Annotated in this window: 61 protein-coding genes, 1 pseudogene, 1 riboswitch and 1 other annotated feature (2 of these 64 cut by a window edge); of the genes and pseudogenes, 45 read left to right on the top strand and 17 right to left on the bottom strand. The window is 37.5% G+C overall.

What is annotated here, in order from left to right; genetic code table 11:
- Positions 1-1676, top strand: partial view of a cation-translocating P-type ATPase gene (locus ACIQZG_RS06155; protein WP_402754293.1) — the 3' portion only. The gene continues 964 nt to the left of window position 1, outside the view; the window shows 1676 of its 2640 coding nt (coding positions 965-2640); the start codon falls outside the window, past its left edge; the stop codon is at positions 1674-1676.
- Between the two features lie 94 nt (positions 1677-1770).
- On the opposite strand, the gene ACIQZG_RS06150 is transcribed toward ACIQZG_RS06155, so the two are convergent.
- Positions 1771-8265: an NPCBM/NEW2 domain-containing protein gene (locus tag ACIQZG_RS06150; protein ID WP_402754292.1), complete on the bottom strand. Its 6495-nt coding sequence runs from the start codon at positions 8263-8265 to the stop codon at positions 1771-1773.
- Between the two features lie 142 nt (positions 8266-8407).
- Positions 8408-8491: riboswitch (cyclic di-GMP riboswitch) on the bottom strand.
- A 468-nt stretch (positions 8492-8959) separates the two neighbouring features.
- Between ACIQZG_RS06150 and ACIQZG_RS06145 the strand changes: the two genes are divergently transcribed.
- Positions 8960-9799 carry a metallophosphoesterase gene (locus ACIQZG_RS06145; RefSeq protein WP_402754291.1) on the top strand — a complete coding sequence of 280 codons (840 nt, stop codon included), beginning with the start codon at positions 8960-8962 and terminating at the stop codon, positions 9797-9799.
- 85 nt (positions 9800-9884) lie between these two features.
- Here ACIQZG_RS06145 and ACIQZG_RS06140 read toward each other — a convergent pair whose 3' ends face one another.
- Positions 9885-10514, bottom strand: coding sequence for a nitroreductase family protein (locus ACIQZG_RS06140; RefSeq protein WP_402754290.1), 630 nt, complete (start codon positions 10512-10514; stop codon positions 9885-9887).
- 133 nt (positions 10515-10647) lie between these two features.
- Between ACIQZG_RS06140 and ACIQZG_RS06135 the strand changes: the two genes are divergently transcribed.
- From ACIQZG_RS06135 to ACIQZG_RS06095, 9 genes are all read left to right on the top strand, one after another.
- On the top strand, positions 10648-10986 hold the full coding sequence (locus ACIQZG_RS06135; RefSeq protein ID WP_402754289.1) for a winged helix-turn-helix transcriptional regulator: 339 nt from the start codon (positions 10648-10650) through the stop codon (positions 10984-10986).
- A gap of 123 nt (positions 10987-11109) precedes the next feature.
- The gene (locus ACIQZG_RS06130; protein ID WP_402754288.1) at positions 11110-11715 is read left to right on the top strand and encodes an ABC transporter ATP-binding protein; all 606 of its coding nucleotides are present in this window, start codon (positions 11110-11112) and stop codon (positions 11713-11715) included.
- A gap of 348 nt (positions 11716-12063) precedes the next feature.
- Positions 12064-12222, top strand: coding sequence for a DUF1540 domain-containing protein (locus ACIQZG_RS06125; RefSeq protein ID WP_402754287.1), 159 nt, complete (start codon positions 12064-12066; stop codon positions 12220-12222).
- 267 nt (positions 12223-12489) lie between these two features.
- Positions 12490-13212, top strand: coding sequence for an ATP-binding cassette domain-containing protein (locus ACIQZG_RS06120; protein WP_402754286.1), 723 nt, complete (start codon positions 12490-12492; stop codon positions 13210-13212).
- Positions 13209-13964, top strand: a complete 756-nt coding sequence (locus tag ACIQZG_RS06115) for an ABC transporter permease (RefSeq protein ID WP_402754285.1) — start codon at positions 13209-13211, stop codon at positions 13962-13964. Before ACIQZG_RS06120 ends, ACIQZG_RS06115 begins: the two co-directional genes overlap by 4 nt.
- Before the next feature lie 55 nt (positions 13965-14019).
- Positions 14020-14355, top strand: a complete 336-nt coding sequence (locus ACIQZG_RS06110; protein ID WP_402754284.1) for a group-specific protein — start codon at positions 14020-14022, stop codon at positions 14353-14355.
- A complete protein-coding gene (locus ACIQZG_RS06105; protein ID WP_402754283.1) occupies positions 14333-14872 on the top strand; it encodes an RNA polymerase sigma factor in 540 nt (179 codons plus the stop codon). The genes ACIQZG_RS06110 and ACIQZG_RS06105 overlap by 23 nt, the downstream gene beginning before the upstream one ends.
- Positions 14859-15107, top strand: coding sequence for a hypothetical protein (locus tag ACIQZG_RS06100; protein ID WP_402754282.1), 249 nt, complete (start codon positions 14859-14861; stop codon positions 15105-15107). Before ACIQZG_RS06105 ends, ACIQZG_RS06100 begins: the two co-directional genes overlap by 14 nt.
- 451 nt (positions 15108-15558) lie before the next feature.
- Positions 15559-16356, top strand: coding sequence for a DUF169 domain-containing protein (locus ACIQZG_RS06095; RefSeq protein WP_402754281.1), 798 nt, complete (start codon positions 15559-15561; stop codon positions 16354-16356).
- Positions 16357-16533: 177 nt separating this feature from the next.
- Here the strand turns inward: ACIQZG_RS06095 and ACIQZG_RS06090 are convergent, their stop codons facing one another.
- The 4 genes from ACIQZG_RS06090 to ACIQZG_RS06075 all read right to left on the bottom strand — a co-directional run bounded on the left by ACIQZG_RS06090 (position 16534) and on the right by ACIQZG_RS06075 (position 18682).
- On the bottom strand, positions 16534-17184 hold the full coding sequence (locus tag ACIQZG_RS06090) for an SIMPL domain-containing protein (RefSeq protein WP_402754280.1): 651 nt from the start codon (positions 17182-17184) through the stop codon (positions 16534-16536).
- 93 nt (positions 17185-17277) lie between these two features.
- Positions 17278-17904, bottom strand: coding sequence for a DUF2238 domain-containing protein (locus tag ACIQZG_RS06085; protein ID WP_402754279.1), 627 nt, complete (start codon positions 17902-17904; stop codon positions 17278-17280).
- Between the two features lie 195 nt (positions 17905-18099).
- On the bottom strand, positions 18100-18405 hold the full coding sequence (locus ACIQZG_RS06080; protein WP_402754278.1) for a YunC family protein: 306 nt from the start codon (positions 18403-18405) through the stop codon (positions 18100-18102).
- A 154-nt stretch (positions 18406-18559) separates the two neighbouring features.
- Positions 18560-18682: a hypothetical protein gene (locus ACIQZG_RS06075; protein ID WP_402754277.1), complete on the bottom strand. Its 123-nt coding sequence runs from the start codon at positions 18680-18682 to the stop codon at positions 18560-18562.
- A 387-nt stretch (positions 18683-19069) separates the two neighbouring features.
- Between ACIQZG_RS06075 and ACIQZG_RS06070 the strand changes: the two genes are divergently transcribed.
- The gene (locus tag ACIQZG_RS06070) at positions 19070-19783 is read left to right on the top strand and encodes a polysaccharide deacetylase family protein (RefSeq protein ID WP_402754349.1); all 714 of its coding nucleotides are present in this window, start codon (positions 19070-19072) and stop codon (positions 19781-19783) included.
- 94 nt (positions 19784-19877) lie between these two features.
- Here ACIQZG_RS06070 and ACIQZG_RS06065 read toward each other — a convergent pair whose 3' ends face one another.
- On the bottom strand, positions 19878-20135 hold the full coding sequence (locus ACIQZG_RS06065; protein ID WP_402754276.1) for a hypothetical protein: 258 nt from the start codon (positions 20133-20135) through the stop codon (positions 19878-19880).
- Positions 20136-20253: 118 nt separating this feature from the next.
- Between ACIQZG_RS06065 and ACIQZG_RS06060 the strand changes: the two genes are divergently transcribed.
- The 3 genes from ACIQZG_RS06060 to ACIQZG_RS06050 all read left to right on the top strand — a co-directional run bounded on the left by ACIQZG_RS06060 (position 20254) and on the right by ACIQZG_RS06050 (position 22104).
- Positions 20254-21045: a DUF2268 domain-containing putative Zn-dependent protease gene (locus ACIQZG_RS06060; protein ID WP_402754348.1), complete on the top strand. Its 792-nt coding sequence runs from the start codon at positions 20254-20256 to the stop codon at positions 21043-21045.
- An 18-nt stretch (positions 21046-21063) separates the two neighbouring features.
- Positions 21064-21570: a DNA-deoxyinosine glycosylase gene (locus ACIQZG_RS06055; protein ID WP_402754275.1), complete on the top strand. Its 507-nt coding sequence runs from the start codon at positions 21064-21066 to the stop codon at positions 21568-21570.
- An 87-nt stretch (positions 21571-21657) separates the two neighbouring features.
- Entirely contained in the window at positions 21658-22104 is a 447-nt protein-coding gene (locus tag ACIQZG_RS06050) for a hypothetical protein (protein ID WP_402754274.1), read from the top strand.
- A gap of 220 nt (positions 22105-22324) precedes the next feature.
- Here the strand turns inward: ACIQZG_RS06050 and ACIQZG_RS06045 are convergent, their stop codons facing one another.
- A complete protein-coding gene (locus tag ACIQZG_RS06045) occupies positions 22325-22654 on the bottom strand; it encodes a DHCW motif cupin fold protein (RefSeq protein WP_402754273.1) in 330 nt (109 codons plus the stop codon).
- 391 nt (positions 22655-23045) lie between these two features.
- On the opposite strand from ACIQZG_RS06045, the gene ACIQZG_RS06040 reads away from it, so the two are divergent.
- The 3 genes from ACIQZG_RS06040 to abc-f all read left to right on the top strand — a co-directional run bounded on the left by ACIQZG_RS06040 (position 23046) and on the right by abc-f (position 26389).
- Entirely contained in the window at positions 23046-23405 is a 360-nt protein-coding gene (locus ACIQZG_RS06040; protein ID WP_402754272.1) for an MmcQ/YjbR family DNA-binding protein, read from the top strand.
- Positions 23406-23519: 114 nt separating this feature from the next.
- Positions 23520-24368: an AraC family transcriptional regulator gene (locus ACIQZG_RS06035; RefSeq protein WP_402754271.1), complete on the top strand. Its 849-nt coding sequence runs from the start codon at positions 23520-23522 to the stop codon at positions 24366-24368.
- 392 nt (positions 24369-24760) lie between these two features.
- On the top strand, positions 24761-26389 hold the full coding sequence (gene abc-f / locus ACIQZG_RS06030; RefSeq protein ID WP_402754270.1) for a ribosomal protection-like ABC-F family protein: 1629 nt from the start codon (positions 24761-24763) through the stop codon (positions 26387-26389).
- Positions 26390-26601: 212 nt separating this feature from the next.
- On the opposite strand, the gene ACIQZG_RS06025 is transcribed toward abc-f, so the two are convergent.
- The 3 genes from ACIQZG_RS06025 to pdxR all read right to left on the bottom strand — a co-directional run bounded on the left by ACIQZG_RS06025 (position 26602) and on the right by pdxR (position 29029).
- Positions 26602-27087 carry an SRPBCC family protein gene (locus ACIQZG_RS06025; RefSeq protein WP_402754269.1) on the bottom strand — a complete coding sequence of 162 codons (486 nt, stop codon included), beginning with the start codon at positions 27085-27087 and terminating at the stop codon, positions 26602-26604.
- Positions 27071-27499 carry a nuclear transport factor 2 family protein gene (locus tag ACIQZG_RS06020; RefSeq protein WP_402754268.1) on the bottom strand — a complete coding sequence of 143 codons (429 nt, stop codon included), beginning with the start codon at positions 27497-27499 and terminating at the stop codon, positions 27071-27073. The genes ACIQZG_RS06025 and ACIQZG_RS06020 overlap by 17 nt, the downstream gene beginning before the upstream one ends.
- A gap of 117 nt (positions 27500-27616) precedes the next feature.
- On the bottom strand, positions 27617-29029 hold the full coding sequence (gene pdxR / locus ACIQZG_RS06015; protein ID WP_402754267.1) for a MocR-like pyridoxine biosynthesis transcription factor PdxR: 1413 nt from the start codon (positions 29027-29029) through the stop codon (positions 27617-27619).
- Positions 29030-29147: 118 nt separating this feature from the next.
- Here pdxR and ACIQZG_RS06010 point away from each other — a divergent pair, with 118 nt between their 5' ends.
- From ACIQZG_RS06010 to ACIQZG_RS05990, 5 genes and pseudogenes are all read left to right on the top strand, one after another.
- Positions 29148-30107, top strand: a complete 960-nt coding sequence (locus ACIQZG_RS06010; protein ID WP_402754266.1) for a proline dehydrogenase family protein — start codon at positions 29148-29150, stop codon at positions 30105-30107.
- Positions 30098-31006 (top strand): DMT family transporter, encoded by a 909-nt coding sequence (locus tag ACIQZG_RS06005; RefSeq protein WP_402754265.1) that lies wholly within the window; start codon positions 30098-30100, stop codon positions 31004-31006. The genes ACIQZG_RS06010 and ACIQZG_RS06005 overlap by 10 nt, the downstream gene beginning before the upstream one ends.
- Before the next feature lie 203 nt (positions 31007-31209).
- Positions 31210-31692, top strand: a complete 483-nt coding sequence (locus ACIQZG_RS06000; RefSeq protein ID WP_402754264.1) for a GNAT family N-acetyltransferase — start codon at positions 31210-31212, stop codon at positions 31690-31692.
- A gap of 1 nt (position 31693) precedes the next feature.
- A pseudogene (locus ACIQZG_RS05995) lies at positions 31694-32345 on the top strand (hypothetical protein).
- Between the two features lie 51 nt (positions 32346-32396).
- Positions 32397-32909, top strand: coding sequence for a YfiT family bacillithiol transferase (locus ACIQZG_RS05990; RefSeq protein WP_402754263.1), 513 nt, complete (start codon positions 32397-32399; stop codon positions 32907-32909).
- A 271-nt stretch (positions 32910-33180) separates the two neighbouring features.
- Here the strand turns inward: ACIQZG_RS05990 and ACIQZG_RS05985 are convergent, their stop codons facing one another.
- Together ACIQZG_RS05985 and ACIQZG_RS05980 are read right to left on the bottom strand one after the other, a co-directional pair.
- Positions 33181-33816, bottom strand: a complete 636-nt coding sequence (locus tag ACIQZG_RS05985) for an exosporium glycoprotein BclB-related protein (RefSeq protein WP_402754262.1) — start codon at positions 33814-33816, stop codon at positions 33181-33183.
- Positions 33817-34275: 459 nt separating this feature from the next.
- A complete protein-coding gene (locus tag ACIQZG_RS05980) occupies positions 34276-35220 on the bottom strand; it encodes a hypothetical protein (protein ID WP_402754261.1) in 945 nt (314 codons plus the stop codon).
- 310 nt (positions 35221-35530) lie between these two features.
- Here ACIQZG_RS05980 and ACIQZG_RS05975 point away from each other — a divergent pair, with 310 nt between their 5' ends.
- From ACIQZG_RS05975 to ACIQZG_RS05960, 4 genes are all read left to right on the top strand, one after another.
- The gene (locus ACIQZG_RS05975) at positions 35531-36169 is read left to right on the top strand and encodes a BMQ_0737 family morphogenetic spore coat protein (protein WP_402754260.1); all 639 of its coding nucleotides are present in this window, start codon (positions 35531-35533) and stop codon (positions 36167-36169) included.
- A 129-nt stretch (positions 36170-36298) separates the two neighbouring features.
- Positions 36299-36874, top strand: coding sequence for a hypothetical protein (locus ACIQZG_RS05970; RefSeq protein WP_402754259.1), 576 nt, complete (start codon positions 36299-36301; stop codon positions 36872-36874).
- The gene (locus ACIQZG_RS05965; protein WP_402754258.1) at positions 36867-37151 is read left to right on the top strand and encodes a hypothetical protein; all 285 of its coding nucleotides are present in this window, start codon (positions 36867-36869) and stop codon (positions 37149-37151) included. Before ACIQZG_RS05970 ends, ACIQZG_RS05965 begins: the two co-directional genes overlap by 8 nt.
- A 14-nt stretch (positions 37152-37165) precedes the next feature.
- Positions 37166-38020: a hypothetical protein gene (locus ACIQZG_RS05960; RefSeq protein WP_402754257.1), complete on the top strand. Its 855-nt coding sequence runs from the start codon at positions 37166-37168 to the stop codon at positions 38018-38020.
- Positions 38021-38306: 286 nt separating this feature from the next.
- Here the strand turns inward: ACIQZG_RS05960 and ACIQZG_RS05955 are convergent, their stop codons facing one another.
- Complete coding sequence (locus ACIQZG_RS05955) at positions 38307-38843, bottom strand: isoprenylcysteine carboxyl methyltransferase family protein (RefSeq protein WP_402754256.1); 537 nt, start codon at positions 38841-38843, stop codon at positions 38307-38309.
- Position 38844: 1 nt separating this feature from the next.
- Complete coding sequence (locus ACIQZG_RS05950; RefSeq protein WP_402754255.1) at positions 38845-39927, bottom strand: type III polyketide synthase; 1083 nt, start codon at positions 39925-39927, stop codon at positions 38845-38847.
- A 359-nt stretch (positions 39928-40286) separates the two neighbouring features.
- On the opposite strand from ACIQZG_RS05950, the gene rsgA reads away from it, so the two are divergent.
- The 3 genes from rsgA (at position 40287) to metG (ending at position 43924) form a co-directional block, all read left to right on the top strand.
- Positions 40287-41360: a ribosome small subunit-dependent GTPase A gene (gene rsgA, locus ACIQZG_RS05945; RefSeq protein WP_402754254.1), complete on the top strand. Its 1074-nt coding sequence runs from the start codon at positions 40287-40289 to the stop codon at positions 41358-41360.
- A 61-nt stretch (positions 41361-41421) separates the two neighbouring features.
- Complete coding sequence (locus ACIQZG_RS05940; protein WP_402754253.1) at positions 41422-41760, top strand: hypothetical protein; 339 nt, start codon at positions 41422-41424, stop codon at positions 41758-41760.
- 58 nt (positions 41761-41818) lie between these two features.
- Positions 41819-42075 (top strand) — a binding site (T-box leader).
- A gap of 214 nt (positions 42076-42289) precedes the next feature.
- Complete coding sequence (gene metG, locus ACIQZG_RS05935; RefSeq protein WP_402754252.1) at positions 42290-43924, top strand: methionine--tRNA ligase; 1635 nt, start codon at positions 42290-42292, stop codon at positions 43922-43924.
- A 302-nt stretch (positions 43925-44226) separates the two neighbouring features.
- On the opposite strand, the gene ACIQZG_RS05930 is transcribed toward metG, so the two are convergent.
- Positions 44227-45801, bottom strand: a complete 1575-nt coding sequence (locus tag ACIQZG_RS05930; protein ID WP_402754251.1) for a 2-isopropylmalate synthase — start codon at positions 45799-45801, stop codon at positions 44227-44229.
- 889 nt (positions 45802-46690) lie between these two features.
- Between ACIQZG_RS05930 and ACIQZG_RS05925 the strand changes: the two genes are divergently transcribed.
- The 4 genes from ACIQZG_RS05925 (at position 46691) to ACIQZG_RS05910 (ending at position 49270) form a co-directional block, all read left to right on the top strand.
- Positions 46691-47185, top strand: a complete 495-nt coding sequence (locus tag ACIQZG_RS05925) for a DUF1648 domain-containing protein (RefSeq protein WP_402754250.1) — start codon at positions 46691-46693, stop codon at positions 47183-47185.
- Between the two features lie 213 nt (positions 47186-47398).
- Positions 47399-47833, top strand: coding sequence for a DUF1801 domain-containing protein (locus ACIQZG_RS05920; RefSeq protein ID WP_402754249.1), 435 nt, complete (start codon positions 47399-47401; stop codon positions 47831-47833).
- Complete coding sequence (locus ACIQZG_RS05915) at positions 47830-48213, top strand: VOC family protein (RefSeq protein WP_402754248.1); 384 nt, start codon at positions 47830-47832, stop codon at positions 48211-48213. Before ACIQZG_RS05920 ends, ACIQZG_RS05915 begins: the two co-directional genes overlap by 4 nt.
- Positions 48214-48289: 76 nt before the next feature.
- The gene (locus ACIQZG_RS05910) at positions 48290-49270 is read left to right on the top strand and encodes a GNAT family N-acetyltransferase (protein ID WP_402754247.1); all 981 of its coding nucleotides are present in this window, start codon (positions 48290-48292) and stop codon (positions 49268-49270) included.
- Between the two features lie 217 nt (positions 49271-49487).
- Here ACIQZG_RS05910 and ACIQZG_RS05905 read toward each other — a convergent pair whose 3' ends face one another.
- Complete coding sequence (locus ACIQZG_RS05905) at positions 49488-49925, bottom strand: Rrf2 family transcriptional regulator (protein ID WP_402754246.1); 438 nt, start codon at positions 49923-49925, stop codon at positions 49488-49490.
- A gap of 192 nt (positions 49926-50117) precedes the next feature.
- Between ACIQZG_RS05905 and hmpA the strand changes: the two genes are divergently transcribed.
- From hmpA to ACIQZG_RS05850, 11 genes are all read left to right on the top strand, one after another.
- The gene (hmpA, locus tag ACIQZG_RS05900; RefSeq protein WP_402754245.1) at positions 50118-51284 is read left to right on the top strand and encodes an NO-inducible flavohemoprotein; all 1167 of its coding nucleotides are present in this window, start codon (positions 50118-50120) and stop codon (positions 51282-51284) included.
- Positions 51285-51458: 174 nt separating this feature from the next.
- Positions 51459-51719 carry a metal-sensitive transcriptional regulator gene (locus ACIQZG_RS05895; protein WP_402754244.1) on the top strand — a complete coding sequence of 87 codons (261 nt, stop codon included), beginning with the start codon at positions 51459-51461 and terminating at the stop codon, positions 51717-51719.
- Between the two features lie 42 nt (positions 51720-51761).
- On the top strand, positions 51762-52103 hold the full coding sequence (locus tag ACIQZG_RS05890; protein ID WP_402754243.1) for a rhodanese-like domain-containing protein: 342 nt from the start codon (positions 51762-51764) through the stop codon (positions 52101-52103).
- A gap of 12 nt (positions 52104-52115) precedes the next feature.
- Complete coding sequence (locus ACIQZG_RS05885) at positions 52116-52412, top strand: rhodanese-like domain-containing protein (RefSeq protein WP_402754242.1); 297 nt, start codon at positions 52116-52118, stop codon at positions 52410-52412.
- A gap of 72 nt (positions 52413-52484) precedes the next feature.
- A complete protein-coding gene (locus tag ACIQZG_RS05880; RefSeq protein WP_402754241.1) occupies positions 52485-53039 on the top strand; it encodes a sulfurtransferase TusA family protein in 555 nt (184 codons plus the stop codon).
- 15 nt (positions 53040-53054) lie between these two features.
- The gene (locus tag ACIQZG_RS05875) at positions 53055-53450 is read left to right on the top strand and encodes a DsrE/DsrF/DrsH-like family protein (protein WP_402754240.1); all 396 of its coding nucleotides are present in this window, start codon (positions 53055-53057) and stop codon (positions 53448-53450) included.
- Positions 53451-53534: 84 nt separating this feature from the next.
- A complete protein-coding gene (locus tag ACIQZG_RS05870; RefSeq protein ID WP_402754239.1) occupies positions 53535-54662 on the top strand; it encodes an MBL fold metallo-hydrolase in 1128 nt (375 codons plus the stop codon).
- A gap of 199 nt (positions 54663-54861) precedes the next feature.
- Positions 54862-55089: a sulfurtransferase TusA family protein gene (locus ACIQZG_RS05865; protein ID WP_402754238.1), complete on the top strand. Its 228-nt coding sequence runs from the start codon at positions 54862-54864 to the stop codon at positions 55087-55089.
- Between the two features lie 63 nt (positions 55090-55152).
- On the top strand, positions 55153-55929 hold the full coding sequence (locus tag ACIQZG_RS05860; RefSeq protein ID WP_402754237.1) for a sulfite exporter TauE/SafE family protein: 777 nt from the start codon (positions 55153-55155) through the stop codon (positions 55927-55929).
- A gap of 12 nt (positions 55930-55941) precedes the next feature.
- On the top strand, positions 55942-56646 hold the full coding sequence (locus tag ACIQZG_RS05855; protein WP_402754236.1) for a DsbA family oxidoreductase: 705 nt from the start codon (positions 55942-55944) through the stop codon (positions 56644-56646).
- A gap of 485 nt (positions 56647-57131) precedes the next feature.
- A protein-coding gene (locus ACIQZG_RS05850; protein WP_402754235.1) for a c-type cytochrome crosses the window boundary here: on the top strand, positions 57132-57671 show its 5' portion. The gene runs 405 nt beyond the window's last position; only the first 540 of its 945 coding nucleotides appear in the window; its start codon is at positions 57132-57134; its stop codon lies beyond the right edge, outside the window.

The following is a 57671-nucleotide window of genomic DNA, read 5'->3' as shown; positions in this document are numbered from 1 at the left end:
TCGAAACGTTAGGATCAACAAGTATCATTTGCACCGACAAAACGGGTACACTTACACAAAACAAAATGACTGTTACGGATCATTTTTTACTTTCAGATAAAAATGAGCGATTGCCAGATAGCCCGGAAGAATGGGATGAATCTGAGCGATTGCTGGTTCTTATAGCGGCACTTTGTAATGATTCCTACATCAATATAGAGGGCCAGGAAGTAGGGGATCCGACAGAAGTGGCATTGATTAATTTTGTGAATAAACACGGTCTTGATTATGGGCATCTACGTGCAATGTATGAACGAGTTTCCGAAATACCTTTCGACTCGGATCGTAAGCTCATGTCAACGCTCTATAACATTGAGGGGGACAATATGATACTGACGAAGGGTGGCCCTGATGTCATGTTCAACCGTGTGAGTCAAGTATTAGTCAATGGTAAAGAACAACCGATTAGCGATGATTTATTAGGACGCTTTACGCATGCAAATGAAAGTTTCTCTAATCAGGCATTAAGGGTTTTGGCTTTTGGATATAAGCGTTTGCCAGAGGGGAAAACGCGCATTGTTCATGAGGATGAGTATGATCTTGTATTAGTTGGTTTAACAGCTATGATAGATCCACCTAGAGAAGCGGTATATAGCTCTATAGAGAAAGCGAAACAAGCAGGTATACGTACGATTATGATTACTGGTGACCACAAAACAACAGCGCAAGCTATTGGACGAGATATAGGATTAATGGAGGAAAATGATATTGCGGTTACGGGTCAAGAACTCGATGCGATGTCTGAAGAAGAACTAAATCAGAACTTAGATAAAATCTCAGTTTATGCACGTGTATCACCTGAAAATAAAATTCGTATTGTACGTGCATGGCAGAAAAAAGACGCAGTCACAGCGATGACGGGTGATGGTGTCAATGATGCACCAGCATTGAAACAGGCGGATATTGGGATTGCAATGGGGACAGGTACCGACGTTGCCAAGGATTCTGCTGCTATGATTTTAACAGATGATAACTTCGTATCAATTGTCGATGCCGTTCAAGTCGGAAGAACCGTGTTTGAAAACATTAAAAAAGCAATTGGTTATTTGTTTGCCGGGAACTTAGGAGCTATTATTGCTATCCTGTATGCAGTCACTTTCAGCTTACCCAATCCATTTACTGCATTGCAGCTACTATTTATTAACCTTGTAAATGATTCGTTACCGGCAATTGCCTTAGGGATGGAAAAGCCAGAACCCAATGTCATGAAAAAGAAACCTCGTGCAATGGGTGAGGGGATATTTGCTGGCGGAACGATGAAAGCGGTACTGACACGTGGCTTGTTAATCGGAATTGCCGTGATTATTTCCTTTTATATTGGGCTGTCGCATTCGAATGAAATGGGTGTAGCAATGGCATTTACGACGCTGATTTTATCAAGAACATTACAAACTTTTGTTGCTCGTTCTAATACACAGACATCAATAAGTTTTGGGTTCTTTAGCAATAAATATGTCATTGGAGCGGTCGTATTAGGCTTCGTGCTGTATGGTATTACTGTCTTACCATTCGCTCGTGATGTGTTCAATATCCCTGTAGAATTTGGTATGACTGATTGGCTAATTGCAGCAGGGCTTGCGCTAGCATCCGTCATTCTAATGGAAATCGTTAAAGTAATCCAACATAGAAATGTTTAATAAATGAAGAACACCCTTGAAAATCAATATGTTTTCAAGGGTGTTCGTATTTTTAAAGAGTTTTTTAGCTGAGCGTGAATACTTCTAAAATGAATCAGTTGTTGTTAATCATAGTAATGATTTGAATCGTATTGCCTTCCACTTCATATACCATTACTAATGTGTAAACACCTTTATCTTCATTTGAAAGATCGATTGTAAAATGATTCGCATTTGCTTCTAGTTGATCAACATCTATCGCTATTTCTTTAAACGTCTTATTATGTCTAAGCCCTAGTTGTGTAGGGTTAACATGTTTACCATCTAAGCCTTTCACTAGATTCTCCACATAGAAAGTTGAGTCCTGTCCAATTGGAGAAGGCATTTCAATCAGTTGAGGATCGGCAATTAGATTCTCTAATTTTTTTAATCCTTGTAGTGGAGAGAAATTTGTCACTTCATTGCCCGTGATATCCAATGTCACTAGGTTTTTCGCATATTGTAAACCTTCAAGACTCGTTACTCGCTCTGTTCGAGAAGTAATAGCAGTTAAGCTTGTCAGTTTATGCATATCAGCTAGTGTGATGTCACCTGTAATACCTAATGTTTGTTTAATAGATGTGTTTAAAAGTGCATCAGGTACTGTGACGATTAGACTCATATCGATAGCTACTAATGCTTCTTTTGCTTGTTTTAGCAACTCTAGAGCTTGATCAATGTCTGTTTGAGTAGCTTGTTTATTTGCTAGAATTGCTTCTGCTTGTGCAATGCTTGTTTGTAAGACAGCCATACTCTCAGATGTATAGTCTTCTGCATTGATTGCTTTCGCTTCTTCAATAATGGCTTCTAACTCTTGTGTAAATACACTATCTGGGTTAGCAAAATGTAATTTAGCAACTCCCCATGTTGCGTGGTCAGAGCCATTTCCATTACCACCGTCAGTAACGACTAATTTTAATTCTTTAGCGCCACTAATATTCACGTCGATGAACTTTTGAGGTTCTCTAGAAGTCATTAAGCCGCTGTCGAATTGCTTTTCTCCATCAACAAACACTTGGAATATAACCGAGCCAACACTACCATACATTTGGCGGTCTACACCAACGAATGAAGTAAAGTAATCGGCATCTTTATCCGTTAAATCATAGACAATTGTTGAATTAGAATGTGCGCCAATACCTTTTTCGTAAGCTATTTCGCTTCCATCCTCTTTAGTTAATCGTAGAGCTTTATCACTTATAGATGTATCTTTCTTAGGAGCGGTATAGCTGTTTTGAGTAGATTTCCAGTCAAAATCAGATAGATAGTTGTAATCATCCATATTTACTACAGAAATCGTTCTTTTCTTAGTGACCTCATTGCCGTCACTATCAGCGACAGTATAAGTAAGCTCATACTTGCCAGCTCGATCAAAGTTTACTTGATTTGCTCCTGTTACTTGTACAGCAGCTGTTAAATCGCCATCTTCTGCATCAATCGCAGTATATTGCTCATTGATGTCAATAGGAGTCCCTACTTTAGTTGCAGTTGATTTAGGAATTGTAAGCTGAGGAATCCCATTTGAAATATAGAATTTGGCATCGGCAAAGTCTGCGTGGTCAGATGCATTACCATTACCAGAATCACTTGCGATCAGTGTTAATTCTTTAACATCGTTCAAAGGGATTCTAACTACTTTTGCTTCGGTGTTATATCCCATAACCCCGCTATTATAGATTTCTTCGCCGTCTGCCAATACTTTGAAAGTAACACTTGAGTTACTATTTTCTGTGATATTTCTGTCCACACCAACTAGCGTTTCAAAGTAATCATAGTTTTTGTCTGCAAGATCATAGACAATTTCAGAATTTGCATGTGTACCAATCCCTTTAGCAAATTCTTTATTTTCGCCATTAACGAGTACTTTGATAGATTCTCCAACTGAAGCCTTATCTTTGTTAACCGTTTTCCAAGCAGTTTGTGCAGACTTCCAATCTGTATTACTTGCGAATGTAGCATCACTATAGACATAGATTTCTCTTGCCTTAGTGACAGTATTGCCATCACTATCAGTGACAGAATATTCTACAGTATACGTGCCTGTTTTATTCACGTTGAAGTCATTCGTTGTTACTCTCACTTGTTCGATTAAGTTACCATCTTCTGTATCAAATGCTTTTACATCTTTCAAAATATCAAAGTCACTGTTTAGCTTCACGAATGTAAGTTCTTCAGACACAGTTAATGTAGGTTTACTAGAATCTGTTGTGAACTTCGCATCAGCCCATACGGTATGGTCAGCTGTATTACCGCCATTATTAGCATCTGTGGTTACTAGTTTAACTTCCTTTGCACCTGTAACTGGAACTTTAACAAATTCATGTTCCGTATTAGCTTTAAATATATCACTACCGAATTTCTTCTCGCCATCCACCCATACTTCAAATATTGCAGATGAAGATTTTCCTTTCATCGCTTGATCGATTCCGATATAGCTCTCAAAGAAATCAAAGCCTTTTCCATCGATGTCGTAAACAACTTCTGAATTCGCATGTGCACCGATACCTTTTGCATAAGTTGCATCAAGACTTTGTCTAATTAAAGTGATAGTTCCACCAGAAACGGATTTATCCTTTTGTAATGATCCCCAACCAACATTTATTGATTTAGCAGTTAAATCAGAGATATATGCAAAATCACTTGTTACTGTAACTTTAGTTGTTTTTGTTTCTGTAATTTCAGCATTCTTTACTTCGTAAACAATTTCATAGTTATCTTTTTTGGTAATATCGACAGTATTAGATTTTATCACTACGTCTTTTGTAATATCATTTCCTTCGAAGTTAAGTGCTTTCACATAATCCATTGGATCAAATTCTTGGTGCAATTTAAGAGTTAGATGATTTTCAACTGCTATTGTTGGTTTAAATGAATTAAATTCAACGGGCTCTAAGGCTTTTAACTTTTTGTCATATACAACAATTTGATACGTATAGTTTTTACTTATATCTACCTCTTTATCAATAAAACTATTTGTAGAAGTAAACCCTATAACTTTACCATTTCTAATTATTTCAAACCCTAAAAGGTCTTCAGCATAACTCTTATCCATAGTAAAGTTTAAAGTATTTATACTCTTTTCTGCATTTGGAACAATACTTACTCCAACAGAGACCTTTTTATCTTTTATTCCGTTTCCTGTGTACCCTACTACAGAGTTATTTAGATACCATAATTTTTCATTCGGTTTCTTATACTTACTAGTCAACTCTCTTGTTTCTTTGCTGACTGTAAAACCATGTCTAGCGAAGTACTCGCTTAAATCAAGTTTTAATACTTCAGAAGAAAGTTCAACTAAATATTGTTGCTTAGAGATTTCTCCATTTGTCAGTTGTACATCTCTTTCTCGATAGAGACTATTTAAGTCACCCCAGTATCCAGGGCTGTACATTTCTAATTGCCAAAATACGCCTAATTTTTCAAACAATCCTTGATCAATGTAATCTTTCAAGTTTTCTTCGAGTACATTGTTATAGATATATCCCTCATATGGTATACGATTATCTATTTGACCATAATAAGCCGACATATGTTGTGGTAACATGTTATTTGTTGTTTCACCATATAATCTAGCGTTTACATCCATTCTATGTCCAATCTCATGGGTCAAGCCCCATGATGGACCTCTCACTTCAAATGGAATTAAGTGGTTAGCCATAACATCACCTTGTACACCGATATGGTCAGTGTATGCATACATATAACCAAATGGTTGTGCAAGTCGTACATTTTCTCTAATTAATTTAGGGTCTTGCTTTTTACTACTTGCATCCAATCCGTAATATCTAAATATTTCTTCCATATGAGTATTATAAGATTCAATTGTTTCTATCGGGCTATAACCATTCTCAATATACGTTTTGTAAGCACCAGTTGCTGTTCCTGTCCAAACAATATGATCACTTACAAATTCAAATACATCTATCACTTCTCTGTCTTCAACATTTGGATGTTTCGCAGTATCTTCATCTAGTTTCTGTTTATATTCTTTTAAGAATGATTTGAACTCTGCTACGTTCGTATCTTTCGTTGAGAAAGGAATTTTTTCCACGCCTTCAAATCGAATTTTTGGGGCACTCCCTTGTTGTTCTTCTGTATAAGGATTAATAATGTAAATACTTCCACCTGGTGTTACATCATGTTTATACCAGCTATCTTTGTTAACTTGAGGTACCGTTATCTCGTTTTTACCAGGTACTAGAGCGACATCTCTTCTCCAATTTGCAAAAGAACCATCTTGTTGCGCAAAAGATAACTTTGGTAATGGACCATTTGTATTTGCATCAACATATACTGTGATTTTGTCTCCAGGCTGTGCTGCAAATCCTGTAGGCTGTAGGTTGTTACCGAAGCCGAATTTTAAGTTTTCTTTCGCGTGCTTCACCATATCTCCACGTTGTTCTGCTACAACAATAGTTCCTTCACCGTTTACTTCACCTTGTACAATCTTTTTAGCTAAATCTAAACGTTCTTTAAAAATATCATACAGTGGGTGTGCTTTCGCTTCATTTTCTAATGCATTAATTTTATCTACACTATTGAATTCTGGTACTACCGCACTCATTGTTCCGTCCGTGAAGATATTATCTACTTTATCTGCTACAGCATCTTCTGTATAGAATGCTAATTCTGCTAAGGAAGCCCAGTTTTGAGTAGATTTCTTGACCTTAAATTTAACGCGTTTAAATGTAGTAGGTTCAAATTTAGCTTCTACTAATCCGGCGACTACATTATGTCTCCCAGTTGTCACAAGCTGATACGTATCACCTTTAGACGTTTGAGAAGCATAGATTTCGAACTCTTCAGCGAACCCTTTACGGTCAGATTTTCTTGCCCCATACATGATTCTGTTTAGTTTTACTGCTTCTTTGAATTCTACTTCTACTTCATTTGTGAAATCAGTTGAATTACCTTTATTCGTTTCCCAATAAGTATCTAGGTCGCCATCAATGGCGTTTCCAATTACGGCACTACCATAGTTACCCGCATTGTTTCGAATACTCTTAATGTTGTCATTATCCACTTTAAATAATTTGGAGTAGTCTTCATTAGCGTAATGCTCAAATGGTTTTGTTGCAGCTGTAGTTGCTTCTACTTTTTCTTCATTTAGTAGTACTTTGGCGTTTTCGAAGTCCTCCTTATACAGTTCATATAGAGGATGTGATTGAGCACTTTGCTCTAACGCTTCTAATTTTTCTAACGTATGGAATTGCTCAGATACTTTATTTTGGTGTTCGTCCGTAAACAAGTTGTCAATCTTATTAGATATACTATCTTCTTTATAGAATCTGAATTCTGCTGCGAACGGTCTATCTGTATATGCTTTCTTGAATTTAAACTTGATTCGTTTAAACTTTGTAGGTTTAAATTTGAATTCTAAGAAATCACTTGTTCTTACCGCTTCGCCACTAGAAACAAGTTGGAATGTTTCCCCTTTACTAGTTTCAGATGTGTAAATTTCGAATTTTTCTGGGAAGCCTTTTTGATTCACAGATCTAGCTAAAAAGGCTATTCGATCTAGCACTTCTGCTTGATTTAATTCGAATACTACTTCATTTGTAAAGTTCGCAGCATTGTTCTTGTTTGTTTCCCAATGAGTGTTTGGTTGATCATCTAACATAAATTCTGGTTTTGTAGTAGGATAGCTACCACCATTTGTTGTTACTTTTGATACGTTAGAATTTGGCATTCTGAACGTGTCACTATAAGCATTTTCGAATTCTGTGCCATAGCCTTTTAATTTTGAAACAGTTGCTGTAGTTGATTCGATATCCTTTTGATTTAGAAGGGATCTAGCATTTGCTATATCTTCTTTAAATAGAGAATAGAGTGGATGAACTTTTGCCTCTTCTTCTAATTTATTTAAAGCATCTATTGTATTAAACGATTCGTTTACAGTACTGAATGTATTATCTGTAAATAGGTTACCCATTTTGTCAGATACTTGGTCTTCTTTATAGAATAAGAACTCCGAAGCACTTGCCCAATCTTGATTTGCTTTTTTATAGATAAACTTTAAACGTTTAAATTCAGTGGGCTTAAATTGGATTTCAACAATATCTCCTGTAGAACCTTTATATTCACCAGAAGAAACTAATGAAAAGTCATCACCTTCATCTGTAGATGAACTGTAGATTTCAAACTCTTGTGCAAAACCTTTACCTTTCGCGCTTGATTGACGGGCAGCGTAAACAATTCGATTTAATGAAGTTGTTTCGTTGAAGTTAAAGATAACCTCATTAGTAAAAGTTGCATTATTGGCCTTACCTGTTTCCCAATGGGTATTCATATCACCATCGATTGCTTTTGAAAGGGGAGATCCAGAGTAGTTCCCGCCGTTGTTCGAAATTGATAGGATATTAGATTTGTCCATTTTAAAGACTTCATTATATGTATTTAGTAAGTCACTTCCGTATAAATAAAACTTACTTACACTAGCATTACTTACTTGTTTAATGTTACTTGTTGTTGTAACTTTTGTTTCTTGATTTTGATCAGCTAAGACATTAAATGGTGCACCGACTAAACTTAAAGCCATAGCCGCGGCTGTTGCAATTTTAATTACCTTCATTTAAATTTCCTCCTGATGAATTATTCCAAAGATGTACATAAAAAAACTACTCAATAAGAGTAGTTTTTTTCCTATAAATGTTTCATAAAAATAGTGTTACCTAATTATGAAACTATAGAATAATAAAAAGTAGAATGTACTCTTCGGTAGCTGGCTGACATAGTAATAAACCTTAGCCCCTATAGCTTTGCGTCCCTAAATTTCTCTAGGTTTGCCTATTTAGTTTACAGCTAAACAATATCATATTAAAATTTTGCTCCCAAGGACAAATCGTACTATATTTTATTGCTACAAAAGCAGGTAATATAGCTGAAATATCATAAAGTTGGAAAATTAATCTATCTGATGTAATAGGAAATAAGGAGTGTGATTCCATTATGGTGAACTTTTTTGTAAATCTAGGGTATTACCTGTGACGCTAATCCCGAAGGAGTTACGCTGGCTCCACTTCAATCAACAAACGCTTTATTCAAAATGTTAACCCCACCTTTTGGTGATGAGCAGATTTAATGATCATTTATGACGAAGTGGTTGAGAATAGGGGGAATGGTTAATTGACCTATAATCTTCACAAAATGAAGATGCTGTGTAATTCTTAGTGGTCAAATTATTTGTATCATTCATCGAGTTGTGACACAGTTGTAACATCCAACGATTATATTAATATAGAAATTCAGTATTTGAGGGGAAAAGAATGCGAAAGTTTTTTAAATTTTTACTTCTATTGCTTACAGTAGGAGTGTGTGTTTTTGTTTATGCAACATTTATCGAATCGAAGTTACTAACTGTTAAGTCACATGAATTTTCATATACACCGCAGAGCAAGGAAAAAGGGACATCCATTAAAATTGCTCATTTTACTGATACGCAAATAGGCGAATTCTTTAGTATGGATCAGTTCAAGAAAGTTGTTAAGAAAATTAATAAACAAGAGCCCGATATGATTGTTTTTACAGGCGATTTATTTGATATGGGTGCTACGGAAGTGGAGATTCAAGAGATTATAGCTCTCTTGAAAGAAATGAAAGCTCTTTATGGGAAATTTTCGGTGTATGGTAATCGAGATGTAGGGGGCGGTATGGAACGAAATTACGAACGCTTACTAACGGATGCTGATTTCACTCTTTTAAAAAATGAAGAAACAACTATTACTTTGTCGAACGGGGAAGAGCTACTTATATATGGATTAGATGACGCACTGTTAGGTTCTCCAGATATAGCTGATATAAATAAAGTGCTTTCTCGAAATGAAAATACACTTGTGTTATTACATGAACCAGATGTAGCAAAACAATTTGAATCAACGGAGCATGCTATAGTTTTGGCTGGCCATAGTCATGGAGGGCAAGTATATTTACCATTTATCGGACCTCTCGCTACTACTGCTTTAGCTGAAGAATACGTGAAGGGATGGTATACCCTTTCTGGGAGCCAAAATCCTAATTTATATGTGAATTCTGGAATTGGTAATACAAAACTACCATTTCGTTTAGGGAATATCCCACAAGTGGCACTTATAAATTTAAGCTTTTAAGAACACAACGTTTATTCGAATAAATTAAACAAAAAATCAGCAGAATCAAAATGTGATTCTGCTGATTTTGTATTTACAAATGATTTTAGATGAAGCGAGCAATATCTTCTAATGGTAGACGCGATGATCCAAATGCTGGTGCAGCCGCTTTACCAATAGCGATAAGTACGATTGGGAATTGATTTTCAGGTAATTCAAATCGCTCTGCAAATTTCACTTTGTCAAAGCCACCCATCGTTACTGTATCAAAGCCTTTTTCTTTTGCAATAAGCATAAGTTGCATTGAAATTAGACCTGCATCAAAAGATGCGATGTTTTGTCTTACTGCTAATGGAGCAGCAGGGTACATGCGCTGCGTATTACTAATTGTGATATTCTTTTGTTCTTCACCCATATGTCCTTCAGTTACATTTTGAGTGTAGATTTTTTCTACGTTTTTGTACATTTCAGCATCACCTAAAACGGCAATAACTGCTGAAGATGTTTCAATTTGTTCTTGATTATTAGCAATTGCACGAAGTTCTTTTTTCGTAGCATCGTCTTGAATAACGATGAATCTCCAAGGTTGTAGGTTACTTGAAGATGGAGCACTTGTTGCTTCAGTAAGGATTTCTTCAAGTTCTTTTTGCGTCATTTTAAAGGTAGGATCGTATTTACGAACTGATTTTCTCTCGTGCATAATTGTATATAAATCTTTAGTTGTTGTTGTTGTCATTGTATTTCCTCCTCTAAACTTACTAATGATAAGTTAATAAATAGAATCTTACCATTAGTAAGTTTGTGCGTCAAATAAAAAATATTATGTGTTACAATAGGAGAAAACCAATTCACAGGCGGGAGGTTATTATATGACTCAACCGAATTGTACACATATATGCAGCAACTACCATCAAGCGATTGAATTTATAGGGAAACGATGGATGGGCATGATTATTTATACTCTATTATCAGGTCCAAAAAGGTATCACGAAATCCACGCTACGATTCCTGGAATATCAGACCGTTTACTTACAGACCGTTTAAATGAGCTTGTAAATGCAGGCTTAATTAATAAGAAGTTCATCGATTCTTCTATAAAAAAAGTGGAATATGAGTTAACACCTAATGGTTTAGCGTTTCAAGAAGTCATTAAGTCGATTCAAAAATGGATAGATCTATGTGACTTTGAAAAGACAACAAAGGAATAATAACAAAAAGCTCATTACCACAAGGATGTTTGTTTGCACCGCGTTGCGAGATGGCAACACCTGAATGCCAGCAAGCACCACCTGAAATGCGAAAACTTAGGGATGGAATGGTGAGGTGTATTCATGCAACTTGAAGCAAAGAACGTTGGATTTCAATACGGGGACGGTCCGTGGTTATTCCAAGGGGTCAATGTTACGCTAGAACCAGGAGAAATCGTTGGCATTACAGGTCCGAGTGGACGAGGGAAAACGACCTTTTGCCGCATATTAGCGGGTTTTGAGTCACCGATTGAAGGTGCCGTGCATTTTAAGGGTGCACCATTACCGAAGGGTGGATATCATCCTGTTCAAATGGTTCTCCAACACCCTGAGAAGGCGATTAATCCAAAGTGGAAAATGCATAAGATTCTTAATGAAGGATATCAACCGGATAAAGAATTATTAGACTTATTAGGGATTGAGCAAGAATGGCTAACACGCTGGCCACACGAGCTATCTGGGGGCGAATTACAGCGCTTTTGTGTAGCTAGGGCATTGGGACCGAATACTCGCTTTTTAATTGCAGATGAAATGACGACAATGCTCGATGCAAACACACAGGCTCAAATCTGGCATGCAATCATGGAAATCGCTGAAAAGAGAGAAATGGGCATACTTGTTATCACACATGAATCCAAGCTAATGCAAAGACTTTGTCATCGTGTGATTGATTTTAATGAATGGGGTTAAAGAAGGAGGTTTCTTGAAAAAGAGACCTCCTTTCATGCTGTTGATAAAGTATTTTGTCCATAGAAATTACGTGAATAAATTGTTCTTAAAAGTGGTCTCTACACTAAAATCTGTACAGAAATAGTGTTTGGGCTTATTTGAATTCGCTAATACGTGTACGGATTACGTTCGTTTATAATGTTTTTTACTATGTTATTTTTTAACTACATTATATAAAGTGTACTTTTGGGAAATGGTGAAAAACTTTTTTGAGAAATTTCCTCAAATAATAATATGACCACTGTTGCATGTTTATGGTATCAATTAATCCATATTTGTTAAGGCTAGAAAAAGAGGAGGTGTAATAGTATGGCTCAAGAAGTTCTTTGTGAAGTCAATAATTGTACGTATTGGGGTTCTGGCAACAAATGCACTGCTGAGGCTATTTATGTTGTTAGTAAAAATGGTGAACAAGCTTCCAACAGTGAAGAAACAGATTGCCAAACATTTAGCCCATCAGAGCATTAGGGTAACCAAATCATGGTTACTCTTTTTTTGCATTAGAGTAAGACAACTTTCAAAATTAGATTTTTTCTATAGTAAGAAATATCGCTCTAATGGTGATTTGATAAGAATAGTTGAACAATTTTTTATACATATAATCTTTTGTAAGGTCACTAAATCCAAGAGGGTTTAGTGCTTTTTGGTTTTTATGAAAAAAATTAGAAATTATTTGAACTTTTTACATTCCTCATTTGTATAGTTAGTGTAATTACAAATCGGGAGGGATTTTTTATGCAGCTTTTTTTGAAAGATGTAGTAAAGCAATATAATGGAACGGCTATATTAAATGGGGTATCTGCAAGTTTTTACGCAGGGCATTGTTACTTATTACTTGGTCAAAATGGTGCTGGAAAATCAACTTTAGCAAAATGTATCGTAGGGGATGAAAAGATAGATGCCGGAGCGATTGTACTCGATGGTTCACCTTCTCGAGTGTTCGACGAAATTGCTATGCAATATCAATCCTTTGAAAGTTATAAGCATCTAAGAATTCGTGAAATCATCCAATTGTTCAATAGATTAACGGAAAATGCTTACTATTCAGAGGAATTGTACGAGATTTTAGGTATTGATTCGTATGAACGCGTGCTATTAAAAAATGCATCAGGGGGTCAACGTAAGGCTGTATCGATCTTTTTAGCATTTCTGCTCAATAAGCCAATCCTTCTTTTAGATGAGCCATTTGCAGATTTGGATTTAATGAAGAAAAAGCAATTGCTTCATTTTTTACAAACAACAATGCAACAGCAAGACAAATTATTAATCATTATCAGTCATGAAGTAGCGGAGTTTGAAGCGTTATTTGATTATATCTACATATTAGACAAGGGGAAAATTGTAGAGCATGGCAAAAGAGATGAATTGCAACAAAAATATAAGCATGCAGTATTACCAGGGATTGAAGGGATTTATTTTGACGTAACAGGTCAGGTATTGGGAGGAAGAGGCGCATGATAGCACAAATTTCACGTATGTATATGATAGAAAACCTTCGGAATTATGGTGTATTGTTTGGAAACTTGTTTACACCCTTTCTTTTTATATTTATTTCATGGATAATTAAAATGTCATTTGCAGGAAGCGAAGAGACGCTTTTCTTTATGATTAAGGGGCAATTTATGCCGATTTCCATCTTATTACTTATCTTTTCATTTGCCTTTTCTAGTGCAACAATTTATTTAGCAGATTTAAAGGCAGAGCGTACGTTTAGCTGGATACAGCGGACAGATGCTACACCATTAAAATATTATTTAGGTATGGGGATTGGTGTATTTACGTTAATGAATACTTATTTAATCCTTTTATTAATTGGTTATCGCTTGTTAGTAGACATATCACTTGCTTCGATGACGATGATTGTTCTTGTTAGTAATTTTGTGTTACTGGCACTTTATCCGCTAAGCTTTATTTTGGCAGGTCTATTTCGAAATGGTAAAGTCGCACAAAGTATGCTTGTGCCAATTATGCTCATTTTTATGTTTTCGGTTACGATGACGACTATGTTTTTAAGTTTAGCTGGTAAAAACCCTCATGATTATTTTGTATTTTTAAGTTGGAACCCCATGTTATATTTAAATGACATTGTGCAATTTAATCTGGATTTAATACAGCAAACATGGTTGCCACAGTATCAATATTTTATGATTTTAACAGTTTTAAGTTTTCTCCTAGCAATAGTGGCTAGAAAAGTATACAGCATTCGGTAGGTGATTTCTTTTGGGGATTGGATGGATTGTTTCACTCATTGTGGGTGGAATATGGATGATAATTATTTTAGCACTTGTGATTCCGATGGATAGAAAATATGTCGTTCGTGAAAATAGGAAAATTAATTATAAAAAAACAACGATTTATTTGCGTTGGAATGTATTCGATACGTTAACGCTCGTTTTAGCTATTTATACGATAATCTGCGTGCAGGCGTTAAACATGCTACTTTCTTTTGGCCAAACAGTTGAAAATCCATATGTGCAATTTTTTACAAATCAATCACAAGTGTGGGTTATTGTTGTTGTAGTTTATTTAGTATCTCGTGTTTCTATAACATTAAAGTCGATTAAGGCTCATTGGGGGGATGAGCTTGATGACAAGCAATGAGGAATGGATGGAGGCTTATAAAAGAGGAGATGTCGTAGGCTTCGAAACCCTTTACAATCGCTTGTATGAGCCCCTTTATTGCTTTTTGTTTCGCTACACACGGGAGGAGCAGCTAAGCATTGATATTGTGCAAGATACCTTCGAGCGTTTACAATATGTGAAAGATGATTTCGATCAACAAAAGGGGACGGTCAAAGCTTATTTATTTCAAATCGCTTATCGTATAATGATTAATAAATTGAATCGGCGCAAGAAATGGCGTACATTATTTCCATTTCTAGTACCTACGCCAAGTGATCGTCTATCATCAGATGAGAAGTTAACCGTGCAACAAGCTATACTCAAATTACCAGAGAAGCAGCGTGCTGTTATTTTGCTAGCCTATTATCATGATTTACTACAGGAGGAAATTGCACAGATTTTATCGATCCCTTTAGGAACAGTTAAATCGAGGCTACATAATGCCATGAAGTTTTTGAAAGAAGAGCTAAAGGAGGATTTCAATGCTAAAGGATGAATTTAATAATGAACCACAATTGAAAAACAGCTTAGATGAATATGAAATCGAGGTTCCGAAACAGTTGACGCACTTTAAGAAAAGTCGATGGCAACGTTTTATTCACTATTTAGCTTCACCAACGAAAGATCCCCTAGAACCTATTTGTTCCTCTTCAATTGGCTATACATCGCTTAAAGTAATTCCAATAGTAACTGCAATTTTTATAACGATTATTCAACTATTAATTCAATAACGATATCCATATGAAAACCAATGCTTAAAAAAGTGTTGGTTTCTTTTAATTTCATTAAGGTCGCTTTTGTGGAACTCACAGTAATTTTAGCTCCAATGGTAAATATATTGCGCATTTTTTCACCCTCAACCGAGCACGTTTTTCAAAATTGATATACTACATATTTTTAAATATGTGACAATATCCTAGAAATCCTTGGTATTACAGTTTTATTCGTACAATGTCACTTAATTATAATTAAGTTGTATGTCAATTTGAATAAATGGCTTTTTTAACGATTAAAAGGCTCCAAAACTATTGCCCTCTACATTCGCATGTTCGAATCTTCATGAATTCTTGCAAGAACATATTTTTGTATCGAGCCTAAATATAGTAGAGATAAAGTAAAATTTACTTGAATAAAAGTCTGAATAATTAGATAATTAATAGTATCTCAAAGGGAGGGATAGGGATGGAAACAACATCGCAAACGCAATATGATTGGAAGGTAATCGCCGCTAATCTTAACGAACTTCTACGTTTGAAAGCAACACCTGTAGGAATGAAAAAATTCTCTACTAAAGCAGAAATGGAAGCGGTACCGAAAATACGTCGTCCTGATAAACGCTATTTGTTAGATCAACTAGTTGCACAATCGGTTCGTCTTGGTTGGACAATGGGGGTGACAGCTGATGATCTTGCTATGAAACAATGTGGAGCTATTGCTGGGTTAATGCCGCAGGACGACGACTTTTACTCTGGAGAGGCGATGGATGGCGTGTGGTTTGGTACTCGTGAGGATTCAGCTGCCCATCAGAAAAGTCTAGATGTCGTGCCTTATGGAAGTTATGAAGCTCTTGCTATTTCACCACTTGCAGCTGGTAGAATCGAGAATCCCGATATTTGTTTGATTTACGCAACACCAGGTCAAATGATGTTGCTGATTAATGGTTTGCAATGGGTAGGGTTTAAAAAATTCGAATGGAGTGTCTCGGGAGAAAGTGCGTGTGCAGATTCATGGGGGAAAGCTTTGGCAACTGGAGAGCCAAGCCTATCCATCCCTTGTTATGCAGAACGCCGTTTTGGAGGCGTTTTAGATGAAGAAATGCTTATGGCTATTCCACCGCAAGATTTGATAAAAGGGATAGAAGGATTAAAGAAGCTATCTAAAAATGGTTTACGCTACCCAATCCCGGCAGTTGGCATTCAGTCCGATACAACTGAATATCTTGCGCCAATCTATCCTGAATGGGTAAAGCCAAATAAATAAAATGAATATTAATGTCAGATAGTATATATGTAGACTGTATTTTTACTGAACCTTGGTAAAAATACAGTCTTTTTTAATCGAAGAAAGTATAACTTTTTATAGATGTCTAGGCATTCGCGCCCGTTCGCACGCTCAAGGTCGCGTGCGAACGGGCGCGAATGCGCTTTACTTAATTTGTTAATATTGAAATTTCACACGAACAGCTGCACGAATAGTCATCTGTCCCTGTTCGATTGGCGTTGTTATAGTTTGATTTGCCATTGCTAGAGATTTATAGAGGACGGGCTCGCTATTATTCTCTTCTACAATTTCAATAGGCTGAGGATACAAGGATAATTGCATTGTCTCTGCAATTGTTCTTGCCTTCATTTGTGCATTTTGAAGTGCTAGGCTAAGCGCCTGTTGATAGTAGATGTCGGCATTTTCAATTTCGAATTGAATTGAAGAAATGCGATTGGCACCGTTTTGCACCGCGGTATCAATGACAGTTCCAACTTGACTGATATCGGATACTTTTACCGAAAGGGCATTCGTTACTTCATAACCTTTAAAAATTTGTTTTCCGTCAATATAGTCGTATTTGGGCAAAATCGTATAGCTAGCTGTTCCTATATCTTCTCGAGGGATATTGAGCCCTAAAATAGACTGAATCACGTGATTCATGATATTGGCATTTTCTTGTTGAGCTTCTTGTACATTCTCACCTTGTGTACTTACTTCTATTTGAAGTTGGGCATAATTTGCTGTAGCCATCACTTTGCTATTCCCAGTAACTGTTATTACACGTAATGAAGGGAGTGGTTGCTGACTAATGTTGGCATAATACATCGGGTTCCACCTTCCGTATGAGTCATACTATTAATTCTATGCTCTCTATTTGAAATGTTTGTCAGATGTATGATGTACGATAAAGGTTATAGACTATAGATCATTCTTTTTTTTGAATAAGTTATCATGGATTTTAGAAAAAATAATTAATGTCAGAACTGCACCTACAAATGCTAAAGACATGTCCCATTGCGCATCCCATCTATCTCCCTGCATCCCTAAAAAGTCTTTTGAAGTTTTTCCACCCTTTGATATTTTCGTACTTAACCACTCGATAATTTCATATAAAGCAGCTATTGCAAGCACAATACTAATCGTAATGCCAGACAACCATGCACCTTTCGTTAGTGTGGTGAAAGCTAATAAAAGTTCTCTTATCACAATGGCCGATAAACCTTTTAAAAAATGTCCAAATCGATCGTAATTATTTCTACTCAAATCAAATTCCTCTTTTATCCAATTGAAAAGAGGGACTTCTGAGTAAGTATAGTGACCACCGATAAAAGTTAGAATCGATAAAAGGGCAATAATGCAATAGGAAAGTGTAGTGAAGCGGAATTTGTTATAAGTTGCGATGACAATGCTCAAAATAACAATGGCTGGACTAACTTCCGCTATCCAATCTAAGTAAGTAGCGGGCATAATAGCAGACCAGATGAAAACTACAACAACAATTCCTAGAAGTATTAAATGTATCTTTGAATGTTTACTTCTATGCACCCGTAATCACTCCTTTTGTCCAACAGTATGTGGAAGTAGATGATTACTTATACTGTAGGACAAGGGCTTATGAAAAGCTTCAATTATACGGGTAATCAAAATAAATTTTACTGTGTAATTCATAAAAATGAGCTGTCTCGGAAAGTCATCTTTTCTGACTTTCTAGGCAGCCCATCGATAAAGTGCATTATTAGTTTAGCCCACCATTTGTAGTAATGCTTCTACGCCAGTCATTCCTGAAAAAATACCAAGTTGTTCTGCCTCATAAGTAACGGATTCCAGCGGGGCTGTTAATAGTTCGTCAATCGTCTTCACGCCAACTGCTCGACCGGCAATGATCTTTCTATCAACTAATTTGCTATTCAAAAGCCCAACGTCTAATGCCCCACACATAATATAGCCAGTATCATTAGAAATGGTTAACAAAGTCGTTTTCGGTAAGCTAACAGTAACAGCCGTGAAAAAATGACCTTTAATCATGATAGGCTCTATTGTCACCATTGAAATCACTCCTTTTATCTATATACATATGGTTAGGAGTAACAAGATGTTCGAGGTATTTTATCGAGAAAAGACTGATACCCTTTCGCTTGGCAAAGAAGTCATTATATAGATGCAAAAAAGCTACTTCACAAGGAGTAGCTCTATCAATAGATTATTTTGTATAAGAAAGCACCGCTGTTTGTTTGAAGTTTTCTAATGCCTCTGTTGCCTCTTTTTTTGTGCTGTACTCGAACATACGGAAAGTATCTTGCTCAAAAACTGTAATTACCCACATAATGAAGCCTCCTTTGCACTTGAATTTTGTACTACAACAGACTGACCTTTTAAGATGTTGTGCTCATTTTGTTATATATCAGCTATATATTTCATTCTACGCTTATTTTTGAGAAAGGAAAGGGATTTGTGAATGTTTTCACAAATCGTTCAAAATGAAGGGCAATTTTGAAAAAAATTATACGAAGATAGGTATAAGAACTGCTTTAAATGAATAATTATCTTGTCATAAATGAATGCGTTTACATTGGATTTGTTTTTCCTAAATAGTAATTTTTCGAATTCTTTCACCTGTATAATTAACGGCATTTCGCAAATAGTAAGACAACAAAGTTTTGTGAATTTCCTTTCACTAGGAGGTGGAGTTTTGAGATGGAATCATGTACTGATGTTGACGGTTTGCGCCTTACTCCTTTCTGCATTTTATGTGGGGTCTAAGACTTCAGCAGATAAGGGCCGGAGTTATTACGAAGAGACGGGGCAAGTCGTTTGGGATATTGATACACAAGAAAAGGTGGTCGCCCTAACGTTTGACGATGGACCGCATCCTAAAAATACTGCAAAAGTATTAGATCTATTGGCAAAATACAATGCGAAGGCTACTTTCTTTATTATTGGAGCAAATGCAGAAAAGTATCCAGATCTTGTTCAACGATCTTATAAGGAGGGGCATGAAATTGCGAATCATACGTATACGCATCCTTATAATGCATCCGTAACGGAATTGCAGGATGAATTACAGCAAACGAATGAATTGATTTACAGTATTACGGGCTTTCTGCCTGAATTATTTCGTCCTGTTGGCGGCAATTACAATGAACAGATGATTAACGCTGTAGCGGATGAAGGCTATAAAGTGGTGATGTGGTCTTACCATCAGGATACACAAGATTGGAAGGGACCTGGTGTAAATAAAATTGTCAACAAGGTGCTAAATGGAACGCGGCCTGGGGACGTGATATTGTTTCATGATGGAGGCGGAAATCGTGATCAAACCGTTAGAGCACTGGAAAAAATATTGCCAAAGCTGCAAAGCCAGGGCTATAAATTTGTCACAGTTTCGGAACTAATTAATGGAAATCAAAAAGAGGTTGCCAAATAAGTTAGCAAATCAACTTTTAAGGCAGCCTTACACGTTTTTGCACGAAGAAAAGAGCCAACTCAAATATAATACAATTTGAGCTGGCTCGTTTTCATTAAAAAAAGAAAAGTGGAGCTATTGCAATGCCGGCAATAACACCTAGTGCAATACCTAAGCCAAATCCTCTAAAACCAAACCTTGGACCCCAGAAACCTAGACCATAGCCTCCTAATCGTCTATCAGGTTGAATCCACACTTGGTCTCTATCTATCCTTGTAATTCTCCCAAAGTGTTCTCTGCCATCTTTACATGTAATTCTTACGCGTTTGCCCTGATATCTACAACAAACATTATAAGCTTCAGTTGGATTCACAAATATCCCCCCTTTCCACGAAGTTACATAGTAATATATGCATCTGAATCTATGAGATACTAGCCGATTGTCTAGCGTAATCATAAACTAGGGAAAAAGGGGGAGAAGTGTGTCTGTGATGCCAACAGAAAAGTGGTTATTGAAGTTGTTGGATGTTTATAAGGAGCCAAACGGGAAAAGCCTTGAAAAAATCCACTGTGAGGTCATCTGTAGCCCTCTAAAAGATGTGTTTTTGGATGCATATCCAGAAGAAATACAGTATGAATTATTTCAAAATGGATTATTTATGCCGCATGAAACAGTTGATGTAGTGGAATTGGAGAGGAAGGGGATTTGGCAAACGGTAAAGGCGGAATACGAACGTTTAAAAGAGAAATGGAATGGTCCGGAAGTACCCATTTATATCTTTCCGATTACAAAAGAAAATGCAATTACAAACAAAAATGGCGTTGCGTATAAAGAAGCGGTGTTCTTATTTGTTTCTGCGGAACTAGAAAAAGAAGAGCTTCGTGCATTATTTGCCCATGAATACAATCATGCTTGTCGGCTCCAGTTTCTAAATAAGTCCCTTGATGATGTAACTTTGAAAGATTCACTTTTGTTAGAGGGGCTAGCAGAATGTGCGGTGGAGGAATTATACGGAGAAAGGTGGCTAGCACCGTGGTTGAAGCTGTACACGATGGATGAACTTATTTTGGTCTGGCAAGAGCATTTTTTACCTTACCTAGAAGTGCAAGGGGTGCATAATCATTTCGAATTTTTATATGGTGGTCAGCTGCCTAGATGGGTTGGCTACTGTATCGGATACGAAATTGTTCGGACGTATAAGGTGAATTGTTCTAATGACAAGGATCTTTATGTGAAATCGACAGAAGAAATCCTCGCCGGCTCAGATTTTCTATTACAATAATGGAAAGGGGTGATTGCTATGACAAATAAACTTACGAATGTGTTGCCACCGATTGTGGATACGTCGACAAAAGTATTGATTGTCGGATCAATGCCAAGTAAACAATCGCTAGAAAAGCAGCAATACTACGGAAATCCTCGTAATCACTTTTGGCCGATTGTAGGGGAGATATTAGCGGTTGCTGTGCCAATGGATTATGAAGCAAGGCTTGATCTGCTAAGAGAACATGGTATTGGATTATGGGATACAATAGCATCTTGTGAGAGAAAGGGAAGCTTAGATGCGACGATTCGTAATGAAAAGCCAAATGATTTTCATGCTTTTTTAAAGCAATATCCAAATATTCGTTTGCTTATTTTTAACGGTACAAAGGCATTTGATGTGTTTAAAAAGCATGTTGGTTTTGAGGTTTTGGCTAATCGTCCATATAAAAAGATGCCATCGACAAGTCCGATTCCAGGCAAAAATATTAAATCTTTTGAGGAGAAATTGGAAGAATGGCGTTTGATAGGCGCATATCTATAGTGATTAGGCAAAGAGCTATAGTATGATAAATTTCACCCTTTGATGACATATGCATATAGTAAGTTATGTAGAAAGGGGGAACATGATTTGTATTATGCTCAATTTGATCCACCACCATCTGGCCGACCACCGATGGGCCCACCACCATTCGGTCCACCACCAGGACGTCCGCCATCATTCGGTCCACCATCATTCGGTCCACCATCAGGAGGCCCACCACCATTCGGTCCTCCGCCAATGGGACCGCCGCCATTTGGTCCGCCACCAGGGGGGCCACCATCATTTGGTCCACCGCCAGGAGGTCCGCCACCAAACTTTTCTCCACCGATACCAGCTTGGCAGGTAGGTCCTTCAGGAATACGTTCTTGTTTATTTAGGCATACCTATATTTGGCTGGATAGCGGAAGGAATTTTTGGTTCTTTCCAGTGGCTGTGACAAGAGATGTGGTGACGGGATTCCGCTGGAGTAGTAGAAATGGCTGGAGGCTCCGCACAATTCATATGAATAATATTCGTTCTTTCCAATGCTTTTAACTAAATAATTCATAGGGCTACGTATGCAAAGTATATGTGGCTCTTTTTGATGTGCATTTATATTGACACTTGAGATAAAATATTCAGATTAACTATAATGAATCTGAACGAAGAGTAACGTAGAAAGTATAACTTTTTAACGTAGAAAACGTCCTAAGAGATTTATATTTTATGTAGTCGAGTAGGGTGCTCAAAGAATGGTGTAACATTCTGAGTGCCTCTATTCTATAGTATCGATAATTAACAATTTTGCGCCTATATCAGTTCTAGAACGGTGAGAGCTTAAATAATCGCTCACAACATAACCCATACCTTTGTTTAGAATTGATGAACTGCCATCAGATAATTCACTAATTAGTGTTCCTTCTAGGACAAATACGATGTGTCCTTTTTCACACCAATGGTCTGCTAAATAGCCAGGAGAATAGTCGATAATTCTATATTTCATATCATTGATTCTAATTTCTTTTGTCGATGAAAATCCTTGTTCGCCAGTTTTAACAGATTCAATAATAGTACTCCAATCCAAAATTGTGTATTCAGTTTGCATAGATTTCCTCCATTACTTACTTTAAAAAAATTTATTATATCAGAAAATTTCGTGTATTTATATCTATTATTTTGTGTATATACTTATTATATGGAAGATTGTATTTATACATCATGTTTGCCACTAACAATGAGTAAATTTCAAAACAGTTTTTCATTCTACTAAAGTATTAGAGTTTCCGCAGGCACACCGTAAGCCGCAACCCTCGCTATGCACTATTTGTTGCGTCTACTGTCTCGTACTGTTCCTTCTGGGTTCTTCCGCCGCCGCTAAAAGCTCTATCTAGCAGTGGAGTGTGGAAATATTAGTAACTATTTTTGCTCAGTTAAAGTAGTCATTTAATTTTTAAGCAAAAGGAAGACCACATATATTATGTAAAGGAGCTTTTGTTATGAATAAGGAGAAATTAAAAGATTATTGTCTATCTCTATTGGGCGCGACACATGACTACCAACCAGAATGGCAAGCAGACCGTTATCATGTTGGTGGGAAAATGTTTGCGATGATGGGAACGGATGCAAATGGGAGGTCTGTTATCACTTTAAAGTGTGAACCGAGTCGTGCTGAGGGTCTAAGAGAAACTTATGAGGGCATAATCCCTGGCTATTATATGAACAAAACACATTGGAATTCTATTTATTTTGACTCAAATCTGTCTGATGAATTTGTAGAAAAGCTTATTCAGCATTCGTATGAACTGATTTTTTCTAAACTTACGAAAAAGCTCCGAAACCAAATTACCTCTGAATAGTGACGTAGGTATCAGAGTGAAGGTGTTTGTCGTCGAAAAGCTGTCCAATTGCAGCAAGAAATGACCAGTTTAATTTTCTATTTTCGATATGATAAAAGTAAGGAGTGATGCTTCATGTGGCTACAATCGATTCAGCAAGCAATTGAATATATCGAAGAGCATTTAACGGAAGAGTTGAAAGTTGAGCAAATCGCCAAGGTTGCTCATTCATCTTCTTTTCATTTTCAGCGTGCGTTCTCAATATTAACGGGTATGTCGGTAGGCGAATATATTCGTGGAAGAAGATTAACGTTAGCTGCACAAGAAATCGCAAGTAATCAATGTAAGATAATCGATGTTGCCTACAAATATGGCTATGAAACGCCTGAAGCATTTGCTAAAGCTTTCCGAAAACAGCATGGTATGAAGCCGTCTGATGTTCGGAAGGAAGCGGGCATGATTCACTCCTACAATAAGCTTGTTATTCATGTACAATTGAAGGGAGCAGATCCAATGCAGTATAAGATTGTAGAAAAAGAAGGTTTTCGAGTAGTCGGTGTTAAACGAACATTTTCGTGTGTTAACGGAGAACAAACGAAGGAAATTACAAAGTTTTGGCAGAATATTTATGAGGATGGTACGAATGATCAACTGTTTCCTTTAAATACGGGCGAAATCCAGGGTGTAATTGGTGTGTGTGATATGGGTGAAAATAATCTCATGGATTATTGGATAGCCACAAATTACGCTGGTGAGGATACGAAAGGATTTGAAACATTTACAGTCCCAGCAGCGAAGTGGGCAGTGTTTGAAGTAAAGGGAGCTATGCCTACAGCTATCACTACTATGTGGGAGAAAATCTACCAAGAATGGCTACCGTCAAATGCATATGAACTGACGAACGGCCCTGAGCTAGAAGTGTATAGTAATGGCGATGCTACAAGTCCTGATTACTACTCAGAAATTTGGTTACCGATTAAGTAACGTTTTCATTTTGTAGAAATCAATGTTAAAATAACTGTAACTATGAATGAAGGGAAGATGGGTGGCCGATGAACAACTAATCTTATTTTTACACTTGGAATTTAAAATTTCAATGAATCAAAAATAGGATTAGTCTGCCCATTTTCCATAAACAACGAGCTATTACATTGAAATAGCTTATTTGTGTATTTTATCTTCATTCAGCAAATTCGACTGAATGAAAATAAAGCCTCTAGCGAATGTCACAGATTTTGAATTGTGCTTGCACAATTCAAAATTTTGACGTTTTGTTTATCTACGCGATAACGAGGCGTAATTGGTTTATGCAGCTAATCCTTCCAAGAACATTGGAGGGATTTTTTTATGCCTCCGAATAGAGAGGAATGGATTATATGAGGGAACTTTTAATATTACAAGATATAGGTTATGAAATTAAGAACACGCTGATTTTCGATAATATACATGCGACAGTAAAACAAGGTGAGGTAATCGGTATTATAGGCAAAAACGGTGCGGGGAAATCTACTTTATTGCAGCTTATCAACGGTTCAATATCACCGACAAAAGGTCATTTGCAATGGTTCAAGAGCGGTGATATTACGTATGTCGAACAAGAAAGTGAGCAGTATTCTTCACATGATATTTCAGCGGAAGAAGCTGATTTATTGGCGAAATGGAGAGTGCCAAGCGTTGAATATGCTGCATTAAGTGGCGGTGAAAAGCTTAAAATGAGGTTAGCAAATGGTTTTGCACAAAATGCACAGCTATTATTATTAGACGAACCGACCAATCATTTAGATGAACAGGGTACGGCAATGCTGATAGATGAGATGAAAAATTATCCTGGTACCATACTTGTGGTTTCGCATGACCGCTATTTTTTAGATGAAGTGGTAACAAGAATTTGGTCGCTAGAAAATGCCCGACTCTTTGAACATAGTGGAAATTATACAAGCTATATTGAGGCTCGTAAGCAGCAAAGGCTAACGCAAGAACGTGCTTATGAAAAGCAACAGAAAGATATAGAACGTATTGAGGCACAAATGAAGGAACTGACGTCTTGGTCTCAAAAAGCACATGCTCAGTCAACGAAGCAGGAGGGCTTTAAAGAGCATTATCGCGTAAAGGCAAAGCGTATGGATGCACAGGTGAAGTCGAAGAAAAAGCGTTTGGAAAAGGAACTTGCCAAAGTAAAGGTTGAACGTGTTGCACCAGAAGATAGCGTGCAATTTTCAATAGAGTCGAATCAGCGAGTAGGGAAACGTTTTTTAGAGGTTAAGCACTTAGCCAAATCTTATGGTGAACGTTTATTATTTAAAGACGCTCACTTTACCATTAAATATGGCGAAAAGCTTGCTATAGTAGGTCCAAATGGCAGTGGGAAAACAACTTTATTGAAAATACTAATTGGTCAAGAGGAGGCAACAGGTGATGTGTGGATTTCACCAGCTGCTAATATTGGCTATTTAACACAGGAAGTATTTGATTTGCCTCTACACAAAACACCTGAGCAACTATTTTTTAAAGAGACATTTGAGGAGAGAGGTAAAGTCCAAAATTTAATGAGGCATTTAGGATTCACACCTGCCCATTGGACTTCACTAATTGACAATATGAGCATGGGTGAACGGGTAAAATGTAAGCTCATGGCATATATTTTGGAAGAGAAAAATGTACTGATTTTGGATGAGCCGACAAACCATCTTGATTTGCCTTCTCGAGAACAGCTTGAGCAAACGTTAGCACATTATCAAGGTACACTACTCGTTGTATCCCATGATCGTTATTTCCTTGAAAAAACGACGAATAATACATTACAGATTGCCAATGGTAGCATTCAAAGACGATGGGAAGAAACACCTCCTCAGATTGATGATACTGTTGCTATTCGTTTAAAGCTTGAGACGGAAAGGCAAGAAGTATTAGGGAAATTAAGTTTTTTAACAATAAAGGATAAAGAATATGCTACGCTCGATCAAAAGTTTAATGAGTTAACGAAGCGGATTAATGAACTTTCATAGATACTGTTTACGATGAAAGGGCTGAGGAAAGGTAGAGCAATAGAACAGCGTGGTTAGTACACTTGGGTGTTTATGAAGCGTGCTAGATTCAATTGAAATCCAATGAAGGTACCTGAAATAGTAACTGCGTTTGGAGGATAGTAGAAAACCTTCGAGTGATCAACACTGTGATAGTGAAGATTACTCGAGGGTTATTAAGAGTTAAATTAATTTCATTTAATATTTTCTACAATGAGTTTGTATTGCTCGTATGAATTTTTCCAATTATCCATTGGAAACTCTTCATGGAGGATACCATTTAATAAGTCGGAAAGTTGTTCTAGACATACATGCCAACCAGCTAAATCTTTTGGTGTATGTGCGGTTATTTCATGAATAGACTCATTTAATACTAATAATGAACCTTCTACTGTAGGAGAGAGCTCAAAACGAACCGTATCTTTTCCCCAATCGAATTCGATGATTTCTTTTTCGACATAATCCACGATTGTTAATACCTCGAAGTCACCAGATCCATCATTCATATTAAATTTCATCTTTCCATTTTTACGAAGATCAACGATTTCTAAATTACTCATCCATTTTTGAAGTTTATCATTTACCGTGAGCACCGCCCAAACAGTGTCGACAGCGTGAGGGAGTGGGCGTGTGAATTGGGCTACATAGTCATTTTGAATTTTGTTAATGATAGCAAACATTTGTCACCTCCATAGAAAAATTATTAATATAACTAGAAATTCTTTGGATTTTAGCATGTTTCCCTGCATTACTGAAATGATAAATATCGCAGAAGCTATAATTCTTATTTTCGACTGATTGTACAATACCATTTACTGCACTTGTCCGACCATTAATGACGATATTTTTAATGTGCAGTGTTTTTATTCTAACATTTTCCATGTGTTGCTTAATTCTTTTCGTGAATTGTTCTTTTCCAAGGATAAAGGCAATATCGACAATTTGCCAATGAACATCATTTTCAACATGATCCAAGATGAAATCTATATTTTTTTTAGTAAAGGCAATATAAAACTCTCTAATTAATTTATTTCTATAGTTGTTACCGCAGTCTTCAGAGTAGATAATTTTTATATTTGTTGTAGTCTCCATATATATAAATTACTCCTTCATAAAGTTTTTTTAGGATTTTTACGTGCTCTGATCGAAGTGTTGTCCTAGTACTTAGAAAACAGTAGTACGGCATTATCAGTAAACGTTGAAATCTAACTACGTAGAGTTGGTACTATAAAGTGCCTGATGTAGTTTAAATACGCCTTTTTCTATATCTTCTTTTGTTAAATGCCCGTAGCCTAAAATAATTCGATGATGATGCTTCCCTTTTTCAATTGAATGATCTTCTACTGGGTAAACTTTTACGCCAAATTGTTCGATTTTTTTGAGTAGTTCTTGTGAGAATTGGACATCATTCAATTCAGCAATGAGGTGTAAGCCTGTTGAAAAGCCCAAAATATGAATGTTAGTTGAAAATGTTGTAGTTAAACAATGAATTAGATAGTCTCTTTGGTTTTTATAAAACTTTTTCATCTTTGCAATATGTCGTTCTAAGTAACCTTCTGTAATAAATTGAGCGAGGATCAGCTGATCAAAAGAAGGAGTATGTAAGTCCGAAAACCATTTAAGCTTGCGACATTTTTCAATAAGATGTATAGGAAGAATTAAATAACCTATTCGTAGTGCTGGTGATAAGATTTTACTGAATGAACCAATATAAAGTACATGCGCTGGATCTAACCCCTGTAGAGAGCTCACTGGCGATCCCTCGTATCGAAACTCGCTATCATAATCATCCTCGACGAGATAACAATCGTTCTTTCTTGCATAGTTAATTAATTGGATGCGCCGTTGAATTGGTAATGTCCCGCCTATAGGAAACTGGTGCGAAGGCGTTACAAAGATGAACTTAGGACGTGTCCCTTCTGGTAATAAAGATGTCCTCATCCCGCATTCATCAACAGGTATTGGATAAAGGGTAGAGCCAGAAGCTTTAAAAATAGATTGGATATCATCTGTGATGGGATCCTCAATCAATGCAATGTCATTTGGTGATAAAAGTAATTTAGCAACAAGTGTTAATGCTTGGGTTGCTCCAGAAGTAATCACAATTTGTTCTGGATGACAATCTACACCCCTTGTCCGTTGTAGATAGCGTGATAAAGCTTGTCTTAATTCTAGTCGACCTTCTGGAATATCATAGCCAAAGTTAGATGGGGCAATGTCATTCCAAATACGATGAGACAACTTTGACCAAGCTTTACGTGGAAATAAATCTAAAGCGGGTATTCCTGAACGAAAGTTAATGATGTGATCTTCTTTTATGCTTTTTTCAATGCTATTCAAAGTAAGAAAAGCAGATGGATCTTTATGTTGCTGCAAAAATGTCTCCTTCGCAACAAATGTCCCTGCCCCCCTCCGTGAATCTAAAAAGCCCTCCGCTAATAATTGGTCATATGCTTCTAAAATCACATTCCGAGATACTGCTAGCGCAGAAGATAATTCTCGTGTGGATGGAAGTCTTTCTCCAGATTGTAAATCTCCGCTTAAAATCTTTTCTCGAAGCTTCTGATAAATTTGTCTATTTAAAGGTATGTCTAACGATCGATCAATGGGTATCCATAGCATCTCTTAGTAGTCTCCCTCTATAGAATTGGTACCTTCAAAAAAGATAATAATTGGCACTACTTCGGCCATTTTTAACGTGATAAATTGGTTTTAAATAACAAATAGGAGTTGAGTGAAGATGAAAGATTCAGAAATTCAAGTGATTCAAGCATTAAAATCAGCTGCAAGAAATGAACAGTTTAAACACCTTATTCAACAATCAAACGAGCTGTATCCATTACTATTAAAAGTTGCAAAGCGATATGTAACTGGAGAAAAAAGACAAGATGCAATTACAAGTGCAAAACAATTAATTTCGCAAGATTATCATATTTCATTAGAATTCATTGGAGAAAATACAACTGAGTTAGAAGAATGCCAAAAAGCTAAAAAAGAATTTTTAGAACTAATCGAAGAAATGGGTTCGTTGACAATGAAACAAACTGTGTCATTTGATTTATCTCATATTGGGCTATCGGTAAATCCAGAACTGGCATATAAGAATTTGTTAGAGCTTGCTCATACAGCAAATCACTATGGTATTACACTGATGGTAAGTATGGAAGAGTCAACTAAATCGAGTGACATACTTGATATCTATAAAAGAGTAGCGACACAATATACAAATGTCGGCATAACGATTCAAGCACACTTGTATCGCACAGATTCTGATATGCAGGAACTAATACAATACCCTGGGAAAATCCGACTTGTAAAAGGTGCCTTTCAAGAAGATCCTATTATTGCTATGACAAGATCAAAAGAATTGAATGAACGTTATCTAAATTTTGTCGAACAATTAGTAGAAGCGAATCATCCAGTATCAATCGCTACCCATGATGAGCTACTAATTCAAGAAATGGAGCATCGTCAATATTTTAAACATGGTTGCGTGGAGATAGAAATGCTTTATGGAATACGTCCAAATGCATTAAAAGCTTTAGCAAGAAAAGGGTATAAATGTAAGGTTTATTTATCCTATGGAAGAGAGTGGTACCTGTATTTATGTCATCGTATAGCTGAGTATCCGGAAAATCTTTATCTAGCAGTAACCGATATTATTAATCCGTCTTTTTCAAACAGCGTCGAGTGCTATTGAATGACCGCTTACTAGCAAGCTTGAAAATAATAGTAGCCATAATTATTGTAGGTAGTTCGGTTGTGGCTGGTAAATTAATTGTTCAAAGTTTTCCGGTGTTCTTAGCTTCTGAATTAAGATTTCTTATAGCAGTAATAATCCTCGTGCCCTTATTGATAAAAGTGGAAGGGATATCGTCAATTCAAAAGAAAGATTTTTTATTCTTGTTTTTGCAAGCGTTATTCGGTGTTTTTTTGTTCAATATTTTCATGTTGTATGGTTTAACAAAAGCCACAGCTATTGAAGGGGGATTAATTACAAGCACAATACCTGCGGTTACGGGCGTACTTTCCTTTTTCATTCTTAAAGAAAAAATAACAACTCATCTGGTGATAGGAATACTATTTGCTATTTTAGGAACGGTGATTATAAATGTTTACGGATTTCTTACAAGCGCAGATAGTGGCTCATCTTTTCTATTCGGAAACTTGCTTATTATTGCTGCAGTGATAAGTGAGGCTTTGTTTATTATATTTGGGAAATTTGTTACGCAAAGAGTTAGCCCACTTGCCATCTCAACGGTTGTCAGTGTCTTTGGTGCTATTTTATTTCTGCCTATTGCCCTTTTTGAGGGTAGGCAATTTGAGTTTAAAGAGGTAACTATTACAGAATGGGGATTAGTTTTATATTTCGGTTTAGTTGTAACAGTCATTGCTTTTATTTTGATGCATCAAGGTGTTTCAAAAGTTCCGGCAAGTACGACGGGCGTATTAACTAGTTTTTTACCGATGAGTAGTACTATTTTATCTGTGGTTATCTTAGGTGAGGAAATCTTGTCTCTCCATTTTATAGGATTTGGGTTTATATTAATAGCAGTTTTTTTTCTTTCAAAACAAGAAATTACGGGACAGGCAGAGTGACGCGGTTTATCGAATGAAAAAATTTTTAAAAAGGAAGATTTATTTATAGCTGGCCAATAATAATTCGAATTATAAAGCAAAAATCAGAAAGTTGAATGGCGCTAACCGTGGAATAACAAACCGTATTATCTTTAGATAATACGGTTTATTTATGTTTAAAAATACATTAAAATGAATATTAAACCAAAAGGGGGATGGGATGAATGAACATAGTATTAGCGAAATTTGCAGATGCACCAGTGATCCATGAGGTCATGCTGCAGGCTTTTAAAGAGTACGAAAATGCAACGCCACCTTCTAGTGCTTTAAGTGAAACAGTGACTTCGATTGAGCAAGCATTAAATGAAGGAGAACAAGCTTTCATTGCGTATATAGAGGCGCAGGCAGTAGCAATGGTACGATTTACGATGAATGAAAAGGGGATTTATTTTTTCAGACTATCTGTAGTTCCAGAAAAACAAGGGCAGGGTTTAGCGAAGGCGTTAGTTGCAGAAATCGAAAACTATGCATGTGTACAAGGAAGACTAATCAGTGAATGTAAAGTTCGTATGGACGTTCTTAGAAATATTGCTTTATATCAATCTTTGGAGTATGTAATTACGAAAGAAGAAGTTGTAGAAAACCGTAACGGTATAGCGATTCCTGTTGTGACGATGGCTAAATCGTTATCGGCTAAGGTGATTTAGGGTGAAGAAAAGACTAGGCTGTTTGCATGCACATCATTCGAATATTGCCTATATAGAAACGGCGCTGGCAATACATGAAATAGAGCTTGTGCATTTTGTCGATTCGGGATTTATGTTTAAGATGATGCAGGACGAACAATTTAACGAAGTGGATGCACTAGTAAAAGTAAAGGAGCATCTAGAGTGGATCGCGAGCTGCGATGTTGATGCAATTTTAATCACTTGTACAAATATAATTACTGTATTGAAAGATGAACGTTTATCACTAGAGATTCCAATTATTAAAATCGATGAGCCATACTTTGAGGTCATTTGTCGTGAGCAACAGCCACAAACTCTATTGTTTACAAACCCGGCAACTGTTACTGGTACGATTGAACGACTTCAAGAATACGCAAAAATCCACGAAAGAACAATAAATATCGAAATACATGTAATTGAAAATACATTTGGGCTTCTTATGAAGGGGGAAAGGGAGGCATACAATACTGCAATTTCTGTATGAAGCAGCGCAGGGACAGTCATTATTTTCTGTCGCTCAGCTATCAATGGTGGATGCAGTACAGCAATTTTCAAAGGCAACGGATATATCTATAACTCACCCATTACAACCACTAGTGAATGGGATTTTACTCGAAATGAATGTGCAGTAATTCGATACATGTATTTTATGAATTTGAATAGTAACAATGGGAGGGATTATGATGAAAAATGAAAGATACCCAATTGGTCAATTCCAATGTCCAGAAGATATTTTAGAAAAGGATGTTGAAGGCTGGATTGAGGATATCCGTCTATTGCCAAGACAGTTAGCAGAGGTACTTAGTGGTGTGAGTGAACAGTCATTAGAAAAAACGTATCGAGAAAATAGTTGGACCGTGTCTCAACTTGTACATCATATTGCCGATAGTCATTTGAATAGCTATATCCGTTTTAAGCTGGCTTTAACTGAAGAAGAACCGACGATTAAGCCCTATAATGAAGTTGAGTGGGCAAAGCTACCGGATTCAGAAATGCCAATTGAAGTTTCGTATAAAATGATTGAAAGTTTGCATGAGCGTTGGGTTTTTCTCTTAACAAGTCTAACTTCTGAGCAATTACGAAGAGCTTTTAAGCATCCTGATACGGGACTGATAAAGCTTGAACATGCAGTTGGTCTATACGCTTGGCATGGTAAGCATCACCTTGCACATATTCAGGAAGCTTTAGCGAAATAAAGGTGAAAAATAATTTTTGAAAGTCAGAGGGCATTAAAATAGTTGTAAGCTTTTCGTAGTTGGAAACAGGCGACTTTTTGTTCAATATTGAACAAAAAGTCGCCTGTTTTTTATTTTTGTTAAATTGTGTAATATTTGATTTGTGGGTGGATATAGGCAAGCCAAATGAATCATCATAGGCAAATAAATACCTGTGAGTGTATTTGAGTCAGCTATTTTCCACCTTAATTTTAAATTACTAATAAGTTAGGTTTTCCGTAATAGGACGTTATTAGTCTATTGTTATACCGGCACTTGCATGACCAGTGATTGAAACAATGCTTGTAAGTCCTCCTGGAGTAATAACTGAAAATACCATTACTAAACGGTCACCCGCCGATACAGGTACAGGTGGGACGACATTCGCTAAACCGCTCATTACCTGGTTTACAGAGAGTGGTACTGCAATTGTTGGAACCAAATCAACCATTGCATTTGTGGCAGTGAATACAGTACCAGTTGCAGGTGCACGATAGATTTGAGCTCTGACAGTAGATCCTGCTGCAAGGTTTAAACCTGCAACTACAGTAAAGGAAGCTGCGATAGATGTAATATTACCTGCCCGCGGAACAGCAAAAACTTCGGTTTGAAGGAGACCTGCTAAATCTATGGTATTACCTAAAAGCGACACGCCAGGGAAAGAAGTACCGAATCCAACAAGACTAGTTGTTGCAAGGGTTGCACCAAGAGCTGCTGTCAAAATAGCAGGTACAATTCCAGAGGAGAATGGAATGATTGAACCCTTAGCTTTATGAGTTGGTGGAGTAATACAAGCAACATCAACAGCAGTAAAAGGTCCAAGGTTCTGACAATTGTGTCGACCTGATGAGCAGCTACCTCCGCAATTATTCATACAATTTGAACACATATTTACACCTCCTTTCATCATTATCATATTCAGTAAAGAGCAGTTTGGAAGGGCAATTAACTACGTATAGAGAGTCAATTTAGATATGTCATATGAGGATCGTATAGTCCTCTAAATACATAAAGGGACATTTCTGCAGGATTCTGGATTTATACAAAGGGCTTCAAAAGAAGTTTCATTAAGTAGGAAGGAACGGTCCAAGAATGTTGTATCTATTATTACATTATCTGTAAATGACCTTCTACCGCCTTTCATCGTTATTCTATTCAATGAAAAACAAGAAGGAAGGGCAATCAACTGTGTGTAGATGTCCATTAACAATACGTATAGTGAAAGTTACTAAAGAAACGGATCTAGCAAGGTAAGCACAAAAAAACAACCTCCCAAATAAAGTTAGGTTGGTTGTATATGGCTATGGCTGGTTCTATGTTGTTAGCTTAAATTTCCGTGATTCGAAGTTTAGTTTCTTCTTCTAAAAATATTAAAAAACAAAGAGGTTGGCTCTTTTTTATTTTTCTCATCCGTTACTTCTTTTGGTGACTCAACTTGATCACTTAGTTCTTCAATCGGCGTTGAATTTTGGATTTCAATAATTTTTTCTGTGGGTAGCACAATTTCTTCGGAGAGCTGTGCTTCAGCAGTATCAGAGATAGGTGTATCCACAGGCTCTTCAGCTATTGGAGATGAATTATTCGTACTATTTTCAGACGCACTTGCTGGGGTTTCTTGTATAACTGTTGCGTTTTTAAATTGAAGGGTTGATTCCATTTTAGTGTTTCTATATAAACCATTATATATCTGACTTGGGTGTGAGCTTGTTAATTGAAAGTATTGTTGGTTAAAATGACGCGTTTCTGCTGGGGAGGGCTGAGTTTCAACGCTGGGTGAAGGGTTTCCTGTGTTTTGAATTTCAATAGCTTTCCCAGCCAAACTTTGTAACAGCTTGAAGGAGGGTTGCGTATTAATTATCGATGTTTGATTGGGGGGGGTTGCTCTTCTCATTATTTTACTAGCAGTATCATTTGAAAAATTGCTATTACTGGCAGGTGCAGTTTTATTCTCTGCAAGTTCATTGTCCTCATTTGTAATTAACTTTTGCAAAATCATCAAAATTTCTTGGTTGATTTCCTCAACAGTTTGGTTTAGGAAGTCAATTTGATTTGAAATTTGCTTTACTTGCTCCTCGTATTCTCCAATTTGCATATTTTGCTTTACATCCATCGTTTTAGTTAAACTGTCCAAATTTGATACTTGCTTTTTAAATTTATCAAATTCATTCTTCATCAAAAGATAATCCTCAATTGAAGTTTCATTTTTTAATGTAGTTAATGTTTCCCTGTATACTGCAATGTTTTGTTTAAGCTTTTCAATTTCTTGAGCGGAGTACAATTTGGCATCTTCCATTATAGTTCACTCCTTCCGTTCTACTAGTATTTTATTAAAAATATTGATTTTGTGTTACAAATACCCACTAAATCATAGCCGTTTGCATTATATAGTAGAAGGCATTGAAAGAAATAGCTGATATCGCTAAAGCTGCATATCCAATAGCGCTATCATAATGAAGGAGATTGGATCAGCCTCGTCATTATCTAGTGTCTGGTCGGATAATTGTTCAATTAACATGATAATTTATTTGAATGCCTAAGCACTATTATTTTAGCGTCATATGCTACAAACGAAAGATAAAAAAATTATGGAGGTGTCAATATAGATGCAAGAGAATATGCCATCCCAGGCGCCAGAACTCATTTGTATAAATGTTGATAAGGTGTATGACTGGATTGTTAAAGAGCTGTCATTTGATATTTCGCCGGCTGGTTCAATTTCTTTTCCAGGTGTAACGCCAGCAACAGATTTAACAGGGGCAACGGTTAAATGTAAAGTAACTCCAGCAGCGACGAATCCGATTGTGATTCTGAATCGTGAGAACCGTACGTTCACTATTGATGGAGCAACTGTATGTCTTCAACAGCTGAATGTTCAAAAGAATTTCGTTCTTACACTTACTGTTTGTTTATCAAATGGGTCAATGCTAACAAGTGCGAATATTCCGGTTTCACGTTGCGAACAAATTACATTGTGTGCACCTAAAGGAACAGATGTAGAAATTACGTACACTGATTTAGATTGTTTTGTGTGCACAACAGGTACGCTTACTGCTGGTACAGGTACAATCACGTTCTCGGCGTTGACGATTACGGTAGCAGTTTGTCAGAGTATCCAGTCTACATTCCCAGTTACTGTTGAGTTCTTAGCAACATTCTGTGAACCAAGAGCAGATTTACCATTCGCATGTCCAGGGGCAGCCCGACCACCACAATGCCCAGTTATATTCCCAAATGGCATGTAATTGTGCTAACTCAAGAGCAAAAAACATATGATGAAGAGAGGGTAATCCTCTCTTTATTTTTGTTTTATTACATAAAGTGATTGGCGTGTAATTTTTTTTCTTGCTAGTAATAACAGGGAGGTTTTAATTATGGAAACCAGTAAGGAAGCTGTAGAAGTGAAAATTAACGAACTCAAACAGCAAACCCAAACATACGCAGCTGAAATTAGAAAGATGATAGAGGAGCTTGCTTTTTCTGATAGTGTAGACATGATTAGCTATTTTACTTCCTCATTGAATATCTCGCATGCTCCAGAACAGGAAAGTTTATGTTTAGGTTCTTACCATATACGTAACATCGGTAACAAGCCGTTAACTAACCCTTACTTATGTATAAAGTTTCCTGAAGACTCACCTTTTTCTTTCTCGGGTAAGTATGTTTACGAACATTTTAAGCAGAGTCTAAAAAGCTCACCTGATTGGGAACGAACAAATGATAAATCGAATAAAAATGAATTTTGGCTAAGGCCATTAGGCAGAACATCTATTGAACCGAATGAGACTATTTCATTTTCAAACTTTCAGATTAGATGGTCCCATGATGTATCCTATGCAGGAAGTATTATAGGTACTACGTATTGTGATCAATTAAAAGATGGTATTGCTGTCATTAATCCAATCAATCTCAATGGATTTAGCCACATGCAGGGGGATGACAATGACTGATAAGGATATACAAGAAGTGCTAATGAAGCGGCTTACCAACGGATTTATGAAAGATCAGCCTGAGCTCCTAAAGGAAGATGACCGAAGTTTTGTTTTTTTAGAAAAGGGCACGCTGAATTTATTATTAGCTTATGTGTTATCTGGTGAAAGACGAAAAACAACTGAAGAAGGAAATGAGGAGTTTGAATTAAAGATCTTAGCGGAACTTGATCAAACTATAGAGAATAACAAAAAGGAATTTGAAGAGATTATGGAATTATTGAAAGGATTTAAGTGAGGGGAGTGATAAATGTGGATAATGAAAGCCTTAAAAACGACGAACCTCTTCAATTGCAACAAATGAATGTTTTTTTGAAAACGGAATTGGCTAAATATAAAAATGAAGTAGATAAACTCAGAAATAGCGATTATTATTCACTAGTACTTAGACTAGAGCGAGAAAATGTCCAATTAACAAGTAAGGAAAAGGAGCTATCCAAGGAGCTCTTTAAGTTAAAAAAAGAATTTGAAAAGGAAGTAAATAATTATACTGAGACCATTCAATCTCAGGAAAAACAGCGTGAAAAGCACATTTCTTCAATTGATTCGCTATTGAAGGATAGGGATGATTTACGAATAAAGAACAAACAGTTGTCTGAAGACTTAAAAAAAGTGCAAGATGAGTTGGAAGTCTATAAGCAGGATCGGTTAGAACTTTGGGAAGCCGATTATAAAGCATTTATCGAAAATCTTGAAGATATGATGATCGTTTACATTCAAGAAACAGGTAAGCAAATGCATAGTGTAGTAGAAAAATTCGAAATGACACACAAAGAGATTAGCGAGTCTGATAATGTCAAAAAATATTTAGTGAAAGAGATAGATGTAAAAAATAATGAAATTGATAAGCTACTGAAGGAACTAGCTTATTTAAAAGAACCGAGCGAAGATCTTATAGGAAGCAGTTCAACTTCTTTAAAAGGTGAATTTGCAAATAACCCTCAAGCTTTAGCATACGTAGACGCTCAAGTGAATAAAGTATTGGGGCAATCGAAGGATTTTGAAGAGCAGCTGGATGCGAAATTACGCATCTTAGATGATTTAGAACAGAAATTGAATCAGCTCACTGTAGATATTGATGGCAATAAATCTAAGAATAATCAATGAGAAATGCCATCGATAGCAGAGCATGGGCTTGTCTAATAAGTTTCTTTAAGCACAACGTGTAGCTTTCTATATGATAAAAACCCGCTACGCTTTCCGCGGGCACAGTGTAAGTCGCAACCCTCGTTACGCGCGGTTTGTTGCGTCTCACGTCTCGTGTTGTTCCTGCAGGAGTCTACGCGGTTTTTACCTGTATATCAAAAAAACAGTATGCTGGAGGTACTCACAGCATACTATTTTTACTTTTAGGACAGCCCCTCTAGCAATGTTAATATAATAAAAAGTGTGATTATAAGATTTTCTTTTGGAAGACATGATTATAATTTGTACTTTCTCTCAACGCTTTCTCTTCAAGTGGAATTCGCACAGATAGCATAGTGATATTTAAAAGTGTAAAACAAAAAGCTGTGAAATAGGCTTGGAACATAAGGGGCAACAGTAAAATCTCTAAGCAAACGACAGCGTAATTCGGGTGTCGGAAAAATACATATGGCCCCTTTTTAACAACTTCGGCCCCAGGTAAAATAATGATTTTTGTATTCCAAAATGGACCTAATGAACGTAAGCACCAAATACGCAATGCTTGAACGGCTACAAACAAAATAAATAATAGGGGAAATAAGGGCGAGAGACTGCTGTTATTCGTGATTACTTCTACTATTAAAAAAAGAAAAAAACTACTATGCAGTGCGAGCATATATGGATAATGAGAGGCCCCAAATTCATAGGCCCCTTGTGACAGCATCCATTTTTCATTACGCTTTGCGATAAAAACCTCAGTTAGTCGTTGAGCAATGACTAGAAATACAATGATGTAAAAGATCATACTACTCCCTCCATTTTAGTAGTACGGCTTCCGCACAGAAGCCAGGTCCGAGAGCGACAAGTAAACCAGTGTCATTAACATTACATTCTCTTAACATAAACTGTTCTAATACATAGAGGACGGTAGGAGACGACATATTGCCATGGCGCTTTAATATTTCTCGAGAAACGTCGGTTTTTTGTTCAGTTAGGTACAGAGTATCTTCATAGGCTTTTAATACTTTCTTGCCACCTGGATGTGCAATGAAATGATTGAGTTGTTCACTGTAGAGCTGCTGTTCTGCAAGGAATTGCTCGATGAATGGGCCGAACCAACTTGTGATAATAGAAGGTATACTTTTTTGAAAAATGACGTGAAGACCATTGTTTTTTATATTCCAGCCCATCACATTCTCTGAGTCAGGCATCCATTTAGAGCCGGTTGTAAGGATAGAAGGGATACGTTTTTTGGTTAGGGTAGTGACATCATCGCCGCATACGAGTATGCAAGCTGCACCGTCTGCGAATAAAGAAGCACCGATTAAATTGCTTTTTGAAAAATCGTTCTGTTGAAATGTAAGACTACAAAGTTCGACGCACACGACAAGTACCTTAGCTTGTGGATGTGCCTTGCAAAAATCATAGGCTCTACTTACACCAGCTGCCCCACCAGCACAGCCAAGCCCCCATAGTGGTATGCGCTTTAGCCTGTCTGAAAAGGGGAGTCGGTTCATGACCCGCGCATCGATACTAGGGGTAGAGATGCCTGTGCTGCTGACAAAAATAATGGCATCAATTTCTTCAGTAGTAATAGGTGTGTGTAGGAATGCATCGTTTTGTAGGCAGGATGTAATGACTTCTACGCTATAATTTGTCGCAAGCTCGATATATAAATTATTACGTTCTTCAAAAGTGTGCTCAGTGCGATGCCATTCAGCTGGCACGCAAAAATGTCGCGTTTCGATATCGCCAGTTTCAAATACTTTTAAGTAACGTTCTAACCGTGGGATTTTCTCATAAAAGAGCTCTCTTGTTAATTCCTCTGCGTTTATTTGCTGTAATGTGTAAGGGGGTTGATATGTACCAATAGAAACAATTTTAGGCAATCTAAAACATCTCCTTCGCAAAAAGTGATCTCTTTCAGTGTATGCTAGGAAGAATAGGATACATGCTTCTTAATTTGGATTTGACAATCTTAAAGGGTTTCGATATATTGAAAATAACTATATCGGAAGTAGGTGATGTGACATGATGAATAGATCCGTTTTTAGCGAACTGCAATTCGGTTTGTTCAATTTCACACGCCTAAAATATACAATTTGATTGTATATTCTCTTGAACGTGCCTGTGAAACCTTGTAACTGCCGAATTGCAGTTATAAGGTTTTTTTCATTTTATAAAGTTGGTGTGAAAAACCAACTACGCCGAGGCATAATTGATTAAGCACATTCAGGAGGAAGAAAAATTGAAAGTAACAACATTAGGGTTTTCATCATATTTTAAAGAGCAAATGACAGCATTTATGGAAGAAGCAAAGTTTAAGAACTGCGTACCTGCACGAGTTGTATTGGAGCATAAGCATTCGTATCGTGTGTTAGCAGAAGAGGGGGAGTGGCTGGCAACAGTTGCAGGGCACTTTGCCTATACATCTCTTTCACGTGGGGACTTCCCGGCAGTCGGAGATTGGGTGCTTGTTGAGAAAATGCCTGGTGAGGAAAAGGCTATTATTCATAAATTATTTACTAGGAAGTCCGTATTTATACGAAAAGTTGCAGGTAAAGAGATAACAGAGCAAATCGTGGCATCGAACGTTGATATTGTGCTCCTTGTGATGAGTTTAAATGCAGATTTTAATATTCGTCGCTTAGAGCGATATTTGGTGGCAGCTTGGGATTCTGGTGCGAAGTCAGTGATTGTACTGACAAAAGCAGATTTATGTTCGAGCGTATTGCAATATGTAAGTGAAGTTGAAGCAATTGCATTTGGTGTAGATATTTTTGTGACGAGTGCGTTGTCAGGCGAAGGGTTAGAGGAAATTCGAGCACTCTTTACAGAAGGGGTAACAGGTGCATTGCTCGGCTCTTCCGGGGCTGGGAAATCGACGCTGACTAATGCGCTAGTTGAAGATGCGTTAATGAAAGTTTCGGATATTCGTGAGGACGATGCGAAAGGGCGTCATACAACGACGCATCGAGAATTAGTCGTATTGCCAAGTGGCGGTTGTTTAATTGATACACCGGGAATGCGCGAGCTGCAATTATGGGATCAAGGCGACAATTTGTCTTCTAGTTTTAAGGATATTGATGAGTTTGCCGCTCTTTGTCGTTATCGTGATTGCTCGCATCAAAATGAGCCACAATGTGCTGTGCAGCAAGCGCTTCGTGACGAAGAATTAGAGGAATCGCGCCTGCAAAGTTATTTTAAATTGCAGAAAGAGTTGGCCTTTATAGAACGTAAAACGAATACGCAGGCAAGACTTGATGAACAGCGTAAGTGGAAGCAGATTTCGAAGAGCATAAAGCAAATAAAGAAAAAATAATAAAAATGGAACACAGGTATTGTTAAGCAGTATCTGTGTTCTTTTTATAGGGGGATGAAGTATGAAAAAATTTAAGGTGTTACGAAGTACGGTAATAGCGACGGTTGTAGGAGGTTTCTTGTTTGGGCGAGGAAAGCGTGCGAATACAAAAAAGAAGGCTTCTGAAACAATGGTTAAGTACGACTATCCTTATATTGATATAGCAACAGGAAAGGTAACTGGTGTAGTCATGTATAATGGAAATCGGTACATGACTGTAAAAGTGGATGTTCCTGCAAATACCTATAAGGTAGATGGCTCTATAACTGCTTTCGAATCAGATTTACAAACGACAGAAGCAGAATGTATTGAACATATTCGACATCGTGCAAAACTTTTTGTGGATAGGGTTATAGCATGATTTCTGATATTTAGATTGCATTTCAAAACAGAAAAAGGTAAAATTATGCCAAACTTATAGAAATGCGTTGAGAAGGAAAAGTAAATTGGATGATATTTGATAGAGAGCCTCTGTTGGTGGAAATGAGGTAAATGGACCCTTTTGAAAATGACCTTTGAGCTTCGTACCGAAAGCATTAGCAAGTAGGCTACGACGAGGCAGGCACTCGTTACAACAGCAGCGGTATCTCTCGCAACAAGGAGACGTACTGAATGAGGCAAATGGTGTAAGCTATTTGTAAATATAGGTGGTACCACGGGTAAACTCGTCCTAATCGTAATGATTAGGGCGTTTTTTTTATGTCCATTTAGCAGGTGTCCAAACATCGGCTAAATGAACATAAAGCCTTTGACGGTTGTCGCAGATTTTGAATTGTGTGCGCATAATTCTAAATCTGGACTTAATGTTTATCTGCGCGAAAGTGAAGTGTCAGCGGCAATTACGTCGAGGCTGTAATTGAAATTTTTTTTAGTGAGGGGAGCAAGAAAGAATGACAATAGTTATTGGTGGTGCGTGGCCATACGCAAATGGTTCACTGCATTTAGGGCATGTTGCAGCATTATTACCAGGTGATATTTTGGCTAGATATTACCGACAAAAAGGCGAAAACGTTTTATATGTTTCGGGAAGTGACTGTAATGGTACGCCGATTTCAATTCGAGCAGCACAGGAAAATACGACAACAACGGCAATTGCTGATTACTATCATGCAGAATTTACGAAGTGTTTTCATGATTTAGGATTTACGTATGATATGTACACAAGAACAGACATGAGGCATCATCACGAAGCGGTGCAAACTATTTTTTTACAGTTGTTAGCAAACGGGCATTTGTATAAGAAGAAAATTGAGCAGGCATATTGTGAGTCGGACAAGCAATTTTTACCCGATCGTTTCGTCGAAGGTGTTTGTCCAACTTGTGGAGCAAAGGCACGTGGTGATCAGTGTGATAATTGCTCGACCATTTTGGACCCACTCGATTTAATCGACAAACGCTGTAAAATTTGTGGTAATGAGCCAGAGATTAGAATAACAGAGCATTTTTACTTTGCATTCAGTCAGTTCCAAGGAAGGCTTGAATCGTATTTGGCAGATGCGAAGGCTAGTGGTCGTTGGCGTGAAAATGCGCTAGGCTTAACCGAGCGTTATTTGACTGAAGGTGTGCCAGATCGTGCTGTGACAAGAGATTTACCAAATGGCGTTGACGTACCTGTGGTTGGGTTTGAAGGTAAAAAAATTTACGTGTGGATTGAAGCAGTGGCGGGTTATTTAACGGCAAGTATGGAATGGGCAAAACAACATGAGATTGCGATTGAAGACTTATGGAATGAGGAAACGATTTCGTATTATGTACACGGTAAGGACAATATTCCATTCCACACGATTATTTGGCCAGGGATATTAATGGGTATCAATCAGAAGGCACTCCCAACGCATATCGTCTCGAATGAATATTTGACGTTGGAGAAGAGGAAGTTATCCACAAGTCAAAATTGGGCGGTGTGGGTGCCTTATATTTTAAGTAAGTATAATCCCGATTCAATTCGTTACTTTTTAACGATAAATGCGCCAGAAAACCGTGATACGGACTTCTCATGGCGGGAATTTATCTACAGTCATAATGGGGAATTGCTCGGTGCATATGGGAATTTTGTCAATCGTATCTTGAAGTTTCTAGAAAAGTCATTTGAAAGTAAAGTTCCACAGGCTTCTGTAGATAAAGATGTAAAACAGCGTACCTTGAAGCTCTTCGTAGATGCTGGTCAGCAAATTGAAGGCGGACATTTTAAGCAGGCATTAGAAGAGATTTTTGACTATATTCGAGCTGCTAACCGATACTTTGACGAGCAGCAACCGTGGATTCAGGTGAAGGATGATACGGCAGGCGGTGATGTAACACTCGTGACTTGTGTTTATATCATTGCAAATCTGGGTCAGTTATTACAGCCATTTCTACCATTTTCAGCGGAGAAAATTCGTGGCATGCTAGATGTAGAAAAAGTTGAGTGGGCTGAGCAAATTGAGCTTCCGTTAAAGATTGGGAAGGTTGCCCCATTGTTTGAGCGAATAGATGTAGGGATGATTGAAGAAGAATATAATAAATTAGTGAATGACAGTAAATAAATGCACAAAGCAGTATAACCAGTTTAGTGGTCATACTGCTTTTTATTGTCAGCGCTCGGGTATCCAGTAGTATTGCTCAGGTGAAGCCAAAAACCGCTCGGGTATCAGCAGTAACGCTCAGGTGAAGCAAATAACCGCTCAGGTATCCAGCAGTAACGCTCAGCAGAAGTAAATAAGCGCTCGGGTGTACAGTAGCACCGCTCAGCTGAGGCCAAAAACCGCTCAGGTATCCAGCAGCATCGCTCAGCTGGAGCATATAGCCATCCGGGTATCCAGTAACACTGCTTAGTTAACAACCGAGACTAGACGTTCATAACAGGTGTTAATTTTGTAACCACAATGCTATTAATGGCATTAATATATGCAAGCGCACTTGCTTTCAAAATATCTGTATCCGCAGCTTTAGCGATATACTTTTCACCTTCGTGTTCAATCGTAATTTTTACTTTACCAAGAGCTTCTTTACCACGAGATACGCTGTTAATATTATATTCTACTAACTTAACGTTAATCTTTGTAACGTCTGCAATGGCAGAATACAGGGCATCAATCGGGCCAGAACCGACAGCACTAGCTTTAAATATTTCTCCTCCTCTGCGAATTTTCACACTAGCAGATGGGAAGCTTGCATTGCTGACGACTTGTAAATCCGCAAAGTCGAAAAATTGATCGCTAAAATGAGTAGCATTGGCATTATTTGCATCGTGTTTTTCATAATAGCTTTCTACGATTACATATAAATCATGATCGTATACTTCTTTTTTCGCATCCGCAAGTTGTAAAAAGCCTTCAAATACTCCCTCAAACTCTTCATCAGATAACTGATTGAAACCTAGTTTTTCAAGCGCATTTTTCACTGCGTGACGCCCTGAACGAGCTGTTAATACTAATTCCATATCATCTAATCCTACGTCCTCAGGATGCACGATTTCGTAAGCATCACGAGATTTTAATAGACCATCCTGATGGATACCAGATGAGTGAGCAAATGCATTGTCACCAGTGATTGCTTTGTTTACTTGTACGTCTAAGCCCATGAAGCTCGACACAAGGCGGGATGTATTCATAATTTCTTTTGTGTTGATGCGCGTTTCAGCGTTATAAACAGAACTACGAGTTTTTAGGGCCATCACAACTTCTTCAAGTGCGGCATTTCCTGCGCGTTCTCCGATACCGTTAATTGTACATTCAACTTTATCTGCACCGTTTTTAATAGCCGCGAGTGTATTAGCTGTAGCCATACCAAGGTCGTTATGGCAGTGCACACTTAGTAATACACTGTCGTTTAGGTTTTTCATGCGATCATTTAGCTTATAGATCATAGCGCCGAATTCTTCTGGTTCTGCAAAACCAACTGTATCGGGTACGTTAATCATTGTTGCCCCGGCTTTCATGACAGCTTCGATTGTTTTCCATAGGTATTCGAAGTCAGAACGTGATGCGTCCTCTGTTGAATACTGCACTTGCGGTAAAAGTGTTTTAGCATATTTCACGGCATCTACACCGATTTGTAAAATTTGATCTTTAGATTTACTAAATTTCTTTTCAACATGAATATCAGAAGTACCAAGTACCATATGAATCATTGGGTTTTCAGCGTATTTTACAGCATTGTAAACGGAATCGATGTCTGCTTGCACTGCACGCGCTAACGCTGTAATCATAATGTCATTTGTGTTGCCGACTTTTTGTGCGACAGCTTTTACCGCTTCAAAGTCACCTTGTGATGAAGCCGGGAAACCAGCCTCAATAATATCGACGCCTAATTTTTTGAGTTGCTGTGCAATCTCTACTTTTTCGTATAAGTTTAGTTTTGCCCCTGGGACTTGCTCGCCATCACGTAAAGTTGTATCAAACACCCAAATTTTTCTTCCCATTTTCAAACACTCCTTTTTTTGTTTAAAATAAAAAAACTCGTCTCTATATAAAAATATAGAGACGAGTTTATGCTCGCGGTACCACTCTAATTGACTTCATCTTTACAGAAAAAGCCCCCTTGTCGACAGCTATCACTGTCTATCCCTATAACGGAGGAAACCGACATCCCTTACTATCAAATTCGCCTTGGCGTATTTGCGTCCAGATTTTTAATCGTGTTTGCACGATTAACTCCTTTAAAAAATCTGTGACATCCGCCGGAGGCTTTAACCAGATTCAGCTGGTGTTTTTATGCACCACCGAATAAGAACAAATATTTGCAGTCATCTCTCCGCCTTATAGAAGTGGGAGAATGCTGCTGAATCAGGTTGGTTTTCGGGGAGTGGCTCATGGACGAGTTCAAAATGTGCGCCTACCGGTTTGCACCAACCACCGGCTCTCTACAAGTACACAGGCATTTTTACTATTTCCAATCTAGGCCTACAATGTGTTGTTGAAAGCAATAATACTTTGATATTGCCTTTCTGTCAATAATATTCTAAAAATTATTTATTTTCTGTTTAATAGTAGTCTACTACTTACTTTTGTAGGAATTTAGTTTTTGATGATTAAATTCTCTTGGATTTCAGGTAATCCAGTTTGTTGATAATACCCTTTGGTGAAGCCGATATTTAGAGGGGATTACTTGATAACATAACGCTCTTTTTATGAGAAAATAGAAAGCGTAATAATGTGGAATGAAGGGGCATTATGAAAATTGTATGTGCTATAAAATGCACGGAAGATATGAACGTTGACTTTACATAATTATTTTCAAATAAAAGGGAAACTAAATGGTACAGAGCACCGTAGAAAACAGTAAGAAGTAAAAAACGAGGGTGAGAGATGATGTATAGGCCGATTTTAGATTTACCAAAAACGAAGCGTGAAAAAATCTGGGACTGGATTGGTGGCGGGATTTTTATCGGATCCATGCTTTACATTATTGCCGTATGGGGTAAAATACCGGATGAAGTTCCAGGTCATTTTAATGCAGCTGGGGAAGTGGATCGCTGGGGTTCGAAATTTGAACTAATCATTTTGCCATTTATCGGTGTATTCTTGTGGATTCTAATGGGTCTACTTGAAAAGGCACCACATATGCATAACTACTCAGCACGTTTAAACGAAAATAATGTAGAAGCACTTTATTTAAATAGCAGGAAAATATTAAATGAAGTAAAGAACTGCTGTTTAATTTTATTTGCGATTATTAGCTTCCAAATGGTACGAATTGCTTTAGGAGATGCGCAATCTCTAGGCTGGTGGTTCCTACCGCTTGTAATAATCGGGACAGCTTTTCCGATTATTAAAGGCGTGGTTATGAGTTCGAAAATTAAATAATATGTAAAAATCATCATTCTATAGTGGATTGATGATTTTTTTATGATAAATTTAGTACAAATGAAATGAGGGAATCGTATTAATATTCCATGCGATCGAATCATTTATAACGACGCAGTATTTGGGAACGATTTAGTAGAAATGCATAAGCTTACTAGACAAGGCAGTAAGTCGAAGGAGCTATGTAAAAAAAGCGCAAAGTGAGGAGAAGGCATGAATGAATATATTGAGCAAATAGATGAAAAATGGAGAGCGGATTTTGCCAAGCTCGTAGATGTCGTGGAATCGAATTTGCCTGACGGCTTTGAGCGTGCAATGCAATATGACATGATCAGTTTTGTAGTGCCGCTTTCAACATATCCGAAGGGCTATCATTGTACGCCAAATACACCACTACCTTTCATAGCATTAGCTGCGCAAAAGCGACATTTGGCATTATATCATATGGGTGTTTATGCAGATGAAACTTTGTTGTCGTGGTTTCAAGAAGAATACGGTAAGCGTGTACCAACGAAACTGAACATGGGGAAAAGCTGTATTCGATTTACGAACGTAAAAAATATCCCATATGATTTAATTGGTGAACTTGTGTCAAAAATGACGCTAACGGAGTGGATTACTATCTATGAGGGAGGTTTGAATAAATGAAGAGTGCGACAACGTTTTTAATGTTTCAAGGTCAAGCAAATGCGGCAATTCAACAATATAAAGAGTGGTTCAAAGATTTAACTGTTGAAAGTTTAACTTATATGGAAAATTCTCAGCAAGTCGCAATGGCAGTGCTAAATCTGAAAGGGCTTAAAGTAATGGTGAATGACAGTGTGATCAAGCATAACTTTACGTTTACGCCAGCAACATCGATTTTCGTAGAATGTGAAACGCTAGAAGAAATCGATAACCTCGCGGCGGAAGTTTTGGTAGATGGGCAAGCCTTAATGCCACTTGGTCATTATGGTTTTTCTGAGAAGTTTGCTTGGATTCAAGACCGCTTTGGTGTATCCTGGCAGTTTACGTATAATCCAAGTTAAGTGCGAATAGTATAGAAATATTAGTTTGGAAAGAGGCGCAGCCTAGTCAATGTGCTTTTGTAAAGGGGAATAAAGTATGGCAATAACTTTAGTAAAGCACAATTTAAAATATGCAGAAGCAATACATGCATTATCGTCGATGCCACAAGTGAGAGATGCACTAGGATTACCTATTGGCAAAGTGGAAGATACAATTAATTTCATTAAACGTGAATGTGTAGATGAAGAGGCTGGAAAAACAGTGCCGCGTGTTGTTTTAAATGAGGAAGGGCAAGTCATTGGCGTAACGTCACTCATGTTCATCGATCATCAAACAAAGAGTTGTCATATAGGTTCGTGGCTTGGCTATGAATTTTGGGGTAAGGGCTATAATATGGAGGCGAAAATTTCGATTCTTAAAATTGCCTTTTTTGAACTAGGACTAGAACGCGTTTTTGCTGGAGCTAGAGAAGTGAATATTCGCTCGAAAAAGGCACAGGAAAAGCTGCCATTTATCCGTTTATATGTTGAGAGAGATTATCCACAGGTGCATAAATGGCTAGAGGTAAAAGAAAAACAGCCGTGTGTGTTGAATGTTTTTGAGCGCGAGGACTTTATTCGTTCTCATACTATATTAGAGGAAATTACAAGTGAACGTGAGTACTATTTACCTTATTTGTTACTAGCAGATGAAGATGAGGAAATCGTTCGAAACTATATGAATGATGGGGAGTTATATGCTATTCATTGTGGTGAGGATTTAGTGGGGGTTGCTTTACTCATTGAGCAATCCGAAGCGACGATTGAATTAAAAAATATGGCTGTTGTTTCAGAATTCCAAGGTAAAGGGATAGGTAAAATCGTACTTCAAATCATTTATGACAAATATCGAGCTAAAGGTTATACACAAATCATTGTGGGTACAGCAAATTCGAGTATAGAGAATATTGCCTTTTATCAAAAAGCTGGTTTCCGAATGGACAAGATTAAAAAAGATTTTTTCAGCAACTATTCCGAGCCTATTTATGAAAATGGCATACGTGCTATTGATATGATCGTTTTTTCGAAGAATTTGTAAAAACAAGGTGGAAAATTCCCTGTTTTCGTGTCTGATAGTATTGTGGATTATGTGGGTATCTTACTGTGGGTAATTTGCAGAAGGATGTAATAATTGAGTTGTCCACATTGTGGATAGCAATTTTAATGGTGCCATGTGCTTGGCAGGTTTTCTAATAACAAAAATTCAATTTAATAAATATAAAAGTACCCGTCCAACCTTCGTTGAGCGGGTATTTTTAATCGCCGAGCAGGAGTGCCATCAGTTTTTCTTTCGAATGTAAAAAGTCGTCTAACGAATAGCCATCTAGCACAGCAAGATAGGCTTGTAATGCTTCATAAAGCACACCTTTTAGCTGGCATTCCGGTGCAATTTTACATAAGTTATTCTCTTTGTCAAAGCATTCAACAAGATGGAAATCCTCTTCAGTATGTCGAACAATTTCACCAATTGTAAGAGCTTTTGGATCAATGGCAAGACGAATACCGCCCCCACGCCCGCGGATTGTTTCAATGTAACCAAGCTGACCGAGTTGATGTGTCACCTTCATTAAATGGTTTTTTGATATATTATAGGCATCTGAAATTTCTTGAATAGTTGATAGTTGACCATCTTCCTTGGCACCTAGATAAATGAGTGTCCGAAGGGAGTAATCAGTGTATAAAGTTAATCGCATTGGACCACCCTACTTTCTGAAGTTCAATAATGATTATAGCATTTTCTTCAATTTCATTGTGTGACGAATGCTTTTTTTTAAGATGTATTTAAAATACATTAATTATGTCCATTTTGTTAAAGATATATTTTACATATTGCTTTAAAGAAATGAAAGCGCTATATTTTAGTTACGAAAGGGTGGTTATGAGATATGTTAAAACAAGAAACGATTCAAATTATTAAAGCGACAGTATCGGTATTAGAAGTTCATGGTGTGGCGATTACAAAGACGTTCTATAAAAATATGTTTGAGAAACACCCAGAATTATTGAATATTTTCAATCATACGAACCAAGAAAAAGGACGCCAACAAACAGCGTTAGCAAACACTGTATATGCGGCAGCAGTTCATATTGAAAATTTAGAAGCGATTTTACCAGCTGTTATGCAAATTGCACATAAACATCGTAGTTTAGGAATTTTACCGGAGCACTACCCAATCGTTGGAGAGAACTTATTGCAAGCGATTAAAGAAGTTCTTGGCGATGCGGCAACCGATGACATTATTAATGCATGGGCTGAGGCATATGGCGTTATTGCAGATATTTTTATCCAAGTAGAAGAAGAGTTATATCAAAAAGCTGAAGTCAATGGTGGATGGCGTTTATTCAAACCGTTAAAGGTAGCGAAAAAAGTATCTGAAAGTGAACTTGTTACATCCGTGTATTTTGTAACTGAAGATGGCTCACCACTACCAGCTTATCAACCAGGTCAATATATTAGTGTTCGTGTGAAAATGCCGAACGAAGAATATTTAATGAACCGTCAATATACACTTTCACAAGCAAATGCAGAAGATGGCTATCGTATTTCAGTGAAACGCGAAAGTGATCATACACCAAATGGTAAAGTATCGAACTTTATTCATGACACATTACAAGTTGGTGATATGGTAGATGTAAGTGTACCAGCAGGCGTATTTGTTCTAGAGGAATCATCGGCACCAATCACATTTATTAGTGGTGGTATCGGTGTAACACCATTAAACAGTATGCTACAGTCTTTATCTAATGATGCTGCAAATGAAGTGAACTTTATTCAATGTGCACGTAATGAAAAAGTAGTTGCGTTTAGTGATGATATCCAAGCAAAAGTAAATACCCTTCCAAATGCATCTTATACAGCGCTATATTCTGATGAAGACAAACTTATTACAAAGGAATTATTAGCTGAAAAGGTAGCGAACAATGCAGACGTTTATGTATGCGGTCCAGTAGGATTTATGGAAGCAGTTATTAAAAACTTACATGAAATTGGCATTGCAGACGAAAAAATTCATTATGAATTTTTTGGCCCAGCAATGCAATTAGCAAAATAAATATTTCAATTCAGCACTGCCACGAGTAGTTATTCTCGTGGCAGTGCTTTTTATATGATGTAATTAAATTATAAAAAAGCAATAAGCTTTCATGTTGACATTATACCTTGCGGGGTATATTATAGGTGTTGTAAGAAGGTTCAACCAGTTGTTTCGGAGGGAGGCGTGCACAGTATGGCATACGATGCGAAAACAGCAAATCGAGTGAAGCGAATGGAAGGTCAATTGCGTGGAATTTTGCGCATGATGGAAGAAGGTAAAGACTGTAAAGATGTGATTACACAGCTATCTGCCGTACGTTCAGCAGTAGATCGGACGATTGGTGTAATTGTAAGTGAAAACCTACTGGGTTGTGTAACCACTGCTGATGGGAATTCGGAAAAAATGAATTCAGCCATTCAGGAAGCAATGGATTTAATCGTGAAAAGTAGATAAATAAGTTATACCCTTAATAGTATAAATGAGGAGGAAGATTGTTTGGAAACATGGATTATTATAGCCATTCTTGTAGCATTTTTAGCATGGCGGATGAAACCGACAAAAGGTGTGCAGTCAATTTCAACAGCACAACTGAAAAATGTGTTGAATGATAAAGATAAAGTGTTCATAGATGTACGTACATCAGGTGAGTACAAGGGACGTAACATTCCGCAATTTAAAAATATCCCACTCGGTTCTAGTTTCGATAAATTACCGAAAGATAAAGAAATTGTGGTGATTTGCCAAAGTGGTATGCGCAGTAGTCAAGCGTGTAAACAGTTAAAAAAACAAGGATTTGAAAACGTGACAAATGTCCGCGGCGGCATGAGCGCTTATTAGGGGGAGAACAATATGAAGGAAATTTCAGCTAAAGATGTGCAGGAAGATTTGGAGCAAGGACAATCTTTAAATCTAATCGACGTACGTGAAGTTGATGAAGTGGAAGCTGGCCGAATACCTGGTATTATCCATATCCCACTGGGGCTGCTTGAGTTTCGAATGAATGAATTAAGTAAAAAAGAACCGTATATTATAGTTTGTCGTTCAGGTGCTCGAAGTGGTCGTGCTACCCAATTTTTAGAAAGTCAGGGCTTTGACGTGACAAATATGGTTGGCGGCATGCTCGCATGGGAAGGTGAAGTCCAGTAAGAAATGGACTCACACTGCCTCGCTATATTTTTTTGTGAAAAATAATACCCTATCAGGTATGAGGAGGAAGTTATGAGTATTAAAGCGGATTTTCAGCTAGATGCCAAAGGGCTAGCGTGCCCTATGCCCATTGTTAAAACGAAGAAGGCAATGGCTGAATTAGTAGATGGTCAAATTTTAGAAGTTGCAGCAACAGATAAGGGCTCGAAAGCAGATATTGCGGCTTGGGCAGAAACAGTAGGCCATCAATATATTGGGACTACTGAGGAAGGTGCTGTGTTAAAGCACTATATTCGTAAATGTGCAGACGACACAGTAGTCGAAAAAACATTTGAGCAGACAATTAATCTAGGTGAAATCGTTGGTAGAGGTGGACTTATTCTTGATGTGCGTGAGGAAGTAGAATTTGCTTTTGGTCACATTGAGGGGGCGAAATCGGTACCGATGGGTGAGCTACCTGCTCGAATGGCTGAACTTGACAAAGATCAAGAAATTTATGTGATTTGTCGTACGGGTAAGCGGAGCGATTTAGCGGCTCAAAAGCTTGCTGTAAATGGATTTACTAAGGTGTTCAACGTCCTACCAGGTATGACAGCTTGGAAGGACGAACTAAAAAAATCAATTTAATTGGAGGAATTTATTATGTCAAACAAAGTAGCAATTATTGCAAGTAACGGTGGTCTTTTCGATGCGTATAAAGTGTTCAATATCGCAACAGCAGCGGCAGCTTCTGAGAAGGAAGTAGCAATCTTCTTTACATTTGAAGGGTTAAATTTAATTCACAAGCAAGGGATGCATGCATTACCTATGCCTGCTGGAACAGAGCATTTTGCTGAAGGGTTTGCTAAAGCTAATGTACCTGCGATTCCGCAATTAGTAGAGATGGCACAAGAGTTAGGTGTTACATTTATCGGTTGTCAAATGACGATGGATGTAATGGGCTTAACGACAGAGGATTTCGTTGATGGTATTGAAGTGGGCGGCGCGGTAACATTCTTAGAATTTGCTAAAGATGCAGCGCCATCATTAACATTCTAATTAGTAAACATTAGGCAGATAAGCGGAGAGGGATTTCCTTTCCGCTAAAAAAATCAATAAAATAATACCAATGGGGGTAATTGGATGTCAGTTCAACAATGGAGCGCTGCTGATGTAGCGAAAAAGGTAATCAATAATGATGAATTATTTATTCTAGATGTACGTAATAACGATGCATTGGAAGATTGGAAAATTGATGGGCATAAGTTTGAATACCTCAATATTCCGTATTTCGAGTTACTAGATGGTGTAGAAGATATTTTACCGAAAATCCCAACAGATAAAGATGTATTAGTCGTTTGTGCAAAAGAAGGATCATCTCTAATGGTTGCAGAAATGCTAGCGGATGCTGGTCGCAATGTTGGATATCTAGCAGGTGGTATGAAAACGTGGAGTGAATACTTAGAGCCGATTAAAGTCGGTGATTTAACAGGTGGCGGTGAGCTTTACCAATTCGTTCGCTTAGGAAAAGGTTGTCTTTCTTATATGGTGATCTCTGAGGGCGAGGCAGCGATTATTGACGCAGTACGCTTTACAGAAGTATTTACGAAGTTTGCAGAAGAAAAAAGTGTGAAAATTAAGCATGTATTTGATACACATTTACATGCTGACCATATCTCAGGTGGACGTCATATCGCAGCTGAAACTGGTGCAACGTATTATTTACCACCAAAGGATGCGGAAGAAGTAGTATTTGACTACACACCTTTAGTAGACGGTACAGCAGTACAAATTGGTGCATCGAAAATCGACGTAGGTGCGCTTTATTCACCAGGTCACACGATCGGTTCAACTTCATTCGTAGTTGATGGTAAATACTTATTAACTGGGGACATATTATTTATCGATTCAATTGGACGTCCTGATTTAGCAGGACTTGCCGAAGATTGGGTTGGTGATTTACGTGACACACTTTACAAACGTTACCGTGAATTGTCGAATGACTTAATTGTATTACCAGCGCACTTTATGATTATTGATGAGTTAAATGAAGATGGTACTGTTTCTAAACGTCTAGGTGAGTTATTTGCAGAAAACCATGGTCTGAATATTAAGGATGAAGCAAAGTTCCGTAGTATTGTGACGGATAATTTACCACCGCAACCGAATGCGTACCAGGAAATTCGACAAGTGAACATGGGGAAAATTACACCAGCACAAGAAGAGCAAACCGAAATGGAAATCGGTCCAAACCGATGTGCCGTAAGATAAAAGCAGAAAAAGTCCGTTAATATCCGAAATGCAAGTGGGATAGAGGAAAAATAGAAATGCTGAAATGTAATGAATACGCATGCATGTTAGTCGCATGTAAATATAGAGATGCGAAGGTGCTCATCCTTCGTAAGTTTACTAAAAATAAAAAGAGCCGGTAAAATCGCTTACAACGTTTGCCGTTCAAAAGGAGCTCATCATGAATTCAAATTTACAATTAGATGCAAAAGGCTTGTCTTGTCCAATGCCAATCGTCAAAACAAAAAAGGCAATGGATACATTAACTTCAGGTGAAATTTTAGAAGTACACGTAACAGATAAAGGTTCTCTAGCAGATATTCCAGCCTGGGCAAAAGCGGGTGGCCACACAATTTTAGATCAGTCTGAAGACGCTGGCGTTCTTAAATTTTTTATTCAAAAAGCGTAATTCAGTAGGTGAGTGTTCAAGCATGACACTCACTTTTTCAATATAGAGGGAAGGGAAATTTAAATGGATATAACATGGATCATCACGATATTTTTAATCGGTTTTGTTGGCTCGTATGTATCGGGAATGCTTGGCATTGGTGGCTCGATTATTAAGTATCCGATGTTATTATATATTCCGCCGTTACTTGGTTTTACAGCGTTTACGGCACATGAGGTATCGGGAATTAGTGCAGTGCAAGTATTTTTCGCTTCAATTGCGGGCGTTTGGGCCTATCGAAAAGGTGGTTATTTAAATAAATCCCTTATTATTTATATGGGTGGTGCCATTTTAGTAGGTAGCTTTATCGGAAGTTATGGTTCGCAGTTTTTATCGGAAGAAGGCGTTAATGTTGTCTATGGTATTTTGGCATTAATTGCAGCAATTATGATGTTTATTCCGAAGAAGCAAATTGACGATAAGCCAATGGATGAAGTCACATTCAATAAGGTGTTAGCTGCAGGGCTCGCATTAATTGTCGGCGTTGGTTCGGGTATAGTTGGGGCTGCTGGTGGCTTCTTGCTGGTACCTATTATGCTCGTGGTTTTAGGGATACCTACGCGTATGACGATTGCGACGAGTCTCGCGATTACTTTTATTTCGTCTATTGGTGGTACAATTGGTAAACTTATGACAGGGCAAGTCGATTATTACCCAGCAGCGATTATGATTGTTGCCAGTTTAATTGCGGCTCCACTCGGCGCAAAAGCGGGAAAAAAAATGAACACGAAAGCATTACAAGGATTCTTAGCGGTGCTGATTTTAGCAACAGCTATAAAAATTTGGTTGGATATATTGTAGGAGGCTTTAAAAATGAAAATTGAAATTTTCTCGGATTTTACATGTCCGTTCTGTTATATTGGCAAGCGAGAATTAGAACATGCAATTGAAAAAGCTGGCTACGCAGGTCAAGTAGAAATTGAATATAAAACATATCAAATTGGTCCAGAGACACCAAAGGAAAATGCACCTTCATTGTATGAAGGAATGGCTGCGAAATTTGATGCTTCTATAGATGAAGTAAAAGAAATGACAAAAGGTATTACAATGCGTGCGGGTGAAGTGGGTCTTCACTACAATTTTGAAGAGATGAAAACGGCACATACTGAAAAAGCTCACCGCCTTGCGAAATGGACAACGCAGTTTGGCAAGGAAGCGGCTTTTACTGAAGCATTGATGAATGGGTACTTTACAGCAGGGAAAGATTTAAATGAAGATGCGTTCTTGCTTGAAGTGATCGTGGATTTAGATTTAGATATAGAAGATGCAAAGTCAGTTCTATCCTCAAATGACTTTATAGAAGTATTGGACAAAGATCGCTATGATGCTCAGCAGATTGGTGTACAAAGCGTTCCGTTCTTTGTGTTTGAAAATCGCTACGGCATTAAAGGTGCTGAACCGAATGAAGTTTTCGTCCGTACATTGCATCAAGCAGCTGAAATTGCAGGCATTAAACCAGTGTTGAAGATGGTTGGTGACGGAGAAGTTGTATGTGCAGACGGTGAGTGTAAATTATAAGAGTATATAAACACGTCGAGTACGTAACTGTGCTCGGCTTTTTTATTGTTAAGGCAACTAAAAATTATTAACCTGTGGATAACCTAGGACATAGTTGTCGTCTAGGTTAAAGCGCTACATCTTTGAGGTCGCTTCGATCCCTCGGGCAAAGGGGCAAAGGGGTGGAATGCACACTTTTGCTTCGGGCTCGCAAGCAGCTTGAGGCTCACACGATGTGAGTCATTTCGGAAATGCCACTTGGATGTGGCGTTTTTGACGATCGGATGTAAACGAGCACTTTAGCGTATTTGTTCTTTTCACAAATAAATAAATACAAAAAGAGGTATTAAGTCTTGTTTGTTGTGTTATAGGACAAAAATAATTTCAAATTATATCCAATTGTATCGTTTGTTTGGTTCTAAAATTGTGGGGTGTGAGAAAAATCACATCGAAAAATTCATTATATTGGTAACATAAGAGTAACGATACAAGAGGGGGTATACATAATGAAAATAGCAGTAGCCGGAATAGGCGGAACAATTTTATTAGCAGGTACACTTTTTGTTGGAGCGGTAATTAGCGACAAAATTTTAGGAGATGCAAAAGGTGAAATACAGGAAGAGGCTGTACAAACACAAGCAACTGCAGCGACTCAAAAAATTGTATATGCGCCACCGAGCATTGAAGAAGTACCAGATGGTCCTATGAAAGAAGATATCTTATATGGCTATGAACTTGTGAATAACACACATGTAGCAGCAGAAGAATACGTTGGCAATCAATTATCGTGTACAAGCTGTCATGCGGGAGCGGGTTATGATGAGCAGGCATCATCTTTAGTAGGGGTTATGGCAAATTATCCACAATATATTGGACGCTCAGGAGATATTGTGACGATTGAGGAGCGCATTAATGGTTGTATGGTGCGTAGTATGAACGGTAAAAAATTCGAAGCAAATAGTGATGAGTTAGAGGCAATGGTTGCATACTTTGCTTATATTTCAGAAGGTGTACCTATTGGTGCAGAACGTGAATGGGCAGGTACG

Origin of the sequence: Lysinibacillus sp. NPDC096418 (genome assembly GCF_044762775.1) — a bacterium.
GTDB lineage: Bacteria > Bacillota > Bacilli > Bacillales_A > Planococcaceae > Lysinibacillus.
The sequence above is the reverse complement of the archived record's forward strand: the minus strand, read 5'-3'. Positions and strand labels throughout refer to the sequence as shown.

Bases quoted from the DNA above. Each gene is read 5' to 3' on its own strand.
- ACIQZG_RS05940 (WP_402754253.1), top strand. From the start codon at position 41,422: ATGAAAAAATTTAAGGTGTTACGAAGTACGGTAATAGCGACGGTTGTA.
- ACIQZG_RS06145 (WP_402754291.1), top strand. From the start codon at position 8,960: ATGCGAAAGTTTTTTAAATTTTTACTTCTATTGCTTACAGTAGGAGTG.
- ACIQZG_RS05865 (WP_402754238.1), top strand. From the start codon at position 54,862: ATGAATTCAAATTTACAATTAGATGCAAAAGGCTTGTCTTGTCCAATG.
- ACIQZG_RS06150 (WP_402754292.1), bottom strand. From the start codon at position 8,265: ATGAAGGTAATTAAAATTGCAACAGCCGCGGCTATGGCTTTAAGTTTA.
- ACIQZG_RS06140 (WP_402754290.1), bottom strand. From the start codon at position 10,514: ATGACAACAACAACAACTAAAGATTTATATACAATTATGCACGAGAGA.
- ACIQZG_RS05970 (WP_402754259.1), top strand. From the start codon at position 36,299: ATGGAAACCAGTAAGGAAGCTGTAGAAGTGAAAATTAACGAACTCAAA.
- ACIQZG_RS05980 (WP_402754261.1), bottom strand. From the start codon at position 35,220: ATGGAAGATGCCAAATTGTACTCCGCTCAAGAAATTGAAAAGCTTAAA.
- ACIQZG_RS05870 (WP_402754239.1), top strand. From the start codon at position 53,535: ATGTCAGTTCAACAATGGAGCGCTGCTGATGTAGCGAAAAAGGTAATC.
- ACIQZG_RS05920 (WP_402754249.1), top strand. From the start codon at position 47,399: ATGAATGAATATATTGAGCAAATAGATGAAAAATGGAGAGCGGATTTT.
- ACIQZG_RS05915 (WP_402754248.1), top strand. From the start codon at position 47,830: ATGAAGAGTGCGACAACGTTTTTAATGTTTCAAGGTCAAGCAAATGCG.
- ACIQZG_RS06095 (WP_402754281.1), top strand. From the start codon at position 15,559: ATGGAAACAACATCGCAAACGCAATATGATTGGAAGGTAATCGCCGCT.
- ACIQZG_RS05990 (WP_402754263.1), top strand. From the start codon at position 32,397: ATGAAAAATGAAAGATACCCAATTGGTCAATTCCAATGTCCAGAAGAT.
- ACIQZG_RS06090 (WP_402754280.1), bottom strand. From the start codon at position 17,184: ATGTATTATGCCAACATTAGTCAGCAACCACTCCCTTCATTACGTGTA.
- ACIQZG_RS05855 (WP_402754236.1), top strand. From the start codon at position 55,942: ATGAAAATTGAAATTTTCTCGGATTTTACATGTCCGTTCTGTTATATT.
- ACIQZG_RS06105 (WP_402754283.1), top strand. From the start codon at position 14,333: ATGAGCTTGATGACAAGCAATGAGGAATGGATGGAGGCTTATAAAAGA.
- ACIQZG_RS05930 (WP_402754251.1), bottom strand. From the start codon at position 45,801: ATGGGAAGAAAAATTTGGGTGTTTGATACAACTTTACGTGATGGCGAG.
- ACIQZG_RS06125 (WP_402754287.1), top strand. From the start codon at position 12,064: ATGGCTCAAGAAGTTCTTTGTGAAGTCAATAATTGTACGTATTGGGGT.
- ACIQZG_RS06100 (WP_402754282.1), top strand. From the start codon at position 14,859: ATGCTAAAGGATGAATTTAATAATGAACCACAATTGAAAAACAGCTTA.
- ACIQZG_RS06010 (WP_402754266.1), top strand. From the start codon at position 29,148: ATGAAAGATTCAGAAATTCAAGTGATTCAAGCATTAAAATCAGCTGCA.
- ACIQZG_RS05875 (WP_402754240.1), top strand. From the start codon at position 53,055: ATGTCAAACAAAGTAGCAATTATTGCAAGTAACGGTGGTCTTTTCGAT.
- ACIQZG_RS06115 (WP_402754285.1), top strand. From the start codon at position 13,209: ATGATAGCACAAATTTCACGTATGTATATGATAGAAAACCTTCGGAAT.
- abc-f (WP_402754270.1), top strand. From the start codon at position 24,761: ATGAGGGAACTTTTAATATTACAAGATATAGGTTATGAAATTAAGAAC.
- hmpA (WP_402754245.1), top strand. From the start codon at position 50,118: ATGTTAAAACAAGAAACGATTCAAATTATTAAAGCGACAGTATCGGTA.
- ACIQZG_RS06120 (WP_402754286.1), top strand. From the start codon at position 12,490: ATGCAGCTTTTTTTGAAAGATGTAGTAAAGCAATATAATGGAACGGCT.
- ACIQZG_RS05860 (WP_402754237.1), top strand. From the start codon at position 55,153: ATGGATATAACATGGATCATCACGATATTTTTAATCGGTTTTGTTGGC.
- pdxR (WP_402754267.1), bottom strand. From the start codon at position 29,029: ATGCTATGGATACCCATTGATCGATCGTTAGACATACCTTTAAATAGA.
- ACIQZG_RS05880 (WP_402754241.1), top strand. From the start codon at position 52,485: ATGAGTATTAAAGCGGATTTTCAGCTAGATGCCAAAGGGCTAGCGTGC.
- ACIQZG_RS06130 (WP_402754288.1), top strand. From the start codon at position 11,110: ATGCAACTTGAAGCAAAGAACGTTGGATTTCAATACGGGGACGGTCCG.
- ACIQZG_RS05975 (WP_402754260.1), top strand. From the start codon at position 35,531: ATGCAAGAGAATATGCCATCCCAGGCGCCAGAACTCATTTGTATAAAT.
- ACIQZG_RS06075 (WP_402754277.1), bottom strand. From the start codon at position 18,682: ATGTGGGTAATTACAGTTTTTGAGCAAGATACTTTCCGTATGTTCGAG.
- ACIQZG_RS06060 (WP_402754348.1), top strand. From the start codon at position 20,254: ATGCCAACAGAAAAGTGGTTATTGAAGTTGTTGGATGTTTATAAGGAG.
- ACIQZG_RS06025 (WP_402754269.1), bottom strand. From the start codon at position 27,087: ATGTTTGCTATCATTAACAAAATTCAAAATGACTATGTAGCCCAATTC.
- ACIQZG_RS06035 (WP_402754271.1), top strand. From the start codon at position 23,520: ATGTGGCTACAATCGATTCAGCAAGCAATTGAATATATCGAAGAGCAT.
- ACIQZG_RS06020 (WP_402754268.1), bottom strand. From the start codon at position 27,499: ATGGAGACTACAACAAATATAAAAATTATCTACTCTGAAGACTGCGGT.
- ACIQZG_RS06110 (WP_402754284.1), top strand. From the start codon at position 14,020: ATGATAATTATTTTAGCACTTGTGATTCCGATGGATAGAAAATATGTC.
- ACIQZG_RS06000 (WP_402754264.1), top strand. From the start codon at position 31,210: ATGAACATAGTATTAGCGAAATTTGCAGATGCACCAGTGATCCATGAG.
- ACIQZG_RS06055 (WP_402754275.1), top strand. From the start codon at position 21,064: ATGACAAATAAACTTACGAATGTGTTGCCACCGATTGTGGATACGTCG.
- ACIQZG_RS05985 (WP_402754262.1), bottom strand. From the start codon at position 33,816: ATGTGTTCAAATTGTATGAATAATTGCGGAGGTAGCTGCTCATCAGGT.
- ACIQZG_RS06045 (WP_402754273.1), bottom strand. From the start codon at position 22,654: ATGCAAACTGAATACACAATTTTGGATTGGAGTACTATTATTGAATCT.
- ACIQZG_RS06080 (WP_402754278.1), bottom strand. From the start codon at position 18,405: ATGGTGACAATAGAGCCTATCATGATTAAAGGTCATTTTTTCACGGCT.
- ACIQZG_RS05925 (WP_402754250.1), top strand. From the start codon at position 46,691: ATGTATAGGCCGATTTTAGATTTACCAAAAACGAAGCGTGAAAAAATC.
- ACIQZG_RS05955 (WP_402754256.1), bottom strand. From the start codon at position 38,843: ATGATCTTTTACATCATTGTATTTCTAGTCATTGCTCAACGACTAACT.
- metG (WP_402754252.1), top strand. From the start codon at position 42,290: ATGACAATAGTTATTGGTGGTGCGTGGCCATACGCAAATGGTTCACTG.
- ACIQZG_RS05895 (WP_402754244.1), top strand. From the start codon at position 51,459: ATGGCATACGATGCGAAAACAGCAAATCGAGTGAAGCGAATGGAAGGT.
- ACIQZG_RS06070 (WP_402754349.1), top strand. From the start codon at position 19,070: ATGTTGACGGTTTGCGCCTTACTCCTTTCTGCATTTTATGTGGGGTCT.
- ACIQZG_RS05905 (WP_402754246.1), bottom strand. From the start codon at position 49,925: ATGCGATTAACTTTATACACTGATTACTCCCTTCGGACACTCATTTAT.
- ACIQZG_RS06040 (WP_402754272.1), top strand. From the start codon at position 23,046: ATGAATAAGGAGAAATTAAAAGATTATTGTCTATCTCTATTGGGCGCG.
- ACIQZG_RS05965 (WP_402754258.1), top strand. From the start codon at position 36,867: ATGACTGATAAGGATATACAAGAAGTGCTAATGAAGCGGCTTACCAAC.
- ACIQZG_RS06135 (WP_402754289.1), top strand. From the start codon at position 10,648: ATGACTCAACCGAATTGTACACATATATGCAGCAACTACCATCAAGCG.
- ACIQZG_RS05885 (WP_402754242.1), top strand. From the start codon at position 52,116: ATGAAGGAAATTTCAGCTAAAGATGTGCAGGAAGATTTGGAGCAAGGA.
- ACIQZG_RS05910 (WP_402754247.1), top strand. From the start codon at position 48,290: ATGGCAATAACTTTAGTAAAGCACAATTTAAAATATGCAGAAGCAATA.